Origin of the sequence: Chryseobacterium luteum (genome assembly GCF_000737785.1) — a bacterium.
Lineage (GTDB): Bacteria > Bacteroidota > Bacteroidia > Flavobacteriales > Weeksellaceae > Chryseobacterium > Chryseobacterium luteum.
The window spans coordinates 115,344-173,014 of the sequence record NZ_JPRO01000007.1 but is presented as its reverse complement, the minus strand read 5'-3'; the positions used below and the strand labels follow the sequence as shown (position 1 = coordinate 173,014).

The following is a 57,671-nucleotide window of genomic DNA, read 5'->3' as shown; positions in this document are numbered from 1 at the left end:
CAGCGATGCCGGATAAAGGAATTTCCAGTATTAAATACAATTTTCTGAATCTTCCGAATAATTTGGCAATCAGCAAGAACGGCAATGAAAATTTAATCATTAATACCAAATACAGAGCAGACGGCACAAAGCTGACAAAAGAAAACGTAACCACCATTACAGGTTTTAATGGATATACAACAGTCAAAAAAACGACTGATTATCTGGACGGTTTCCAGTACCTGAAAACAGAAAATATCAGCGGTGGAGGTTCTTATGAAATGCTCTTAACATCTTCATTATCCCAAAGAGCAATGCAGCCACAGGCTTTCAGTCTTACGGGCCCTGTAGTAACTGATCCGACTATTAATCCTCCTTTCGGAGGTGGCGGAATTATTGTTGATGCTAAAACTCCCGACTTGCAATTTTTCCCAACCGCAGAAGGATTTTATGATTATATAAAAGATCAGTATATTTACCAATATAAAGATCATTTGGGAAATAATAGAATAAGTTTTACAAGAAACAAGGCAGGTGCTCTGGAAATTGTAGATAATAACGATTATTACCCTTTTGGGATGAATCATTTGAAAACGGGAAATGCTTTCTTTGGTCAGGGAAGTTATAAAAATTATAAGTACAATGGTAAGGAACTCCAAGAGACGGGTATGTATGATTATGGAGCGAGATTCTATATGGCGGACATTGGACGTTGGGGTGTGATTGATCCACTAGCAGAGAAGATGAGAAGATTTACACCTTATAATTATGCTTGGGATAACCCAATTATGTTTGTTGATTATGATGGAATGTTTGCTACACCTCCAGATGATTATATTGATGCTAGTGGTAAATATTTAGGGAGTGATGGAGCTAGTACTAAAAATATTAGGATTATAAATAAGGTCGATTGGAATAATATTATTGAAGAAAAAGGTGGGGCTATGTCAGCAGATGCTACATCAGCTTTACAAGCAAGTAGCTCACTCGTTACAATAAATACAATTCAGATTAGTAATGATATAAATAATGCAAATAATGAAACGATTGCCGACCAAACTAAAGAAAGGCAATTGTATTTAGGATTGAACGTGACCCGTGGTGATATTCCAAAAGCTGAAGTAACTTCCGTTAGAGGTGCAGATGGAGTTAATGGGGAAGCTACTTTTAACGTAGGAGAACAGACTAATAAGTCAACAGGTTATGTTAGAAGAACTGTAGACGGTACCAATATGCCATTATTAGGAGGAGCTCATACTCATAATACGGTAACAGATCCTGGGATGACTAATGATATTGGAACATCTAAAAAAGATGTGAATACTGCAAAAAGCTTTAATACTACAATTTATTCAATAGACTCTTGGACAGGTGTCCAAACAGGAGGAAACGCTATTCACAGAGTAAAAGGAGATGGAACTCAAACGAACAATGTTGGTACAACAACTGGATTCGATATGGGGTCAAATGCTTTAAATAATTATATAGAAAAACAAAAGAAACCATAATGAAAAATACAACATTAATACTATTAATAATATTCTCTTTAATTAGTTGTTCATCACAAAAAGTAAAATCAAAAATTATTTATACTTTACCTTTTATAGTAACAGAAAGAATATATGAAAAATTAAAAACAATTGACAATACTGATGGAATTTCGTTTACTTTAGGTAATGATACAGGAGAAAATTATATTATTTATATAAATATGCCCAAACAGGATGAATATAAATTTTGGATAGAAAATACAAATAGAGCGATACTTATAAAGGACAAAACATATCCTCTCGTACTTGAATCAGATGAATATTTTTCTTATCCTGAAGATGAAAAATTGGTATTAAGAAAACTTGAACAAGAAGAGAGTATAAAAAAAATTACTGTGATGAGAGATAATGTTTTCAATGTAAGATTTAATCTTAACGGAGAAATTATAAAATAAACACTGGAGTTACTATTTTTTAGAACGAAAATGTTATACTTTTTATCCTTTCGAAGTTAATGAGATGTTATAAATAATTAGGGTATTGATTTCAATACCCTAGTTTTTAAATAAATTTCACGAAAAACACCACAGGAGCTCTGGAAATTGTAGATAATAACGATTATTACCCTTTTGGGATGAATCATCTGAAAACGGGTAATTCGTTTTTTGCACAGGGAAGTTACAAATCATATAAATTCTTAGGAAACGAGTTGCAGGAGACAGGGTTTTATGATATGAACGCCCGTTTTTATATGGCAGACCTGGGCAGGTTTGGGACACATGATCCGTTGAGTGGTAAAACGTTGGATCCTTACGGTTATGCGTTTAATAACCCAATAATGTTTGCAGACCCTTCAGGATTAGAAGGTGAGCCTGTAAACGGAGGAACAGGCCCCGGAGGACCTCAATCCATAGGAACTCCCGCAAGTCCTATTGATGTAGGTGAAATTGTACTGAATGCTCCAATAAGGGCGATGGCTTCCAATACTACATCAGTAATGCCGTCTAACTGTTTAGTATGTAATAGTGGAGGAGGAATGCCTGCTCCAAGATTACAAAATACACCAGCTCCAAGTATACCTGAAATTAAACAATCTTATCATAATTTTAATCCTTACAAACCAGATAATACACCGGAATGGTATGCCTTTGGAGGACGTGCGAATTGGGGATTAGCAACAGCTGCGGCAGGTGTAGAAAATTTTTCTGGACAAGCCAGAATTACTACTTATGGGTCTTCTCTTAAAATTTATACACCTACTGCTAAGGGACATATTTTTATTAAAAATCAATATACGAGAACCACGAGTATAAGTAAGATTGGCAAAGGTTTAGGTACGGCTTCTTTTTTATTGGGAGTTGGACTTGATGGGATGGGAGTCTTAAATTATATGGATAATCCCAGTTCTTCAAATGCTGTACATCCCGGTAAAGCAGGATTTAATACTGCAATGGGGTATTTAGGATTAAAAGGAGGAGTATCTGGTGCGATCATCAGTACTTTATATTTTGGTGTAGATAATTATTACCCAGGAGGGTGGGTTGGTGCGTCTGAAACCGCTGACAAAATTGAAAAGCATGAACAACAGACAACAGGACATCCATTTTTTAACAATTCTGCAATAAAATTTTAAATAATTATGCAAAAAGTGAAACGAGCTTATTACTATTTATTTTATAAACTCTATAAACATTATGAAAATAGCTCGGAACCTTGGTGGAGCGATTTTAAGGCAAGTGCTTCAATTGGAGCATTAGAAATTTGGCTAATATTATCAATATTAAATTATTTTCTAATGATTACGGGGGAAACTATTGGTAACCTAAATATTTGGCAACCTTCTGTTTTTATACCATTTATATTACTTTTCTTATTGCATTACATTGCATTTATTCGTACTGATATATGGAAAGAATATATTAAAGAATTTGATCAATTATCTAAGGAAAAGAATAAAAAAGGTGGCACTATTACTTGGCTTATTATAATATTTATAATTATTAATACAATTTTGTCCTATTATTTATTATTTCAACGTGCAAAACAAAATCAAACAGGGCCTTATGCTCCAGAAATTGTTGCAAAAGAAAGGAGAGAAGATTCTTTACAGAAGGCTCAGCAAATTGAAAATCTAAAAAAAATATATGGCGAGGGTAGTAAAAAATAAAAATGTAGAGTTGTTATCTTTAGGGTAAAAGTTTACATCTTATGTTCTTTAAACAAATAAATTAGGGTGTTGATTTCAATACCCTAATTAAATTAAAACAAGTTTCGCAAGAAACAGCGCAGGCGTTCTTGAAATAGTTGATGCGAATGATTATTATCCTTTTGGGATGAATCATCTGAAAACGGGTAATTCGTTTTTTGCACAGGGAAGTTATAAATCATATAAATTCTTAGGAAACGAGTTGCAGGAAACAGGGTTCTACGATATGAACGCCCGTTTCTACATGGCAGATCTAGGGATATTTGGTCAGCATGATCCGCTAAGTGCTTCTACGCTTGATCCTTACGGTTATGCGTTTAATAATCCAATTATGTTTGCAGACCCTTCAGGATTAGAAGGTGAACCTGTAAACGGAGGAATAGGCCCCGGAGGACCACAATCAATAGGAACAGTAACCAATCCTATTGATGTAGGCGAAGTTGTTCTGAATGCTCCAATTAAGGCAATAGCTAATAATTCTGGATCAATCCTACCCAATAATTGTACACTTTGCTACAGTGGAAATGGTGCATCATCAGGTATCAATCTTTCTGCCCCGCAGATTCAACCAACGCCGTTGTATCGTGGCCCCGAAAATGGACAAGGAGGAGGTGTGACAATGATGGATTCCATGATTTGGGATCTGGCAGGTATTCTTATCGCCAATAAAATTGATCCCGAAGATCAGGAAGAAGCTATTGGATTAGGAGCTTTAGCGATTATTCTGTCAAGAGGCAAGGCTATTGATGATGTAGCTAAGGTCGAAGCTGCAATTGCAAAAGCGGAAGTTGCTGCAGCTAAAAATGGAGAACAGCTCTTTGAAATTGCAGATGGGGTTAGGAGAGCAAAAGCTGCAGAACAATTGGGTCTCAAAACTATAAATGCAACAGATAACGCAGGTAAAGTGTTTCAAGTTCCGCTAGAAAACCTTAGATCTCCTCTGAAAAGTTCCATTGATGTTAGTACGCCTCTTAACCAAATAAGATATGATAGGATATACGAAAGTATGAAGGCTGGAAATAAATTACCTCCTATTTATGTTAATCCTGGAAATAAAGGAATAACTATACCAAATATTGTTTTAAAAAAATAGTAATAATGATAAAAACAGAAAAACTTAATAATTCCATATTAGCAATCCAAGATTTAATAATTCGAGCCCGTAGCTTGGCTTATCAAAATGTGTCAATGGAGATTTTAGCTGAATTTTTGGATGGTTTGGAATATCTTCCTGCTTTAATATTAGAGCAAGATGACAGAACTGATTTATTTGAATCTTTTTTAGAAGAACTATGTACTAAGTATAGTTTTTTAGAAGTTTTGGATAAATATAAAAAAATATGATGCTAAAGTGGGACAGAAATTGCCTCAATTAGTCAGTTTTTTGGAGCATATTGAGGTTGTTGCAAATTATATTGCAGACTGCAATGAAAGTTGCGATTTTTTAGGACTAAAAGTTTATACTCTTTAGAATAGAAAAAACTAGGGTATTGATTTCAATACCCTAGTTTTACATTACAACAAGTTTCGCAAGAAACAGCGCAGACGTTCTTGAAATAGTTGATGCTAATGATTATTATCCTTTTGGGATGAATCATCTGAAAACGGGTAATTCGTTTTTTGCACAGGGAAGTTATAAATCATATAAATTCTTAGGAAACGAGTTGCAGGAGACAGGGTTTTATGATATGAACGCCCGTTTCTACATGGCGGATCTTGGGATATTTGGACAGCATGATCCTTTAAGTGCATCTACGCTTGATCCTTACGGTTATGCCTATAATAATCCTTTATTTTATACAGATGCTTCAGGATTGTCAGGAGATCCAGTAAACGGAGGTGGAGGCCCAGATATTCCTGCAAGTTCATTGGGAGGATCTAACAATCCTTATCAGATACCTGAAATTGTGATTAATGCTCCAATAAGGGCAATGGCTTCCAATCCGGCATCTATTATGCCATCATATTGTTCCGTTTGCTACAGTGGAAATGGGACATCATCAGGTATCAATCTTCCTAAGCTTCCATCACAGGAAGAGGCAATGAGCAGGCTTAAACAGCCTATTTTACACAACGGAGCTGCTCAGATGATTGGAGGTATCGGTGATCCGGCAGGTATCTTGGATATTGGGGCACAGCTTTTAAGTAATTTAGAACCAGAAGATCAGGAAGCTTCTTTGGGATTAGCGGCTATAGCTATAATTTTAACCAGAGGAAAAGCTGCACCGGGAATTATTAGGGCAGAGAGTAAGATAATTGTAGGAAATGGTGGTAATTATGTATCATCTATGAATATTATTAGAGAGGTTCGGAAAGGAGAAAAGATTTCAGATTTAGTTAGCTTATTGCAAAATCGAACTTTAACTACTGGGGTTGAGCATGCAGTCGTAAAGCTAGGGAAAAATAGTGTTGCTCCTGGAGTAAGAGTAATTGTAAGTGGAGGGCCTCATGGTATATCATTTGGTGCAGGTGAGGTTAAAACAATCTTTGGGCATACCCATCCCTTTGTAACTGGTGCAAGCACAGCAGACTTTAAAGCATTACAAATATTAAATCAAAGCAGACAATATATTATAGAAGGATTTAATTCTCCCTTTATGATTAGAAAACCTTAATTTTATAAATTTATGGCAATAATATTAGAAAACACAAGTAGATGTCCTTTATGTAATAATATTTTGGATGACTCAAAAGAATACATATTAACTCCTCCATTAATAAGTAATGAACTAGATGAACTTTTCAAATTAAGTGATTCAGGTATTCATCTCGAATGCCTTAATAAATCTGATTTAAATAATAAATTATTTAAATATTTAGAATTATATGGGCAATTTTCCAAAAAGATGAGGTCTTTAATACTTGAAAATGATCCAAAAGATGTTATTGGTTTTAATTTACTTTCTTCTGATGAAGTAGAAGATATAAATAAATATAATTATTTTATAATATTAAAACAAGATATTTCAAAATGGCGCGATCTTGAAGATTTTAATTTTATTGCGAATGATTTCCTAAACAGAAATAAATGGAAAGGGATTTCTCAATTTAATTACTTAAAAAATCTTTTAGAAATCATAAATAGATAATCATAAATAGAGTGTTGAAATATCAATACTCTATTTTTTAAAAATGTCAGGCGTTCTTGAAATAGTTGATGCCAATGATTACTATCCTTTTGGGATGAATCATCTGAAAACGGGAACGGCTTTCTTTGGACAGAGCAGTTTTAAAAACTTCAAATTTGCGAACAAAGAATTGCAGGAATTTGGATTTTATGATTTTGGAAACCGTCTGTATATGGATGATATAGTAAGATGGGGGGTAATAGATAATAAGGCTGAAAAGTATCTTTCTTATTCGCCTTATCACTATGCAGGAAACAACCCTATCTCCAATTTTGATATAGATGGTAATGAGTTTACCCCCGAAGCTTGGGAATATGTAAAAAAACTGATTGCGGATATTGATAATAGACAAGCGAAGAATAATGCTGAAATTGCAAAATATCAGGCGAAAATTGACGGTGGGGGTAAAGAAAGACAGATAAGAAGTTGGGAAAGGAATGTAACAAACTTGCAGGATAATAATGCAGAATTGGAATCTGCAAGAGGTGAAACAGCAGTTTTAGCGGGCTCTAATCAAATGTATGATATTAGGCCTGATGATTCTTATAGTAATAAAAATGAAAGTGTTTCTTATACTGGATTTAGTTTTATCAGTGGAAAGATAATTATAGGTCTTTCAAAGAATGCTGGAATGGAATTGCTGTCTCATGAACTAAGACATGCTTACCAGTTTGAAATTGGGGAGCTAGGCTTTATAACTCCTGAACTAGATAAAATAGGCACTCAATTTCTTCATGACAAAACTGATGAAGTTGATGGGTATAGACGAGGTAGCTTTTTTGGTGGTAGTACATTTGGAGTCAATGATTTACCAGAAGAATATAAAAACTTACCCAAAGGCTCCATCAATATTAAAAATAACCCTCAAATAATAAAAGCATTGAGTTTGCCTGAAGGACAAAGAGAACAAGCATTACAACGAATTGCTAATGAGGGAAAAGTATTTAGAATAGGAAAAAAAACATATAAATAAATCAAATAATGAAAAAAATTAAATTATATATCTGTGGAATTATATTGATCTCCTTAACCGATTGTACACCAAGTATTAAAGTTCCAAGTAAATATGGGCTTGGTGAACACCATCTTCGTTATCGTCTAGATCTTAAAAAAGATAATAATTATGTATTTGTGTATTTTCCTACTCTTGAAAAAACAACAGGGAAATGGTCAGAAAAGAGTGATAGTTTATTCTTAAATTCTGAATATAAAAGTTCTTTAGAAAATGAAAAAGATAGTGTAGTTTACAATGAAAGACAAATTTATATTATAAAGAAAGATAAACTTATTAATCCTGAAAATAAAAAATTTTATTTAAAGCGTCAAAAATAATTTGATAATATAATTTTAGAGTGTTGAAAATTCAGCACTCTAATTTTGTCTGAATCATAAAGAGATCAGCCATTACAGAGGGTTACCAATGAAGGAAAAGACTTTAGAGCAAATGGAAGAACATATTATAAAAAATAAAAATTAGACAATGAAGAATCTTATTACTTGTATTATTAGTGTTTTAATATTATATATTACTTTAAATTCCTGTAAGTCAAATAGTAATTTATTAGTATCAAGCAAATACTTAAATAGTTGTTTTTATACTGATGCTCCTGCTTCAGTATTGTATATCAAAAAAAGTAATCGTTTCATTCTCAGGAGTATCCCGTCTTACGAGAAGCATATGGGAAAATGGACTGTAAAGGATGATACATTATTTTTGAATTCTGAATATAAAAGTTCTTTAGAAAATGAAAAAGATAGTACTGCATTTAATGAAAAATACACTTACATTATAAAAAATGACAAGTTAATCAATCCCAATAACGAAAAATGTTTTTTAAAGCGTCAAAAATAATATGTTAGAGTGTTGGTTTTTCTAAGAGTGAGAAAGGTGTAAGTATCTCTTATACTGCAGTTGGTTTTGAAAGCGGTAACGTTTCAAAAATGTTGGGTTCCATTATTAATCAATATTAAAGAGAAATAATAAATATTAATTTTACAGAATAGAGTGATCGTTTGGTCACTCTATTTGTTTTTTAATAGAAAATTGAGTCCTTATGCAGGTAAAAGTTTACTCATGTGTCAAATGTGTTGGTGATGATTTTATAAAATATGGCAAAACTAATTATGGAAAGCAATGTTATCAATGTAAGTTCCGTAAAGCTATAAGTGTTTTACAATATTCTTATAATGCTTATAAAAAGGACATCAATACAAAGGTCATTCAGCTAACTAAAGAAGGCATGGGGATAAGAAGTATTGCGAGAATATTAAAAATTTCAACAACTACTTTACTTAAAAGAATTGTTGCAATTGCCAATAGTATCAGTCAACCTCTTATTCCATATTATCAAACCTATGAATTAGATGAAATGAGGTTTTTCATCAGAAAAAAATCTAATATGATGTGGTTGGTATATGCCATTAATAAAAGCACCCAAGAGATTGCTGGGTTTTATATTGGTAGGAGAAATAACAAAACGCTGAATTCTGTTGTTAAAACTTTGGTCACTTCCAAAGCTAAAAAAATTTATACTGATAAACTCAGAAATTATCAATATTTGATTCCAAAGGAAATTCCCCCGCTGGCGCGAGCTTGTAGCTCGTGTCCCGCTATAACACAAAACCCACTGCAATTGCGGTGGGTTTTGTGTTATAGCGCTGCAATATTTTTAATTTTCAGCGCCTGAATAAAACCGTTCACCACAGAGAGGATTCAGGATCAAGCTTTTCGATGTCGTTAAAACGGTTGAGTATTGCAGGATCTTTAAAGATGTTTACCTCTTCTGTTTCCATTTCAAAAAAATAGAGCTTCTATAGAGTATATTTTCAGAAGAAATAGTATTATCCAAAATAATTTATTTGAGGTCGCAAGAAGGGAAAGGATGCGAATATGGTGAGTTGGCTGATTACAGATAGAATTAATTGGAATATTTACCAAACAAATTTTACAGCTTTGCAAAGTTTGTACCCTCCGCTACCGCACGATTGCATTGTGCAGCAGATAACAAAAAAACCGCAATTTCGGAACGTACCAAAAATTGCGGGTTTTTATATTTTGTAATATTAAGCCTTGTAAATAAAAACAGAAAGCCTGGGTTAATCAACCATTGGCAGCCAATCTTTTAAGAGCAGCCCATTGTTTTAGGGTGGTACGTGCTTCGGCAGCAGGGTATCCAAGATAGGTTTTACCTGCCGGTACATCTCCCGCAACACCAGATCCTGCACCTATAACGGCACCACTGCCAATAGTAGAGTGGTCTTTAATAGAGGCACTTCCGCCAATAACAACACCATCACCCAGGGTAACGCTGCCGGCAAGACCACTGTTACCTGCCATAATGCAAAACTTGCCCAAAACACTGTTGTGACCTATCTGCACAAGATTATCTATCTTACAGCCGTCGCCAACAATGGTAGAGCTGAATTTACCACGGTCTACACAGGCATTAGCTCCAATTTCTACAAAGTCACCAATAATGACATTGCCAATTTGCGGAATTTTTGCCAGTCCTCTTTCCGGACATGGTCTAAACCCGAAACCATCGGCACCGATCGTTGCATTGGGGTGCAATATTGTATTTTTACCAATGTGGCAGTTTTCTCTGATCACAACACCGCTCCATACCGTACTGTTTGTCCCCACAGTGCTATGATCTAAAATCGTAGCATTAGGATAAATGGTTACATGATCGCCTAATTCTACCTTAGGGCCAATGTATGCACCAGCACCAATGCGCGTGCCTTTGCCAACAATAGCAGTGGGGTGCACCCATGCAGACGGGTGAATATCTGTATCAAATTGCGGATAAAGTGGCGCAAATAATTCCAGAATCTGACACATGGCAAGGTCGGCGTTACTTACTTTTATAAATGCCCTGTTTTGCCCGGGTTCAATAGAGATATCATGATTGACAACAGCTATCGGGGCTTTACTGTCTGCCCAGAATTTCTCGTATTTTTTACTGCCTATAAAAGTAATTTGGTGGTTGCCGGCATGTTCTATTTGCTCCGGAGAGGATACAGAATGCGAAGTATTTCCTACGATATACCCTTTTAGCAGGGTATTGATTTCTAATACTGAAAATGATTTCATACAATTTTTTTTAGGATCCGCGCCGGAATCAAGTGCTTATGCAGGAAAGTACCGTAAACGAAGCTGAAAGATAATGATATATATTGATTGTTCAATAGATTAAATTTAGTAAAACAACGCTGAAAACGGAAAATTATTTCAATCAACAATCATTTCTCCATAACTGTGGCGTTAAATCATATGGATCAGGCAGATAATCTTATACTAAACTAATGCTAATCAGAAGAAAAATAACTAAATTAGTATCAGTAAATCAAACTAAAATTTAAATGAAATTTTTTAAAGTGATCATAGTGGCTTCCTTATTTCTGTTTCAGCTCAGTGCTGCCCAGGAAAAAGCAGATGTAGAATTGAATAAAGCCCTTACAGAGGCGAAAGCTCAGAAGAAAAATGTCCTGCTGGTATTCCATGCTTCATGGTGTGGCTGGTGCAAGCTCATGGAGAAAAATATGAACCTTCCCGAAACAAAACCTATTTTCGATAAGAAATTTGTCACCACATACATTGATGTTCAGGAAAGAGGAGAAAAGAAAAAGCTTGAAAATCCCGGCGGCCAGGAACTGATGAATAAATACAAAGGACAAGATGCCGGACTTCCTTTCTGGCTGATATTAAACCCGGAAGGAGAAGTGCTTGCAGATTCTTTCGACAGTAAAGGAGAAAATCTGGGATCACCTGCAACCCCGGAAGAAGTATCGTCATTTCTTGCCAAACTCGAAAAAAGCTCTAAGCTGAATAAAGATGAGCTTCAGACTATTCAGAAAGTCTTTGTGAAAAAAGATAAATAAAAAACTCCCCCGGCAATTTGCCGGGGGAGACTGTTTTCAGATCAAATAAATGCATGAAAGGATATTTCTGAGATCTGATTACACATCGTCAAAATTTGTTATACGTTTCAGCAGAATATCATTCCGGCAGGTTACTGAAAAACCGTTTCTGACATTCTGATATTGTTTCAGGAATAAATAAAGGAAAATATTTTCATCAAAAGTTTTACAAAAGTAAACATTTTACACCATATAGTGAAATATATAATGGTAAAATATCTGCAAAGCATAATAAATGTTCCCGGGCTCAATAAATTTAGAAAAATAAATAAAAAGCTCCCCCGGCAAAAATGCCTTAGGAGCCTATTTACAAATTAAATTATTTCTTACTTCCCGAAAAAGATCCGGTCCTTTTTCTGCTGTTCATTGTAGACGATCTGAAAACTGTCAGGCATACGCTGATAAAGAAGTTTCCACTGCTGGATCTTAGTATGCTTTTTAAAACTTTCAAGGGACCTTACAAATAGGTTTTCGATCACGGTTCTCACATAAGAATCACCGTTTCTGTAGATCCAGTCCATCAGTTTGATGTGGTGGGCTACAATATAGATCTTCGATTCCTGCAGCATATCCTTCAGATAATTGATGGTAGCCTGAATAACACCGGCAAAGTTTTCCTGTACAGATAACTGGGTGATTTCCTTTCGGAGTGGAGGATAGAAAAATTTTAAGTATTCAACCGCTATTTTTTTATTAATAGACTGCATTTGTACTTTCATCATAATTAATATTTTTCAGTATTTAGCTTGCAGCGAAATGTGTACCAAATTTACAGCATGGCAGCAAAAATAAAAACACCTATAATCACGGCAATATGAGTAAGCAATAGCCCTGTATTGTGCCTGTTGGTCGTGATTTTCCAGGTTTTCCAGTCTGATGTTCTTCTGATTTTTGTTTTCATAACATATTGATTTTTAGTGGATTTAATTTTGAAAAGAATTTTGATTTTGTAATGAAACAGGTGAAAAATGTAATGAAAGCTTCAAATACCATGATTGTAAATCTGTCTCGAATACGTCTGCTGCAGTTCCTTTGAAATGTGACTGAAGATCACTTTTCTGTATTCTCCACCGCAGAAAGCGGTAAAATTGTCCAGGGAATAGATGAAAATTCCCTCTACTGCATTTTTTAAAGTCATATCTCCGTTCGTGTAAATTTTGTCCATCTTTTGGAGGCTTTTAAATAAAATATGCCTGTCATTCTGTCGGACCATACTTTTGATACGTTCTGTAAAAATCCGGATCACGCTGTACGAGTTCTGCGGCGTGTTTTCCGCAAGTTCATTTTCAAAATCGGGAATGATCTCCGTAATTTCCCGGACGGCTTCTGAATAATTCATATGATTAATGATTTTGTTCTAAAATTTTAATGATGGCTCCCAAAACAAAAACGGTCAGAAAAGCCATGAGAAGCAAATGATAAGGTTTCAGCCACTTCGGGGTTTCCGGTCCTCTGCTTTTTAATCTTCTTAACTTGTCAATGCGGTTTAAGGTCTTCAAGTCCATTGTGTATGTTTTGAAGATAATGAAGCCAACGGCGTTCCTTTGATGTTGTTTTGGATTTAACTATTTAAAAATCAATATTTTGTGTAATTTATAGCAGGTCATGCAATCAAAGAAACCCTGTCAAAATGATAAGATTTTTATCAAAACGAAATCTAATTATGGTTTCCTATACAAAATTTGATTCTAATTTCTTTATTTTAGTAAAAAAAACGAAATGCCAGAAATAAAACAGAAAGGTCATGATATTAAAATAAAAAATATTATCATACACCAAATTATAAAGGAGCCATCAAAAAATGTTAAGGAAATTAAAATTGCTAAGAAGGCTTTGGAGATTTCTAAAAAGGAAGTTTTTTTTATTGCTGACATTAAAAAATCTTTTTCAGGAACAGGAAAAACTTATGGAATATTTGAGGAACAAAATGAATCATCAATATTTGAAAATTTATTACATAATTATATTACTGAAGAATTAGGTTTTTTGGAAATGACCCAAGAATTAATGCATCAATATAAAAAAATATTAGATAATACAAAGCCTGCTTCGGGAGGGTTCCTAGTCTTTGCAGATTACTTAAATACAACAACTAATAGTGAATACTTTTTAGTTTTGGCAATAAACAATAAAGAAGGCTATTTTTTTACTGAAGATTTAACTTTAAGCGAAATTGAAAGTATTGATTTAAGTAAAATTGATGTTGCATCATTAATAAATGTTTCTAGATGGCAGGAGTTTAAAAATGGTAATGAGGAAATAGACACATATTTATCATTTAGAAGTGGATTGAAAAATATATCTCAATATTTTCAATATTTTATAGGTTGTGCAGATAGGACAACGAAAACTGCAGGTTCTAAAAAATTGGTTACCGCAATTAAAGATTATCTAAATGATAAGATTAATGATAAAAATGAACGGGATAAATTATTAGATAAAATAAAGTTACATTGCCTTGAAAATGATAGGAATGGAAAAGGTGTATTTCTTAATGACATTTCAAGAATTATCGATGAGGAAAATACTGAAGATTTTGCACATTTTGCTTCAGACGAAAAATATTCTGTTAATCCTATAATTAGTATTGATAGGAATATCATTAAGCTTTTGACAAAAACAAGATATAAATCGAAAAACGAGGATTTTATAATTGAGTTTGATAATACATTAATTGGCACAAGAATTAAATATGATGAAAAAACAAATTCAATGCTAATTGAAGATATACCTCAGGAATTAGCAGTTCAAGTAAAAAAACATATGTAATGTTAGAATTTTTGATAAACCTATTTTCTTTTAAAATAAGTGAAACGTCTAATTTATGTACGTTTTCATTTTTCATAACAGAATCTGGACAAATAGAGTTATTAAAAAGAATCGAAATTGATAATATCTTCGATGAAAAAGGTTCAGAAGTTTTTGGTACAGATTTAATAATTGGTAAAGAATATAAATTTGATTTATCTTGGACATTATTGAGAAGCCATAATTTTTATACAACTTGTGATGATTTTGTAAAATTTCATACTAAAGATAAAAGTAAAGAGTTTTATATTTTAGAAATTAATTGTACAGAAAAAAGCATAAGTAATTTTTTTATAAAAAACTACAATGATATTATTTCAATAAAAGAATTTATCATAAATATTTCAAATGATGATATTGATAAGAAATTGCTAATTTATTCAGATAATAGGTATTTGAAAATTTATTATGAATTTACTGCAGAAATCTTACCAAAAAACAAATATATTCTAGTCGAAAATTTGTTTGAAAAGTTCATTGAAGATTATGATAAATTGTCAAAAGAAATCAAAGTGATTTTCAAAAGTGAGCTTATAAGTTTTTTAGAAGAAGTAAATGAGAAGGAAAAATTTAAGTATTTATTTTATAATTTCTCTGATTTTTATGAAAAATGTATAATAGGCTATGAATATTATTTAAGGAATTTTTCCTATAGTAAAGTAAAAACGGAATTGGATAATTCTGTTCTAGATTTTTCAAAGAATTTAAGAACTGTTGTTAATGATTCTCAAAATAAATTAATTATAATACCTGCAACAATAATTTTAGGTTTCACTGCTTTTGATACTAGTGAACCATTTAATATTAAAAATATATTCGTGATTGCTTCATCTGTGTTTTTTGCTTTTATGATGGATTCTTTTATTAAAAATCAAAAGTCTGCTCTAGAAATAATCAAGACAAATATTGATAATTATAAAAATATATTTTTAGATAAAAATAAAAGTAAAATTTTAAGTTTAAATAACATGATATTGAAATCTTTTTTGGAAACTGATAATGAATTAAACAGACAAGAAAATTGGATGTTAGGAATTAGAATTATCAATTGGATTATACCAAGTATGTTGTTTATTTTTCTTTTAAGTTTGATTTATAATATGCATTCGCATTAAAAAAAATTATCTTTGCACTCCAAATTATTCAGGACATGTTTTCAAAAATTATAGTACACAGAGTAGGAAATAAAATCAACGGAGAATCTTTAACACTGTCTCAGGAAGAGCTGAAACTGGAAGAAGGAATGGCAGAGCTGCTTGAAGATTACTTTTTAGGCTCTTTTAAATCAGAAGAGACCTTCAATTTTTACAGTGACACTTATTTGGTCAATAATCCGGTCTACAGTTCCGTATCTGAGATCTTTGAAGACAAAGCAAAGTTCCTTTGGGAATCTGAAAATATCGCCAAACATCTTTTTGAAGCAGCGGAGAATCCAAGAGTTCAGGGTGGAGAGCTGTTTATTGTACTTTTTGAAGAAGAAAGCGACCGTCCGGATAAAGTAGACAAGATCGGGATCTTTAAGATGGAAAAAAGAGAATCTTTCCTCAAAATTTCTCCCCGGGAAGAAACTTTTGACATTGAAAAAGACCAGGGAATCGGTCTGTCCAAAATAGATAAGGCAGCTTTAATCTACAACAATAACAAAGAGACCGGGTATGTACTTTCTGTAGTAGACAACAACAAAAACGGAGATATGTATTACTGGTTTGAAGATTTTCTGAAAGTAAAACAGCGTGATGACGAATATTTCCACACCCAGGAAGCTTTGATGGTCTACAAAGACTATATCACCAAGCAGCTTCCGCAGGAATTTGAAGTATCAAAAGCAGACCAGGCCGATTTCTTAAATAAATCCATCAATTTCTTTAAAGAAAAAGAAGAATTTAAGCTGGATGAGTTTGCCAGTGAAGTATTGGGAGATCAGCACGTGATCGAAAGTTTTGTGAATTTCAAAACCGATTACGAACAGGATATGCAGGTGAATATTGCGGAAGAATTCCCTATCAGTGAAGCGGCCGTAAAGAAAACCCAGCGTCATTTCAAAAGTATTATCAAACTCGATAAAAATTTCCATATCTACATCCACGGCGACAGGCAGAAGCTGGAAATGGGCGAGGATGACAAAGGAAAATACTACAGACTTTATTTCGATAAAGAAGTGTAAAGGAGACCATTAAATAATCGGATTAAAGTTATTGGAATCCGGAAGAGGTAGGGTGGAAGTTACTGTTAGGTTTACTGTTTCTGACGGTTGTATTCAAATTTGATGAAGTAGTTTTTAAAGAACAGTAAAACCGGGTTATCGTTGTTTTTTCAGACCTCAATAACTTCCCTCTTCGAGCTTCAGACTTCATAACTTATGAAAAATAGAACTATTTTATCCCGAATTCAGATTAAAAAATAATATCATAACTTTATATCGCACCGCAAAATAAACAGTTATGAAATTTATGATCATTTTCTGGACCCTTTATATGCTTTTTTTCTGCATACCGTTTCCGATCTTTATTTATATGACGATTTCGGAAATGACAACAGAACCGAGAAATACATTGGCAGTGAGCTATGTATATCTCGGTTTTTCTTTGCTTATATGGATTTATGTTTTAACTTTTCTGATCAACCATCTTCTCATTAAAACCTTTAAGGAAAAAAATACCATCAGCCGTATTGTACAGAACGGAATTCCGAGGGAAGCTGAAATTACAGACTATAAGCTTGTAAAATATAATCCAGGGACCCATATCAATCTGATCCATATTGTCCTTTCCTTTAAAAATCTCAGTGACACGCTGATCCGGCATGAAATGATGTTCTATGATACAAAGCCACAGGAAAAAAGATTTGATGTTGGAAAAACGGTTAAAGTTCTTCTGAATCCTGATACTTCCAGGGAACCTTATTTTATTCTAAGCGGGGCACAAACCAAATTTAAAGTTATAAATATGATCATGAGGATCGTATTTGTGGTATTCATGATCGCTTATATCATAGGACTTTACAGTTATTTTTACCTTAGGGAATCATTTGATTTCGGATGGAGGTTTCTTACTTTTATGCATCCGATTATTTTCAGTGGTGTTATGTTCCTCTTAACCTTATTGGTATATAAGCTGATCGTTGGAAAATTCGTGAAGAATAAAAAAGAAGAACGTATCCTTTTTGCCGGAAGAAACGCACAGGCGCAGATAATCAGCGTAAGCCAGACCGGACTTACCGTGAATGACCAGCCACAGATCATGTTTCAGGTGAGCTTTAAAGATTATAAAGGCATTGAGCACATTGCAGTCTGCAAAAAGATCATAACCCTTCTGGATCTTTCATCTGTACCAAAACAGGGCACCATTGAAATCATGTATGACGAAAACGATCCTAAGAAAATAACGATACCCGGATTTTGATCCGTCTCTTTACTTTTTTAATCTTTCTCAATATCTTTATTCCATGAAAACAACTATTATCGACCTATCGAAACCGATCCAGTATAATGCCGGAGATCCCTGGTTCATGAGGGTTAAGATCAGGCACAAGTCGCATAAAAAATCGCACTGGCTGATCCGCCTGGCATTAAATCTTCCGTTCAGGCTTTTTCCAAAAAACTGGACAGGATGGGCAGATGACTCCATCAAAAATATGGGACTTCATGCCACCACACATATTGATGCTCCCTGGCATTACGGTCCTGTTGTAGAAGGAAAACCAGCCAAAACGATTGATCAGATCCCTTTAGAGTGGTGCTATGGCGACGGTATTGTCATCGACTGTACCCACAAAGAAGATTTCGCAGCAATCACCATTGATGATCTTAAAAAAGATCTGGATAAAAACGGAATTTCTATTCAGGAAGGAAATATTGTCCTGATCAGGACAGACCGTGATAAAATGATGGGAACTCCGGATTTCGTAGAAAAAGGAACAGGAATGAGCAAGGAAGCCACCGAATGGCTGATTGATCAGGGTGTGAAAGTAATGGGAATCGATCAGTGGGGATGGGATCTTCCGTTAAAATATATGGCCAAAAAAGCAAGAGAGCTCAATGACCCCGAATATTTCTGGGAAGGCCACCGTGTCGGTATAAAAAAAGAATACCTGCATATCGAGCAGCTTACCAATCTCAGTGCATTGCCTCCTTCAGGATTTAAAGTCAGCGTATTTCCATTGAAAATTGTAGGCGGTTCTGCAGCTCCGGCCAGAGTGGTAGCCATTATGAACCCTTAAAAATGAATAGCATGTGACTTGAAACTGGAAGAGGGGGCCGGAAGTTATCCTTGTCAAGGTGCTGAACCTTGACAAGGATGTTCAAGGATACTTTTCAAAATTACTTTTTCCTGAAAAACAGCGCTCTTCCGTACTCATAGTTCATTCTCGCAATATTCAGCACAGAAATTCCCTGAGGACATTCCACTTCACAGGCTTCCGTATTGGAACAGTGCCCGAATAACTCTGTATCCATTTGGCTGACCATATTCAGCACACGTTCGCTTCTTTCCTCTTTACCCTGGGGAAGAAGGACCATATGAGTGATTTTCGCAGAAGTAAATAACGCCGCACTTCCGTTTTTGCAGGTGGCAACACAGGCTCCACAGCCGATACAGGCAGCAGAATCAAACGCTTCCTCGGCTATTTGATGGGTAATGGCAATAGCTGTGGCATCAGGAGCCTGACCCGTATTTACAGAAACAAACCCGCCTGACGAAATAATTCTGTCAAAAGCCGAACGGTCCACTTTAAGATCTTTTTTTACAGGAAAAGCTTCAGCACGGAAAGGCTCGATTAAAATAGTTTCACCGTTCTTGAAAGACCGTAAGTGAAGCTGGCAGGTTGTTGTATTTTTTAAAGGTCCGTGGGCAATTCCGTTGATCATCATTCCGCACTGTCCGCAGATTCCTTCACGGCAGTCATGATCGAATTCTACAGGTTCGTCGCCTTCAGTAATGAGCTTTTCATTTAAAGTATCCAGCATTTCCAGGAAAGACATGTGGGGATTCAGCTCTTTCAGGTCATAGCTGACCAGTTTCCCTTCGCTTTGTCTGTCTTTCTGTCTCCATATCTTAAGATGTAAATCCATAATTTTCTGTTTTTTATTTGTAGCTTCTTACTGTGGGCTGTATTTCTTCAAATATCAGCGGTTCTTTGATCAGTTCAGGTTCTTTGTTTTCACCTTTCCATGCCCATGCGGAGATAAACTGATACTCAGCGTCATTCCTTAGAGCTTCTCCGTCCGGGGTTTGAAATTCTTCTCTGAAATGGGCACCGCAGGATTCGTTTCGGGTTAAAGCATCATAACACATCAGCTCACCGATCTCGAAATAATCGGCAATGCGGCCTGCTTTTTCAAGTTCCGTATTCATCGTATCTCCTTGTCCGGAAACCCGTACATCCCGGTAAAATTCCTGTTTTAGTTTCCTGATTTCTTCGATAGCATATTTCAGACCTTCTTCATTTCTGGCCAGCCCGCAGTAATCGTATAAGAGTTTTCCCAGCGTTTTATGGAAATAGTCAACAGTTTTAGTGCCCCTGATGCTTATAAAATTCAGAATCTGTTTTTTAACAGCATTTTCGGTGGCTTCAAACTCAGGACCATCCGCTGAAATTTTTCCTGTATGGATTTCATCGGCAAGATAATTGGCAATGGTATAAGGTGCGATAAAATACCCGTCAACAGAAGCCTGCAGCAGTGAATTGGCTCCCAGCCTGTTGGCCCCATGATCCGCAAAATTAGCCTCACCCAAAGCAAAAAGTCCCGGAATAGTGGTCATCAGCTCATAATCTACCCAAAGCCCACCCATCGAAAAATGGGCAGAAGGAGAGATCATCATCGGTTCATTATAAGCATTGTATCCTGTGATCTTAAGGTACATATCAAATAAATTTCCATATTTCTCCTGAATCTTTTCCTTTCCCTGTTCTCTGATCGCTTTGGAAAAATCAAGATAAACAGCATTTTTCAGTGGCCCGATTCCATAACCTGCATCAATTCTTTCCTTGGCAGCACGGGACGAGATATCTCTCGGAGCCAGGTTTCCAAAAGCAGGATACCGACGTTCCAGATAATAATCTCTTTCGTTTTCCGGAATATCATTAGGTAGTCTGGTTTCATCAGCTTTTGAAGGAACCCAGATCCTTCCGTCATTACGCAATGATTCTGACATTAAGGTTAATTTGGACTGATAATCTCCGGACTGCGGAAGCGAAGTAGGATGCACCTGGATCCAGCTTGGGGAAGCCATTAAAGCTCCTTTTTTGTGAGCCCGCCAGATCGCAGAACCATTGCATCCCATCGCCAGGGTTGACAGGTAATAAATTTTTCCATAACCTCCGGTTGCGAGAACAACAGCATGAGCAGCATGTCTTTCAATTTCTCCGGTATCTAAATTCCGTACAATGATTCCCCTTGCTTTACCATCGATCATGACCAGATCGAGCATTTCATGTCTGGAATACAGCTGTACGGTACCTTTTCCGACCTGCCTCATCAGTGCCTGATAGGCTCCCAATAGCAGCTGCTGTCCCGTCTGTCCTCTTGCATAAAACGTCCGGCTCACCTGAACACCACCGAATGAACGGTTGTTGAGATAGCCGCCATATTCACGTCCGAAGGGAACACCCTGCGCCATGGCCTGGTCGATGAGGTTTAAAGAACATTCTGCCATCCGGTAAACATTGGCTTCACGGGCTCTGAAATCTCCGCCTTTCAGGGTATCGGCAAACATTCTGTAAACGCTGTCCCCGTCATTTTTATAATTTTTAGCGGCATTAACACCGCCTTGTGCTGCTACGGAATGCGCCCTTCTCGGGCTGTCCTGGAAGCAGAATGATTTAACATTGTAACCCATTTCACCCAGAGAAGCAGCAATAGAACTTCCTGCAAGCCCGGTTCCTACGACAATAATGTCCAGCTTTTTACGGTTGGCAGGATTGACGAGCTTAGCTTTCTTTTTATAATTATCCCATTTTTGTTCCAACGGGCCTTGTGGTATTTTTGAATTTAAAATCATGACTTTTCTGTTTAATGGGCTGTAAAGAATATGTAAACGGGCATTAGAGCAAAACCTATACTGATCATGACTGAATAGACAATTCCGGCGGTTTTGAACCATTTGACAAATTTAGGATGATACAATCCGAGTGTTCGGGCTGCACTGTGAATCCCGTGGATCAGATGATAGCATAAAGCTGCCATTGATATTACATAAATGATGACATACCACCATTCTTTGAAAACAGCCACTACCAGAATGTACAGATCTTTATTTCCATTGTCATCCAGTGGTGGATTTCCAAATTTGTAGACATACCAGAAATTCTGAAAGTGGATCACCAGAAAGATCAGGATCAGAGTGCCGAGAATTCCCATATTCCGGGAATACCATTGGCTGGCTCTTCCACGCCTTTCCGACTGATAACTACCTCCCGACTTTTTATTTTTTAAAGTAATGATCAGTCCATCCAGAGCATGCAGGATAATACTTGCATACAGTACATACGAAACCATTTTGATCAGGATATTTCCTGACAGAAAATGCGAATACGCATTAAACTGCAGATGGGCCTGCTCCGGTGGAAGAAACAGCTGGAGGTTTCCCAGGAAATGGATCAGCAGGAAGAAGCTCAGGAACAGTCCTGTAAGGCACATCAGCATTTTTCTTGACAAGGTTGACAGCATATTTTTTATTTAATGATTAATAATATCCTAAAACTTTCATCCAAAGTCCTCCGACTACCATGTAGATGACGAGTAACACGATCCCGATTTCAAGACCCCTCAGCCACCAGGCTTTAAGCTCGACATAGCCACTTCCGTAGAATACAGGAGCCGGACCGTGGCCGTAATGGGTAAGTACCCCGTAAATTGAACCTAAGAAACCAAGCATCATCGCCAGCAACATCGGTGGAATTCCCAAAGAAACACCAACTCCTAATAAGGCCGCATACATAGCTGCCACATGAGCTGTTGCACTTGCGAAAATATAATGGCTGAAGAAATAGACAACAATAATCACCGGAAAAGCAATCTGCCAGCTTAATCCGCCTATTTTTACTTTAATCAGGTCACTGAACCAGCCGATAAAACCGAGTTCATTTAAAGAACTGGCCATCATCACCAGAACAGCAAACCAGACAATCGTGTCCCAGGCTCCTTTTTCACCTTTGATGTCTTCCCAGGTCAGCACTGAAGTAAGCAGCAGCATGGTAAGTCCGATGAAAGCCGTCGTAGTAGCATCTACAGATAATGTTCCTCCGAATATCCAAAGGGCTAAAAGAATGAAGAAAGCCAGCAGCATCAGCCATTCGTTTCTGGAAATAGGTCCCATTTCTTTTAATTTCTGTGCAGCCATTTTCGGTGCATCACCTGTTTTTTTCAATTCAGGCGGATATAATTTGTACAGAACCAACGGAACTACAAAAAATGCAACCAATCCCGGCACAAAGCCAGCTGCAGCCCATGACATCCATGTAATATTAATTCCTAGATTTGCTGCAAATTTCTGACACATCGGGTTACTCGCAGTTCCGGTAAGGAACATGGAAGAAGAGATAAGGTTCATGTAATAACTGTTCAAAGTAAGGAAAGCGCCAAGTTTCCTGTGGGTTTCCGGTTTCTCAGGAACAGAATCGAAGCTTATTGCCATAGATTTCATGATCGGGTATATAATTCCTCCTCCTCTTGCTGTATTACTCGGAATAGCGGGAGCCAGACAGACATCGGCAAGTCCAAGCCCGTAGGCGAGTCCCAATGAGCTTTTACCGAAGATCCTGATAAATAAAAACGCAATCCGGTTTCCAAGTCCGGTTTTAATAAATCCTCGGGCAATAAAGAATGAGATCCCGATCAGCCAGATCACCTTATCCCCGAATCCGGAGAGTGCTTTTGTGATGGATTTTGCTGCATCTCCGGGAGCGGCCACCTGGCTAAGCGCTGTAAACGCAATAGCCATCATACACATGGTTCCCATAGGAGCCGCTTTAAGTATAATTCCCAAAATGGTGGCTGCAAAAATAGCAAACAGATGCCATGCATTTTCTGCGACCCCTTCCGGAGCCGGAATAAACCATATGATCAGCGCAACGGCAAATGTTATCGCGATATTTCTGATATTAATTTCTTTCATGATCTATAAATATTTAAGCGGTTAAAATCTACTTTGCACCTGAACAATGAATAAATTGTTGTTGTATTGTGATGTGTTTTCTACCTGATGTTTGTAACGGTCGAACTGTACGCCCAATTGGATTCTTGCTCCGTAATTTTTCAGGAATTCCAGTCCGAACATTGGGGTAATGGTCTGTCTTGGATTGGAATTCAGTCTGAAATTGGGATCGATATATTCATAACGGCATGACAGTTCAAAAGCGCTGAGATTCTTATGGTTGATCTCATACCTGACGTTCGGAAGGAAATAAGCCCCACGGATCAGATACTGGTCAGGATTGGAAGATCTCAGTTCCGGATCGATGGTGTTGTACAGGACGTGATTGGTTGCCTGTTTGGCTTCCAGCTGCATGTCCAGGCTCCATTTAGGGTCAAACCGGATCAACGAACTCAGATCAATACCTACTGCATACACTTTTTTGCTTAAAACTTCACCGATACCTCCATTCAGGCCGACATTTAAATTATATTTTTTTGACAGTCCGAAAACCATTCGTGTAGAATACTGCTTTCCGTTATCATTATCATTTATCTGGTTTTTCCCGTTGCCGTTAACGGCTGAAACAGCATACTGAAAAGGAATTTTGCCCAATTGAAGCTGTCCTGTTGCAGAAATCCCGATCTGGAAGCTTGTCCAGCCCAGTTTTCCGAATTCCGTATACTGGTTGGACCAATCCAGAGACTTGATGACATCTATAGGGTAGGTCTCTTCAATCCCGAACCAGGGCCTGAACTGTCCGGCAGTAAAGGCTAATTTGGAATTGAACGTATATTTCAGATAAGCATTTTCAAGGACCCTGCTTTTAGGATCATTTTTAAAATCAGCGAGATTGGCAAGGGCTACGACTTCGGTTCTTTTGCTGATCTGCGCACGTACCTGAACCCTCATGTATTTGAGCATGAAATTATTGCTGGTCCCTGATCCGTCCGCATGATGCAGACCGTTCACATCGACATCTCCGGTCATGCCTACGAGGTAACGTGCCTGGAAAAGACCTTTGATCTGGAGTACGGGATATTTCACTTTGTCTTCTTCCTGCTTATTGGGCTGGAGTGAATCCTGAATCTGTGCGTTAGCTGAAAAAGCAGCCAATAAAGCGCATAGTAACAGACTTCTCTTTTTTGTTGAAAAAAGTGTCATGGTATTTGGGGTGTAAATTATATTATTTAAAGACCTAAGAATTTAGGATAGCTGATTTCTTAAATCTTTTGGCTTCTGTTCAGGGGTGAAATGATTCAGATCTATTGACCGGATAGTTTCACATCATAGCAGCCTCCGATTTTCTAGTGTGCGAATAAATTAAGGGGAACTTTTTCATAGTTAAGTTATCTGAGATTAAATAAGAAATTAATAGAAATAATGTAAAAAGGATAAATTATTTTTAATTTCATTCATTATTTGGTGATATAAATTTAATCAATTTTACTTAATTAACATAATTATTTTAAGGGTTAATGTGAAATCATGTGATGAATCATAATGGAGAAATTAAACTTGCCCTGTCCTAATTTTTTTAGTATATTATCAGTCAGAGCACTTTATCAGTATCAAAAAGGCAAGGGCATCCTGACTGGAAAATAGGGATTCTTGTCCAATAATTGCCGGAATGACGGTGTTTTAAAGAGTTCTGATATTTGATACCACAAAGTAATATGTCGTTAAAAAAATCGTTATATTTGATTGATCAAAGAAATATATGAATTTTGTAGAGTGTCATGAGGAACCCATCCACATCCCTGGGTATATACAAAGTTTTGGATATCTGATTGGCATTGATGCAGGATCTCATTCCATTACTTTTTTCAGCAGGAATATTACGGATATATTCAAAATCGAAAATGCGGACGGGCTTTTTGACAAAACTCTTACGGATTTTCCTGAAGCCTTTCAGTCTGTTATCAATTCGGATCTTTATAATTCTTTGAGAGACTTTACAAAAAGAGAAAACGAAACCCATTTTGATAAGGTATTCATTAACGGAAAAGAGTATCATTTTTCTGTTTTCAGAGGCTGTCAGCATATTTTCCTGGAATTTGAAGCGGTACTGGAGAATCCCAACAAGCGTATTTCTAATAAATACGACAATTTTTACGTCATCGACAATGAAAAGGAACTGTGGGAACAATTGCTGAGTACGCTTTCTAAAATCGTGAATTATGACCGGATGATGGTTTATAAATTTATGATGGACGGCTCCGGAAAAGTGATCGCGGAAAAAAGGGATGATAATATGGAAAGTTATCTGGGGCTTCATTATCCTGAATCTGATATTCCAAGACAGGCCAGGGAACTTTATTTAAAGAAAAGGAAAAGAATATTCAGTGACGTATATGCCGAAACAGTTCCGATTGTAAGCAGATCCGGAGAAAACATTGATCTTACTTTCGTGGCTTCGCGGGGAATGTCGCCTGTTCATGCCCAGTATATTAAAAATTCCGGAGCTACTTCCAGTTTCAGCGTATCTATTATTATTGATGATTATCTCTGGGGACTGGTGACCTGCCAGAATTCTGAGTTTAAACATATTGACCTTGAAGACAGGGTACAGGCCGGAATTTTTACAGCTTTGGCTTCCAATGCCTATTCTTCATTCAAATCTAAAGGTGAACTGAAATACCAGCTGGAACTGAATGAGAAATCTTCGCAGCTGAAATCTGAGTTTTTAAAACATAATAACCTGTTCGATTCCCTTGCGGATAATAAAGGAAAGATCAGAAAACTGCCTGAAGCGGATGGCCTTGCTATTATTTCGGAGGGAAACACAGTCACCGTGGGAGTGGTTCCGGAACATGGGACGATTGATGCTATTGCGCACTGGGCCCTTGAAAATATCACGGAAAGTATCTTTGTGAGCAGGAGTTTCCTTAAAGATTATGGGAAAGAACTTAAGCTGGATGAAAACGCAGCCGGAGTGATTATTTATTTTATAGAAAGAAGCAAAAAGGAAATGCTGATCTGGTTCCGTAAGGAGTTTGATGAACACATTAACTGGGCAGGAAATCCTGAAAAGAAAATTGAGGTATTAATGCAGAATGGAGAAGAGAAAAAAATTATCTCCCCAAGGACTTCTTTCCATATTTTCACGGAAAATATCAAGGGAAATTCAAAGAGATGGAATTCCAGGGATATCAGTTCGGTACGGGCCGTCCGTGATGTAATTCTTGAGACTTCACACAAACAGTATAACGCCATCAAAGCACTGAATAATGAGCTGAGAAAGGTAAATGAGGAACTTGACAGTTTTTCATACACGATTTCCCATGATCTGGGAACGCCCCTTACCGTGATGAAGCTGAACGCACAGATGCTGCTTTCCAATTTTGAAAAAACGGAAAAAAATAAAAATAAGCTGACCTCCATTGTTGAGGAAATAGACAGCATGGCGGAAATGATGCATGATGTACTGCAGCTCAGCCGTGCCAAGCACAGTGAAATAGAGCTGGAACGCCTGCAGCCCGCCAATATGATCCGGAAAATCTCGGAAAATGCAAAGATCACTTTCGAGAGCCACAAAAGCGATATTATTATCAAAGAATGTCCCGATGTACTCGCAGATAAAACGATGCTTCACCAGGTGTTCCTGAATATTATTAATAATGCCGTAAAGTATTCTTCCCACCGTGATGAACCTAAAATTGAGATTTGGGGCGCTGAAGAGAACGGAAGCATAGTGTACAGGATTTCAGATAATGGAATCGGAATTCCGGAGGAGGAAAAGCATAAGATGTTCAAGATCTTCAACAGGATGGACAATGCGAAAAAATTTAAAGGAAATGGGATAGGACTGTCCATTGTACACCGAATTATGAAGCGGATTGGAGGAAGTGTGGATTATGATAGCAATAAAGAAGGAACTTGTTTTATTTTAACGTTTAAAAAGCCGTAAATTTGGGAAACTTAAAACCTTATTTATGGTATCAGAGTATCTTAAGCAAAATACAGCAGAATATCACGATGCTGCGGAAAAACTTTTCAGTTCCGAAAAAATTTTTAATAAAACCTTCACACTGGAAGATTACAAAAAGATCATCAATACGAATTATCTGATGCTTCTTCACAGTGAAGATAAAATATTCAGAAGTCTTTCTGATAAATATTCGGAAAAACTTCAGCTCAATGAAAGAAAGAAGCTTTCGCTTATCGAGAAGGATCTTGAAAGTCTTTCTCTGGAAAACCAGACGGTGTCGCACGACCTTCATTTTAATAATGAACATGAAGCTTTAGGAGCTATGTATGTTATCGAAGGCTCTACTTTAGGTGGAAATGTGATCGCCAAGCAGCTTTCCAAAACGGAAGGCTTCGATAATGTAACTTTCAATTTCTTCGGATGCTACCGGGAGAATACGGGGCCAATGTGGAAAAACTTCAAGGAGGTTCTGGACACTGAAGTTACTGAAGAAAATTACAGCGATGTCCTGTCAGGAGCAAAAAAGCTCTATACGTTTTTACTGAACGTCAATTAATTTCCCTGAACCCTAATTAAATTCCTGAAAAATTGCCCACATTTTCAGGAATTGTTAAATTTGGGCGTTTCAATTTTTAGACTGAACTAAAAAATAATTTAAAAAAAGTATACAATATGAAAGTAACTGTAGTAGGTGCAGGCGCTGTAGGAGCAAGCTGTGCAGAATACATCGCAATGAAAAACTTCTGTTCGGAAGTAGTTTTAGTAGACATTAAAGAAGGATTTGCTGAAGGTAAGGCAATGGATTTGATGCAGACTGCATCGCTTAACGGGTTCGATACAAAAATTACCGGAACAACAGGAGATTACAGCAAAACTGCAGGTTCTCATGTAGCTGTGATCACTTCAGGGATCCCAAGAAAACCTGGAATGACGAGAGAAGAGCTTATCGGTATCAATGCCGGTATCGTGAAAGAAGTTACTGAAAACCTGGTAAAACATTCTCCGGAAGTAATCATCATCGTAGTTTCCAACCCAATGGATACTATGGCTTATTTAGTGCACAAAACTTCAGGTCTTCCTAAGCACAAGATCATCGGAATGGGGGGTGCATTAGACTCTGCAAGATTCAAATACAGATTGGCTGAAGCATTGGAAAGCCCTATCTCTGACGTAGACGGTATGGTAATCGCTGCACACAGTGACACGGGAATGCTTCCATTATTAAGCAAAGCGACAAGAAACGGTGTTCCAGTAACTGAATTCTTAAGTGATGAACAACAAAAATATGTAATCGAGGAAACTAAAGTAGGTGGAGCTACACTGACTAAATTATTAGGAACTTCAGCTTGGTATGCACCTGGTGCAGCCGTTTCTGTAATGGTTCAGGCAATCGCTTGCGACCAGAAAAAAATGATCCCTTGCTCTTTAATGCTTGAAGGTGAATACGGACAAAATGATATCTGCTTAGGGGTTCCAGCTATTATCGGAGCCAACGGAGTAGAGAAAATCGTAAACGTAACGCTTACTGCAGATGAACAGTTGAAGTTTGCTGAGGCAGCTAATGCTGTAAGAGAGGTGAACGGAGATCTTAAGTTTTAATTGATTTAAGCTTTATATATCAGTTCAGCGCGGCCGGAGGCCGCGCTGAACTTTTTTGTTTCTTTATGCGTTATATAAACTCATGTGAAGTATTTCGGCGCGGCCAAAGGCCGCGCCGAAATACTTTTTATAACAATTCTGCTGTTTTACAGCCTTCAAAACCCTAATAAGCAATTGATTTCAAGGTAAGAATTAAAACTAAACACAACAAGGATTTCATAAGCATTCAATTTTAAAATTTAACAAAGCTATTTTACTTATAAATAGGTGCGCGCAGATATTTTTAACATAATTAACAACGATAATTCCTCTGAAAGAATAGGGTGCAGAAAAGCATGGTTAAGCTTCAAATGTTATTAATCCTCTGTATATTTTTCTCTGAGATATTTCCTTTTTGATCTGAAAAAAGCAGGCCCAATAGTTGAACCTGCTGTCATATTAAATGTAATTTGTATTAATTGATGAATACAACCACATTATTTCCTAAATAGTTCCATGTTGCAGTAATGCCGCTTACCGTTGAGCCGGCAAAAGCTCCATGATGGCTGTCAACATAGCCGCAGTCCCTTCCAAGATGTATCATTTCACCATTTGAAAAATTAAGACGTAGTGATTGCCACGAAGTAGGAGTGGTGATCACAGATGGAACAGTAATTCCTGCAGATACATTATAGGTCTGGCTGGGAATTCCTATCGCGTCTGAAATTACCGCCCATTGATTGATAGCAGGGGTTACCAGATGGCTGGTATTATATTGTGAATAAACCACTGTGGATGCCGGGGCTAATGATGTTGCAGAATTGCCTTCTACGATGGGCTGGCAATCTATAGGATAACTGTTGTCATTGGTGCCTATCAGATTATAACTGACACTATGGATAGAGAAGTTATAAATAGTCATGCTTCCTGTCTGAGCGTATGCTAAAGTTCCGATTAATAGTAAAAGGAATAATGAAATATTTTTCATATTGAATTAATAATTAAGGTTTATAAAGAAGAATTCGTGTAGTTGTCCTGGAAAATTTCCATAGCCCATAATATAGTTTTGGTCTTATCCCCATGGGTAGCTTTTTCAATTTGTTCATCCTTTACTCCTGTAGATTTGATGAGGGACTTTGCGGCAGGAAGCAGAATGTCCTTTCTTTTTTCACTTAATTGGGGAAACTGATATTCAGAATTCTGTTTTTCTTCGCTCATAGGAAGGTTTTTAGAAGTGTTCACGGTTGTGATGGCACGTTTGAAATTCTGGACAGCTTCTGTTTTTAGATTTTCCTGGGCGACTGTTGGAATGCTTTCATTGTTGCATGAGGTCAGGAAAAAGAAACATGCAATAGCAAACAAGAATGTTTTTTTCATAGTAATTAATATTGTTTTTAGTTCATCATAAATATATAAAAAATAAAATATATTTCAATATTTAGTGATAAAAATACTGTAGTTTTTAATTATTGTTTATTTAATTATCGTTAATAACGGTTATTTTTTGATTGATTCAATTTCGATTGCGCTAAAAAATACCTGCCAAAAAGGTCCCGACTATATTTTACCTACAGATAAATCCATCATTAATTGCTTCTTTTTCTTGTATTTTTCTAAATATTTCATTGTACTGATACTGTATTACAGCATTCACGTATCTGCAATAAAAAAGAGCGGTAAAAACCGCCCCCTTATTTATCTAACAAAAAATTTCTAACATTTTATTATAAATTTCTTACTGAAAATCTTTGATTTTCCTGCGCCTTAAAACATCCATACAATTTAAAACTTTGCGTCTTTGCGATTTTCCAACAAAGCAGTTTAAAAAAAATCAAAAAATAAAACGTCCGAATCCTCTTCCACAAATGCTTTTCCCCAATAAATTCATCTCCGGGATTATGTTTTATCATTTTAATTTATAGTTGACTAATATAGAATTTTTTTTAATACACAGATGCGTGATTTAATAAATATTACTTAAAGCCTGTTTAAATTTTTAAAATCTCGCTGATTTGGCAGATTACGCATATTTTTTATAACTGAAATAAATCTGCATCATCCGCAAAATCTGCGAGAGAAATATATTTCTTAGTAATTATTTCTGCATCATATCTTATTGAATAAAATTTAAAAAGTCTCTAAGATTTATCAATAAGAAGTTTTTGATCATGAATATCAACGAAACTGCGGGAAAATAATGATTTCTTCCCGCAGTTAAAGACCAATATATAGAACCGGTTATTTATTCATCACACTGAAAGCGCCTTCAGAACCTGCGAAGAAGCTGTTATACAGAACTTCTGTGTTTCCTACACGGATCTCATAAGTATCGTTAGTAAGCCCATTGATCAGACTGTCTGCTACCTCTGAAGCCGGAATACCATTCTCCTTTCCTCCGATCTCTGCTGAAAAATCGGTATTGACGAGTGGAGGCATCAGTTCAAAAACTTTAATGCCGCTGTCTTTAGCCAGTTCATGACGTAATAGCTGTGTGTAAGAATGAAGAGCTGCTTTGGAATCAGAATAAGTGGGAACATCGGAACCCGGGGCCAATGCTACAATAGAAGAAACGTTGACAACTGCTGCATTTTCCTGCTCTTTCAACAGCGGAAGCAGTTTTTCCGTCAGGCGTATTGGCGCGAAATAATTCGTTTCAAATTCAGCAGAAGCTTTACGGTAGGTATCCGAATGGTCAGAAAGCGTGTAAGCATAAGCATGTCCTGCATTGTTGATGAGAATGTTCAGGCCGCCGAAGTTCACTTTTATCTCTTCAGCGAGACGCTCTATGTCCTTTTCGCTGGTAATATCAGCCTGAATGGTGAAGATATTTTCATGACCTTCTGCCGCTGCATCAAGCTTTTCTTTATTCCTTCCTGCAATAATAATTTTGTTGGATGCGCTAAGCGCTTTTGCAATTTCTAATCCGATTCCTGATCCTCCGCCAGTGATAAGAATTGTGTTGTTGGTAATGTTCATGACATTTTTGGTATTAAATTAATAGATATTTTTGTTTTTGTACCAAGTGGTACAAAATTAGATAAAAAAATTTAGTTTATTATTTTAAGATTCATTTCAATAATGCTTCTAAGGATTTCAGGTGAGCTTTCCATTCTTCTTGTGACATGGATCCCGTTCCATAAATTGCTGAGATACCACCCGATAACTTCCGGATCCTCAGTGCTGGTGATCTGTCTGTTTTTCTGTGCGTTTCTGATGGTTTCAGCAAACAGAGACTGTAATTTTTTCAGCAGTTCGGCAGTAATTTTTTTTATTTTATGGTCCTTCTCAGAAAGCTGTACCAGGGCATTTCCTAAATAGCAGCCACGCTCTTTATCACAGTCAGAAGCATCAGCAAGATTCAAAAAAAACTGTTTGATGAATTGTATCTTGTCCTCAGAAGCAGAAATACTGTCTGAAAATTTTTGGTGAAAATGATCTGCAAACTGGGTAATCGAGCGGACATAGAGTTCTTGTTTCCCCCCTTTGAAAGCAAGATAAAAACTACCTTTCCCGATACCCATCGCACAGAGCAGTTCTTCAGCAGAAGCCGTATCATAGCCTTTGTCCCTGAAAACTTCAGTTGCTTTTTCTACAGCTTCCTGTTCATTAAATATTTTAGGTCTTCCTGCCATTTGGATTAATTTTCTGGAACAAAGGTATGTTATTGTACCATTTGGTACAAAATAAAAATATCAATACATTTTATAGTTTCTGTCGATCAAAATATACACCGAATTTGTTTAAACTTTTTTGTTGGAAAATCGCAAAGGCGCAAAGTTTTAAATTGTATGGATGTTTTCAGGCGTAAGAAAATCAAAGATTTTCAGCAAAAACTCTATGATAAAAAGTTAGAAATTTTATCGCAGATAAAATCTTTGCGCCTTAAAACGTCTTTTTTAATATAATTTGCGCCTTTGCGATTGGTCAACTATATGCTCAATTTATAAATCTAAGGTCATAAAAACAGCGGTTTCTTCCGTATTCTCATACATTCTTGTATTCAGTCCCGTAATACTGAAGCCCAGCCTTCTGTAAAACTGTATCGCAGGATAGTTGGTATTCTGCGTTTCAAGCTCAATGATCCTGCAGTTTAAGTTTCTGGCTTCCCGGACCGCATTCTTAATCAGCAGAGCTCCGGCACCTTGCCTTCTTAACTTTTCGCTGATCAGAATATCCTCAATATAGAAACTGTTGTTCCACAATCTGTGTTCGCAAATGATCCATCCGGACAACTCTTCGTCCTCAAAAACACCGAAAGAATGTTCCTTTTCAATGATCGTATTAAGCTTTTCAACATCATCCCGGTTGGTTTCCCGAATCTTAGTGTAGGGGAGCTTTTTTTCTTTTAATATGAATTCAGAAGAACCGGCCAATTCAACAGCAGAAACAGCAAGGATCTTATCCGTACTATAACCGTTAATTCCCCAATCCAGGCTGGGATTCTCAGTGAGTTTTCCTAATTTTTTTATTTCCATGTGAATCAGGTTATTGAATTTCTGTGCAGATTTCTACTAAATAATTATCCGGATCTTTAATATAAGCCACCTTTTGCCCCCAGGGTTTTACCGCAATTTCCTCATACAGGACGGCTCCGTTTTTAATGGCTTTTTCTAAAAGATTTTCCACATCATCTGTTGTAAATCCCAGTTCGATTCCGAAAGGTTTTTCTTCTGACCGGGAAGATAAAAATCCCTGCTTTACATTAGATCCGGCGAGGGGTAACGAAGCGAAAGAAAGACTGGTTTCTCCCGTAAGCAGTTCTCCGTAATCCTTTTCAGGAGTGATGAATTTTACAGAGGTGTCAAATGTGTCGCGGTAAAAATTCATTGATTTTTCAACATTTTCAACATATAAAATGACATACTTGAATTTGATCATAATTATCGGTTTATTTATTATTTAAAATATATTCTTCATCAGTGATCAGCTCCACAAAAGGACCGTTCCGCGGATAATGTTCCATTCCTCCGAAATGCCCGAAATGAAGCGGATATTGCTGTGCCAGATGATTGATTTTGTCACCCAATGAATTGATATTGACATCCTGAACGGCATTCTGCTTCTGTCTTCCGTTAGTGAAGAAAAGCATAAGATTACAGGTCTGTCCAAAATCATGTTCATAGTAATAAAATACATGGATATTTTCTTCACTGCATATTTGGATCAGACATTCAATACAATCTTTTTTCCAGACAGTTGGAAGATGACAGTCGATCCGGACAGAAAGATTTTCAGCATTGTTTTTCTTAAAATCCGAACCGGTGATCTGGATAAACTTATGTTCTATGGTTTCAAAATTTCCTTTTTCCGGGCTGAATTTTCTGTTTGATTTCACTTCAAAAGGCAGATCAAGCAGAACTGCATTGTTATGAATCAGCAGTTGTTCTATTTCTGAAACGAATTGAAAGTGCTCATCAAAAAGGGTATAATCACTGGTTGAAATAACCAACTGGTTTTCATTGATCTTAATATCCAGATAAGTATTTTTGAAACGAAGATGCAGATTTTCCAGTTCCCTGATAAGATGTTCAGGATCATTGATATAAACTACGGCTTTCAGTTCAGCGGGATTGTCGGCATGTCCCCCAAATCCTTTTAGAAACCTGAAAAACTGGAAGCGGTATAAGTTTTCGGGAAATTTAAAATACCAGTATACTCCTAAAATCATTGCTGTGTCATTGGTTAACGGACGGTTCTCAAATTTAAAGAAAATTTCACACTCCAAAACTTTCAAAACCCTTAAATTTGTGATCAACAAAAAATTACTGGATGCTTAGGAAAATTTCAATTGCGGCAGCGGCTTTATTGTCCGTAATTACAATCAATGCTCAGAAGAACAAAAATTCTCAACCGGAAAGACCCAGATTAGTCGTAGGATTGGTGGTGGACCAGATGAGATGGGACTATCTGTACCGTTTTTACGGTAAATACGGAAATGATGGCTTCAAAAGGCTCCTGAATACTGGTTACTCTTTAAATAACGTTCATATCAACTATGTACCTACCGTTACGGCTTTGGGACATACCAGCATCTATACGGGTTCCGTACCTGCGATTCACGGTATTGCCGGAAACGACTGGACGGATAAGGAAACCGGAAAAAATGTTTACTGTACAGCAGACGAAAGCGTTCAGCCGGTAGGAACAACCAATGCGAAAATAGGAAGTCATTCTCCGAAAAACCTTTGGTCTACAACTGTAACAGACGAATTAAGACTGGCTACCAATTTCCAGGGAAAAGTGATCGGGGTTTCATTGAAAGACCGTGCGTCTATTCTTCCTGCGGGTCATACACCGAACGGAGCTTTCTGGTTTGATGACAGTACCGGAAATTTCATTACGAGTACATGGTATATGAACGACCTTCCTCAGTGGGTGAAGGCTTTCAATTCCCAGAACCTGCCGGAAAAATTGGTAGCAAACGGATGGAATACCTTACTTCCGATCAGTCAGTATACGGAAAGTTCTCCGGACAATTCTGCGTGGGAAGGACTGCTTGGAAGTGCAAAAACACCTGTTTTCCCTTACAGCAATCTGGCACAGGATTACCAGAGCAAAAAAGACAATATCCGTTATACCCCTTTCGGAAATACGCTAACCCTGAAGCTTGCGGAAGCTTCCGTAGAAGGTGAAAAATTGGGAGGTGATGCAATTACTGACTTTTTAGCAATCAATCTGGCCTCTACAGATTATGCAGGCCATAAGTTCGGCCCGAATTCTATTGAAGTGGAAGATGTGTATTTGAGACTTGATCAGGATCTGGCTGAGTTTTTCAGCTACCTGGATTCAAAAGTAGGAAAAGGGGAGTATACTGTTTTCCTTTCTGCAGACCACGGTGGGGCCCATTCCGTAGGATTCCTGAAAGAGCATAAGATCACTACAGGATTTTTCGGGGAAGGAATGGAAACAGATATCAATCAAAAGCTGAAGAACAAATTCGGGGTAGATAAGCTGATCAATGCAGTAGACAATTACCAGATTTATTTTGACAGAAAGCTGATGCAGGACAATAAAATTGAACTGGATGCTCTGAGGGATTTCACGATCAGGGAATTAGAGAAAGATCCTACCGTTTTATATGCGGTATCTGTGGATAAAGTTCAGGAAGCTACCATTCCCGAACCAATCAAGCAGAGAATCATCAACGGAATCAACAGACAGAGAAGCGGAGATATCCAGCTGATCTCCCACGATTCTATGCTGCCTCCCTATGCTAAAACGGGAACTACACACAGTGTATGGAATTCTTATGATTCACACATTCCATTGATTTTCATGGGATGGGGAATTCAGAAAGGAGAAAGCAATAAAGCCTATAACATGACGGATATTGCCCCTACTGTTTCATCATTACTGAAAATTCAGTTTCCGAGCGGAAATATAGGAAATCCAATTACAGAAGTTATTGGAAAATAAAATTACAAAAAAGCATTCCGGTTCAGGAATGCTTTTTTTATTACCCATTACTCATCATTTATCATTCACGACCTTATCAGTCTCTGAATTTCCTTCCTGTATTTTAGGTTCTGTTTTCTTATCCTGAAAATTAAAGAAAGCAGCAGAGCAATGATAACAATACTGATCCCTGCAATACCTGCCGTGAGATAGTGATAACGGGTCTTCATTTCACTGCTTTTTTTAAGTGTTTCGAGGTTATGGTCGTTGATCGAATGGTTAATGGAGCTTAACTCGTTCTGCTCCCTTTGGAAACGCATTTCAAAATATTTTTTACCGTAATTCTGATAAAGGCTTTGATTGCCCATGGCCAGGTAATTTTCAGACATTTCCTTGTAGATTCCTTCATTGAGGATGAGGTCTCCGGTGTTTTTGCTGAGATCTTCAGCCTTGATCAATAACTGAAGGGCGGTTTCGTTCTCTTTCTTCTGTTTATACATTTCAGCTATACCTTTTAAAGCAAATGCTTCCAGGCTTTTCGCCTTGTTTTTCCGGGCATATTCTGCAGACTGAAGAAATGCATGGTGGGCTTTTTCAAGCTGGCCGAGATTAAGATAACAGTAGCCGATGTTATAATAGACCACGCTCATATTAGAATAGGTGGTCTGTTTATATTTTACCTTTTCAAAATTCCGAATGGAGATCAGGAATTTTTCAAGAGCAATTTCAGGATTCGACTGGCTTTTGTAAATCATTCCGCGGATAGCATAGCTTCTTGCGGTTTCAATGTGCTTTTCAGGCAGGGTATCCGGAAGTTCGGCAAGGAATTGGTCTGCTTCGTTAAGGGTTTCAAGACTTTTGCTGAAAAGTTCCATCTGCTGATATTGTATGGCGGCAGAGATCAGTACGCTGGTACGGATTTTCAGGTCATTTGTCTTTAGGGCGGCTTCTTTGGCTTTTAAAAGATAAAGTAAAGACTGGTCGAAATCTCTTTTGGCTATATTGGCGGTAGATAGCAGCTGGTAAATGCTGATCTGCCTATGGATATCGTGCTCTTTTGCAAGGAGATTTTTTCCGGTTCTGATGGCGTTGTCCGGATTATCATAGATTTCAAGACGGGCTTTTTTCATCAGAGAGTCAAAAGCTATTTTTTGCCCGGAAACAGAAACCTGGAGGCATAGAAAAATTACCGGGATGATTTTTAATATAAATTTCATGAGGTTCTGCTTTTACTGATTTCCTGGATATAAACGTTCGGAGACATTCCGGTTACAGATTTAAAAACTGTGGCAAAGGCGCTGTGTGAAGAAAATCCTGAATATTCCGCCAGATAGCTGACTTTATAGTTAAGATACACAGGATCTGTTCTCAGCAGACGGGCGATATGATTGATCCTTAATTCATTAATATAGCTGTTGAAATTTTTCCCTTTACTGCTGTTGATCACTTCAGAAAGATATTTTGTGTTCACACCCATCTGAGAAGACAGTGCGGAAAGCGTCATGCTTTTGTCGAGATAACGCTGCTGCTTTTCCCATTCTTCAAGCTTCTGGAGGATCTCATCTTCCTTTTCCTTGGAAATTTTATTCGGATCTTTTTCGGTGGCTTTAGGAACGGATTGTATTTCCTTTGAAATACTGTGAGTGTTTTTCTGTGCGGCCAGTTCCTGTATTTTCTGCTTTTCAAAAAATTCAGACTGTTTTTTGAGGTCTTTATGACTGCTTTTCAGGATCAGGAAACAGGCCAGCAGCCCGATAATAATGATCAGGAACCCTGCGGAAATCAGACTTATCCTTTTCAGCTGTTTCTGCTTTTGAAACTCCAGGCTGTTATTCTGATTGGTTTCCACCAGTTTTACGATATAGCGTATGCCTTCCCTGGTATTTGAATCTAATCCTGTCCTCAGCTCAGTATAAAGTTTATTGTACTCATGGTACTTTTCATCATTGCGAAGAGCGAAATAATTTTTGGACAACGATTCATAAATTTTCGCCTTTAAGCTGTTATACGGAATGTTTTCTATCCCGGAAAGCCCTTTTTCAAGGAGTTCAACAGCCGTATGGTAATCTTCTTTTAAAAAATAATAGCGTGACAGGTTTTCGTACGTGAGCGCCTGAAGAAAGTGGTAATCAGCATTTTTTTCAGTCATGGCAAGTGTGCTCTCCAAAATGTATTTAGCTTCGTCCGGTTTATCCTGCTTCATCAAAAAAGATGCTCTGAAAATCCTGTTTTCTATTCTAAGAATGCGGTTTTCCTGATTGTTAAAGCCGAGATAACGGTCACTTTTGCTGAGGTTTTCCAAAGCATCATCATATTTCCTGCTGATACTGAAATTAAGGGCCTGAAGCTGGTAAAGTTTAGCTGTAATGACATTCATCCTCGGGTTGTCGTCCTTCAATAATTTGTGATCCGCTAAAAGACCGGAGATAATCTGCTGAGACTGGCTGTAAAGACCCAGGTTCTGATACTGGTCTGCAAGATTGTAATCATCGGCCGCCTGAAGGAAATAGGAAAGGTTTTCTTTTTCCCGCGAATCTTCCTTCTGACTGTAAGTGTTGACGGACTGTACATAATCTCCTTTCATAGCATAAGCCTGGGAGATGATATTCTGAAGTACGATCCTGTGCTCTAAATTCTGGTCACTGATGAGCAGGCTCTGTGAGTAGCTGATGCATTCATCAGGATTCTGATATAATTTCTGAAAGGCTTTGTCGGCCAGAATACTGAAGTCGGGACCGGACTGTCCTTTGAGACCAACTGAACACAGTATGATGAACAGAAATCTGATGTTTTGAACCATACTATTCCGGCAAAACAATAATTTTTTTTTGTTTTTTCTTACAGCTTCCTTATGATCTGTCCTCAAAATAGGTTGTTGTTATAGGGTTGTGTTTTAATGTTTTATATTTTTTGCTCTTTTGAATTTCACGAATTATGTAAGCCAAAATATTTTGAAAAGATAAATATAATATTAATATTGTTTCAGCTAATTTAAAATTTTAAACTGAAGCAATTATGAAAAAGAATCACAAAATATTAATGAAAGCCTTATATACCTGCTTTATGTTGGTGCTGGTTCTGCATAGGGAATAACCCATACGGAAATAAGATCGTATAGGTGGAAATTTACAATATGGCCGGTCAGAAAGTAAAACAGACAATGCTGTGGAAGACAGAACATATATTTCTTTTTGATTAAAAGGAGATTATATTCTGCAGATTTTCGTGAAGGAGGAAATTTCGCGAAGTTATAAATGATGGAGACAGTAAAAGTAAAATTAGAAACACTTAGAAGACCTTACCAAAAAACTCGCAGGATTTTTCTGCGAGTTTTGTTTTTATGGAACTTAAATTATTCTCCGTCTTCAGTATTGTCTTCATCCTCTTCCTCTTCGTACTGTTCCAGGTAATAGGTGAAGCTGAAATCTTCTGTTTCGTCTTCTGCATCTTCAAGAGTTGACAGAAGGTCTTCAAAAATTTCAAGCTGGTCTACGGTCATGTTGACGAACTCAATGTGAAGCGGCAGTTCCAGCTCACCGGTAATGACATCGGAAAGGGCATCAAGATTGTCTCCGAAATGTTCAGGAAGTGTAATTTTTTCCTTTAATTGGGCATAAAAATCTTCGTAATCGCCTATGTCTGTAAAATCGATATATATTGTCTTCATATAGAATTAAATTTCCAGTTTTTATTGATCAAAAAAGTCTTGCATTTTTGGCAGAAATCAGTTTCCTCATCGGTAGGATTTTCACCTTCTGCATCTCTCATAAAGCATGTTTTTTCAGGGCAGTGTTTCAATCCCTGCGTATGCCCCAGCTCATGAATGGCTATTTTAAAGAACTGTTCATCTGCATTATTTTTGTTCAGCCTGAATTTTGAAGCTATGCAGGCTTTTCCGGGTCTGTAGCCCAGTCCCATAATTCCGTAGTCTTTTATTTTTCCTTTAGTGACGCTGATGTCTTTTGAAGTTAATCCAACAGTTACAAAGCCCTCTTTCGTTCTGCTATTCAGAAACTTAATGATAGAATCTGCTCTGTAACGGTTTCTGTCCCTGTAATAAGCATTTTCCGGAAGATCAATCGCGTCAAGAATTTTTACATTCGGATAAATTTTCCTTATTTCTGCTGCTGTTTCAGTCACTTTTTCAGAGTTGAAATCTTTGAATGGCTGAATCAGTATGGTCATAGGTTTGCTGGTCTTTATAGGTTGCTGCTGTTTATCCGAGCATGAAAATGCTAAGAATAATGTTGCTGTGAGAGCATAAAAATTACTGCTTTTCAAAACTCTTATAATGGTTTTTAGTCAGATAAACATCTCCGTTTCCGGTGAATATGATCCGGTCAGCATTTCGGTTTCCACAGCTGTAATTCACATCAGCTTCATAATATTTTTCACCTTGGGGCAGCTTGTTTTCGCGGTTTCCGAATTTATCCCCTCCAATAGCCTTGCCAGGCAGTACCTCGCAGAGATTTCCCTTTGAAGCATCCCATCCCAGTTTTCTTGCTTCATTTTTGGTGATATAATAATCAGGAAGCTTGTGGTTCTGCTTTACGTAAGTAGTGACCGTTTTTTCTTCCGTCAACTGCTCAATGGACTGTTGGGAAGAGTTCTCAGGAATGCTTGCAGAGGTACTTCCGTAGCGGGCCGTTTCTGTTTTTATATTCTCAGCATTTCCCTTTTTGTCTGCAATAAAATTATTGTAGATATACATCACAGACATTCCGAAAAGAAGTCCCAGACAAATAAAAAATACCGATCTTATTTTACCGTTCATATATAAAGTTATAATGTATCATTCATAGCCTGTCACTAGCTTTCTCTCCATTCTTCAGGAATATCGCAAACCGGGACAGGATCTATTTTGTGTTTGGCTGCCTTGTGCATTCTGTCGAAGATTAAAAAGACCTCTTTATCACGGCCTTCATACTCATCTGCAGGCTTGGTTCCGTATTCTTTCTGGATCTTTTCCAGTTCAGGATAAGTAGCCCCGATCTGCTGTTCGTCAGTTCTGTCTACATCCCAAAGACCGTCTGTAGGAATTGCTTCCTGGATATTTTTAACCAGATTTAAAGCTCTTGCAAGAGTATAGACTTCTGTTTTGTAAAGATCTGCAATAGGAGAAACATCCACACCGCCATCACCATATTTTGTATAGAACCCGATTCCGAAATCTTCCACTTTATTTCCTGTTCCGCATACCAGAAGACCGTTGATCTGTCCGTAATAATACAGGGTAAGCATTCTAAGACGCGATCTGGTATTGGCAAAAGCCAGTTTTTCATTAGGATACAGATCATCCTTTACATCAAATGTTTTATAAAGTTCTTCGAAAGCAGGAGTAAGGTTGACAGACATAGCCTCCACATTGGGAAATTTTGATTTCAGATCATTCATGTGCTCCCAGGCACGGTCTATCTGGTCTGGCTTCTGGCGTATCGGCATTTCAATCAGAAGAGTTTTTAATCCTGTCATTGCTGCAAGAGTAGAAACCACACCGGAATCTACGCCTCCGGAAACTCCTATGACATATCCTTTTACGTTAGCTTTTACAGCATAATCCTTTAACCAGTTTACAATATGATCTATTACTTTTTGAGTCTGCATTATTTATATTTTTTTAATCTGTTTTAAATTTTTCAGGGTATTTTATTACGCCTTTTACATTTTTTAATTCGTCTTTACCGGTTCCACGGCCATTTCATTCACTTTAGGAATTTCAAACGGAAAAGAAATTCCAAAATTACTGGTTTTTTCGTAACGAAACTTAGGATAATAATTTTTATATCCGATTAAATAGCCGAACCGTCCCCCTGGTTTTTCAGCAATTGAAATGCCATAAGGAATGAGGTCTCCTCCGATTCCCTGATTCCTGAATTCACGTTTGCCGGGAAGCAGCCAATTTAAATATTTTCCCTCTTGTCATCAGTAGGATGGCAGATATTTCTCACGTTTCAGCTCATACCAGTTACAGATGCCATTGGGTTCCGTGAATTCGCCGGTTTTTTCAAAGCCCAGTTTCTTTAAAATATGATTGGAACCCGCATTTTCACAATGGGCACAGGCGTAGATTACATCTGCTTTCATCTTATTGAAACCAAGCTCCAAAGATGCTTTTGCAGCCTCTAATGCATAGCCTTTTCCCCATGATTCAGGAAGATAACGGTAGCCGAGATCAAGCACGTTTTTATAACCGTTGGTTTCTTCGGTCAGTAGTTTAAGTCCGCTCCAGCCGATCAGAAGTCCGGTTTCCTTTTCAATCACAGCCAGCCTTCCCGTACCGTTTTCTTCATACTGTTTCTGGATCATTTTAATTACGCCTAAGGATTGACTCTGTTCTGTGAGTACCGGTACACCGATGTATTTCATCACTTCCGGGTTAGAATCCAGAAGAAACATCCGTTCAACATCTGTTTCTTCAAGTTTTCTTAAGATCAGTCTTTCTGTTTCTATTTTCATGGTGATAGTTATTGCTTTGTTCCGAAAATGATTATTCTGGTTTTCATTCCCTTCGGATTTCTTATATTCCCGTCTGTATTTTCACAGTTCTGATTCTGAAAATTAATTTTTTGGGCACAGAAAGGAGAAAGTTGTGAAATAATCAGGCCGAAGGTTACAAATATTTTAATTTTTCTCATCGGTTGTATTTTTAATCCTTATTTTTGTGCACTTAAATTTCATGTAAAAATAATGAAGATTTTTAGAATTATTGCCCTTTCATCTATTTTAGTTCTTGCGCTCGGTTCCTGTAAAAAAGAATCCGGAAACCAGTGGAAAGTAGAAATAAAAGCGCCCGCTGAAAAAATTGAAATGACGGATATTTCCAAAGAATTTTACAATCAGGATATTCCTCTGGACCAGTTTAAAGCTAAGTTTCCCTGGTTTCAGGGAACGGTTTCTGATGAGGATTTCGGAAAAAGAAGATCAGACACAGAAGAAATCAAGATTTATAAAGAAGCGGCCGGTAAAATAGACCAGGCGAAACTTCAGAAGGAACTTCAGGATTTGTTTTCTCATATCAAGTACTACTTTCCGCAGTTTAAAAGTCCAAAGGTTTACCTTTTTTCATCGGCACTTCAGATGATTCAGGATCCTATTTTTTACGATTCAAAAGGAAATCTTCTTTTTATAGACATCACTGGATTTATGGGGGATGGTAATGCCAATTACAAAGGACTTGAGATGTATTTTCAGAAATCGATGAACCCGCAGAATATGGTTCCCAAAGTTTCACAGGTCTTTGCAGGGAATATCGTAACAGAATCTCCTGATCATCAGAAATTCATTGATAAAGTGATTCTGAACGGGAAAATCATGATGCTCCAGGATGCCTTTCTTCCGGATACGCCGGATTATCTGAAAATGAATTATACCAGGAAACAGTACGACTGGGCCGTAGCCAATGAAGCCAATATCTGGAATTATTTCGTAGAAAGCAACCTGATCTTCGGGGACGATCCAAGACTGGTGGAGCGTTTCATTTCGCCGGGGCCATTCTCAAAGTTTTATACGGAAATCGATAATGAATCCTCACCCCGGATCGGTATTTTTACCGGATGGCAGATCTGTAAAGCCTATTTCAGGCAGAAACCGGAAACCAAGCTTGTGGATTTTTTAAAGCTTGATGCTACCAATATCTTTAATGAAGCTGTGTATAAACCTAAAACACCTTAGTATTAAAATAAATGTACCCTTCAAACTAATTTGAAGGGTATTTTTTTAATTTAAAGTGAATATTCGTCGCTTCGAGTAGATTTTTGGAAAAAATCGTATCGGGAAGTTTGTGATTCAAGAATTGTCAGTAGTTTATTCGTTCTCGATACATTTTTCACCGCTTCGCTGCGAAAAACACTCGAACTGACGGTTGAAAAGTTCAGCATTTTTTCCTGCTGATAAAAAAATTGAAGATATAAAGTCTTAATTTTTTAAATAACACCAGCTTTTAATTTAAATTGAATATTCGTCACTTCGAGTAGATTTTTGGAAAAAATCGTATCGAGAAGTTTGTGATTCAAGAGTTGTCTGTAGTTCATTGGTTCTCGATACATTTTTCTCCGCTTCGCTGCGAAAAACACTCGAACTGACGGAGTAAATTTGGTATTGGTTGAATAAGGCGTTAATTTGAACAGCTTAATTTAAAAACTCAGTATTTCCGTGTCTTAATGAAGTGAGTTTTTTTACATTAATAAGCATTTCCTGATGAAGATAACTTCGCAGAAATTTTAGATAAGCTGAAGAAGTATTAACTTTGCGGAAAAATTTTAGATTGATATGAGAAAAACTCAGATTACCATAGATGTAGAGCTGGATGAGAACCACATTCCGGAAAGTATAACATGGAACGCCGAAGACGGTGGTGTGGAAAAAGAAGAAACGAAAGCTACAATGATCTCTGTTTGGGACGATAAAACAATGGAAGCTTTAAGAATAGATCTTTGGACTAAAGAAATGCCGGTAGATCAGATGAAGATGTTCATTCATCAGATTTTGGTATCTTTAGGAAGTACTTACCAGAGAGCTACCGGGGAAGAGGATGTTGCAGAGTGGCTTGAGCAGATAGCAGACGAATTCGCTATTAAATCAGCTATCAGATCGTAATACTAAAACTCCGCACCAATCACAAAATTATATGAAAAAAGCACTTTTACTCATCAGTACAGCGGTATTGCTGGCCGCATGCGATAAAAAAACCGAAGCCGGGGAAGCAAAAATTCAGGACTCTACTGTACAGGCTGAACAACTTCCGGCTTCTGAAACCGGTGACGTTCCGGAAACTGAGAAAATTTCAGAAAACGCAGTACTGGATATCGCTTTATTTAAAGAAAAGGATATTCCTGCGGCCATGCTGAAGGGAAGTCTTCATCCTCATGACATGGAAGGTGAATCTATCATGGAGCTTGTTCCCACTATGGATGATTTCATTAAAGGAAACGGCTCAGATATTGCTTATATAGATGATTCCCTGAAAAAAATAATTCTCAGGATCAACGGAAAGTTTGAAGAACTTAAAGAGACCGGTAAAGACAGGTATGAAAACAGTGAATATCTGGCTTCTTTCACAACTACGGTACCCGATAAAGTTCCGGAAGATATAGAAGTTCTGGCGTATGCTTATAACGGAAAGCTGGAAGTGAAAAGAAAATCTGATAACGTTTCAAAAAGCCTTGATTTTTTCATGGGAGGCTTATAAAAAAATAAAAATAGTATGAATTTTAATACAAAAGTAATTCACGGAGGGCAGCACCATGAGTCTGCAACGGGTTCTGTCAATGTTCCCGTATTTTTAACTTCTACATTTGCACAGAAAAGTCCGGGAGTACATTCAGGATATGAATATTCAAGAGCTGCCAATCCTACAAGACAGGCTTTGGAAGATTCTCTGGCAAGCATTGAAAACGGGGCGAGAGGTCTTGCTTTCGGATCAGGGCTTGCTGCCATCGACTGCGTTTTGAAATTACTGAATCCCGGTGATGAGGTAGTAGCGGTAGATGACCTTTACGGAGGTACCTACAGAATGTTTACAAGACTTTTTGAAAAATATCAGCTGAAATTTACTTTCGTGAATTTTGATGATGTTTCCAAAATTGCTGATGTGATCACCGACAAAACAAAACTGATCTGGGTAGAAACTCCTACGAACCCCTTGATGAAACTGGTAGACATTAAAGCGGTAGTTGAAATAGCAAAAGGAAAAGATATTCTGGTTGCCGTAGACAATACTTTCGCGACACCTTATATCCAGAGACCGATTGATCTTGGAGCTGATATCGTCATGCATTCAGCTACGAAATACCTGGGCGGGCATTCCGATGTAATTGCCGGAGCATTGATCGCAAAAGATGCCGAAATGGGAGAAAAGCTTCACTTTATCCAGTTTGCGAGCGGTGGTATTTTGGGACCTCACGATTCTTACCTTGTTTTAAGAGGAATCAAAACCTTAGCATTAAGAATGCAGCGTCACTCAGACAACGGGCTTGCTGTAGCGAAATATCTTGAAAATCATCCTGCAGTGGATAAAGTAATCTATCCGGGATTGGAATCTCACCCTCAGTACGAACTTGCCAAATCCCAGATGAAAGAATCAGGGGGAATGGTTTCTTTCACTTTCAAATCGGGTAAAAAAGAAGATGCTATAAAATTCCTTGAAAGAGTAAGGGTTTTCACTCTGGCAGAATCATTGGGCGGAGTAGAATCTTTAGCGAATCACCCGGCACTGATGACGCATGCTTCCATTCCGGCAGATAAACGCGAGGAATTAGGCATTACAGACGATTTAGTTCGTTTGAGCGTTGGCATTGAAGATGCAGAAGATCTTATCACAGATCTTGAAAAAGCCTTTTCTTAACACTTGTAAACCAATATAATGAGAAAGATTCAGTTTTTTCTGGTCTTAAGTTTTTTCAGTCAGATGGTATACTCACAGGTAAAAACTACCGATGAGCTGTATAAGACAGCTAAAAAGCTGGACAGTCTGATATTTGATATAGGATTTAATAAATGTGATCTTTCTCATTATAAAGCTATAGTCAGCAGCGACCTGGAATTTTATCATGATAAAGGAGGAATCACTTCCGGTGAGAAAGCTTTTACCGCTTCCATTAAAAATAATATCTGTGGCGGACCCAATAAGATAAAACGTGACCTTGTACCCAATAGTATGAAAGTCTATCCTTTATACAACAATAATGTTCTGTACGCTTTCATAGAAGAAGGGGAACATGATTTCTTTGAGTTTTCCAACGGGAAATGGAATCAGGGGAGCCGGGCGAAATTTACTATTTTGTGGATACAGGAGGATAAGCAGTGGAAGATGAAAAGGGTGCTGAGTTACGATCATCATTTATAATCAATATGAAAAATACCAGAAAAGCAGCCATTGAAGACCTGGATCAATTAGCCGACTTATTTGACCAATACAGAGTTTTTTATCATAAGGAATCTGACATTCCTGCTGCTGGAAATTTTCTCAGGGAAAGATTGGAAAACAAAGATTCAGAAATTTTTGTAGCAGAAGAAGATGGCAAATTGATAGGATTTGTTCAGCTGTATCCCCTATTTCGTCCACAAGAATGCAGCGATACTGGCTGTTGAATGATCTCTATGTCAACGAAAATTACAGAGGAAAAGGCTATTCCAAAGAACTGATCGAAGAAGCAAAAGAATTATGCAGATCATCCAATGCCTGCGGAGTCCTTCTGGAAACAGGGAAAAGCAATGATGTCGGAAACCGGTTGTATCCGGCCTGCGGTTTTGAACTGTATGATTCCGTGAATTTTTATGAATGGACGAACAGGGAACAGAAAGAAAAAATTGTGAATGGTTAATCGTCAATTGTGAATAGTCAATTTGTTAATTTCACTTTACACATCATTCATCAATTATAATTGTTCACTTATCATTAATAACTTATAACTCAAAAAACATGTCTGATTTTCAAAAATACGTAAAGAGATATTTAGACCAGATCCCTTCTGAAAATTGGATCGGAGAACTAAAAAAATCCGGAGATAAAACAGTAGAAATATATGCTGATCTTACAGAAGAACAGTCTCTTTTTGCTTACGCAGAAGGAAAATGGACGCTGAAAGAACTTTTACTGCATTTATCCGATACTGAAAGGATATTTCAATATAGGATTTTAGCTTTTGCTAGGGGAGAAAAAGCAGAACTGCCGGGCTTTGATGAAGAAAAGTATGCTGCCAATTCTTTTGCTGATAAAAGATCTCTGGAATCCCTGATAGAAGAATATCAGCTCGTAAGGAAATCTTCCCGAATCATGCTGGAAACCTTTGAGCCGTCTGTATTGAGCAACACAGGTACAGCTAATGGAAATCAACTGGCTGTAGAAACCATCGGGAAACTGATTGTGGGACACAATTATCACCACTTGAGTATCATTGAAGAAAGATATTTACCGGGATTGAAATAGATAGATTTAGAGCCAGGAACAGGTAATGATATATAAAAATTCAATAGGAACGGGCTAAAGCCCGTTTTTTTATGATAATCTGCTGCCAAATATGGCTTTAGCCCATTTAATAAAAAATAAAATCATTAGGCTTCAGCAAAACCTATCAATTCAACCGGCCAAAACATTTATCCCGTATTTTTTGGCTGAACCTTCCTGTTTTTTTACCTTTATACAGGTTTTATGCCTTATTAAATTATGGAAAACATTATCGAAATATTAAAATCCGGCGGAACGATCCTTTACCCGACAGATACCATCTGGGGAATTGGTTGTGATGCCACCAATACAGAAGCAGTCAATAAAATTTTTGACATTAAAAAAAGGGAAAAAAATAAATCAATGATCATTCTGGTGGAATCTGAAAAAAGACTTCAGGACCTTGTGGATGTTCCGGAAATGGCCTGGGAAATTATTGACCTTAGCGAAAAACCGGTAACCATTGTTTATGAAAATCCCCGCGGACTTCCAAAGGAACTGCTTGCTGAAGACGGAAGTATAGGGATCAGGCTGATAAAAACTGATTTCTGCAGAAAACTCATCACAAAGCTGAACAGGCCTCTCGTTTCCACCTCGGCCAATTTCAGTGGAGATAAAAGTCCGTTGAAATTTTCGGATATTTCTCCGGAAATCATTAATTTGGTAGATTATGCCGTAGAAGAGGACAGAGAGAAAGTCTCAAAATATTCAGGGTCTTCGGTAATAAAAATATGGAGTGATAACAGGATTAAAGTTCTTCGGGAATAAAAATCCGGCAATAATTCTCTCAATTTAAATCTTGTCAATATATATCGGCAGGATTTCTTTTTTTAAATTTCTATCTTTGCATTCTTCAAACTGATAAAGACATAGCATGAACTATCAAAAGTTCGCTGAAGAATGGATTCGTGCCTGGAACTCCCATGATCTCGACAATATAGTGTCCCATTTGCCGGAGATATAAGAAGTGACAACACCAATGATTGTAATGGCTACAGGAAATAAAGTATAAAAGGGAAAAGAAGCTGGCCGGGAATACTGGAAAAAAGCACTGGACAAGTTTCCAGATCAACAGCGGGTGGTGAATTCGGTGGCATTGTTTTATAAATCTATTATGGATAAGCATGCTGTGGAAATCATGTTTTTTGATGATGAAGGAAAAATTAATAAAATGTATGCCCATTATGATTAATGGAAAAGATACATTGCTAGAAAAAAGACGACCTATTTATTAACGATGAAAATTAATCTTACTCAAAATAAAAATTTAAAACTATTCAAGATCATTGCTGATGCTGCGGAAAAGAATAACCAGTCGGTGTACATTGTCGGTGGTTACGTTCGCGATCTTCTGATGAAGAGAAAAGCATCTACCGATATCGATTTTGTTACTGAACAAAGCGGTATTGAGCTTGCAGAAACTGTTGCGAAGGATATTGACCCTAAATTAAAAGTTTCTGTCTTCAAAACATACGGAACAGCGATGATCAAATACAAAGATCTTGAGCTGGAGTTTGTAGGGGCCAGAAAAGAAAGCTATACCGAGAACAGCCGTAAGCCGGAGGTAGAAGGCGGAACTCTGGAAGACGACCAGAAAAGAAGAGATTTCACCATCAATGCAATGGCAATTTCTTTAAATAAAGCGAATTTCGGAGAGCTTATAGACCCTTTCAATGGCGTTGAAGATCTGGAAAAAGGGATTTTAAGAACCCCTTTGGAACCGGCTCAAACCTATTCTGATGATCCGCTGAGGATGATGAGAGCCGTTCGTTTTGCTTCAACATTAAATTTTATCATTGAAGAAAAATCCCTTAATGCTATAAAGCAGGAAGCAGAAAGAATCAAGATCGTTTCTATGGAAAGGATCATGGTTGAATTCAATAAGATCATGATGTCTGAAAAACCTTCTGTAGGACTTGGATTAATGGAAGAAACCGGGCTTTTAAAACTGATTATTCCAGAATTGATCGAGCTGAAAGGAGTAGAAGAAGTGGAAGGGCAGACTCACAAAGACAATTTCTACCATACCTTAGAAGTAGTGGATAATATTTCTGAAAATACAGATAATCTGTGGCTTCGCTGGTCAGCATTATTACACGATATAGGTAAAGCGCCTACCAAAAAATACGTGGAAGGAACAGGATGGACTTTCCACGGACATGAATTTCTAGGCTCAAAAATGGTAAAGACGCTTTTCCATAGACTCAAGCAGCCGCTGGGAAGCGATATGAAGTATGTCCAGAAAATGGTAAAGCTTTCCTCACGTCCAATTGCACTGATCACTGATGATGCTTCGGACTCTGCATTGAGAAGACTTTTATTTGATGCCGGAGAAAATCTGGAAGACCTGTTTACCCTTTGTAAAGCAGATATTACAACCAAAAACTCCAAAAAGCAGGACAGATTCAAAAAGAATTTCGAATATGTGGCAGTGAAAATCAAAGAAGTGGAGGAAAAAGATCAGGTACGCAATTTCCAGCCGCCGATCACCGGAGAAGAAATCATGCAGATGTTTAATCTTAAACCCGGAAAAGAGATCGGGATCCTGAAAGAAAAAGTAAAAGAAGCCATTCTTGAAGGGGAGATTGCTAATGATAAAGAAGAAGCTGAAAGGTTTGTGATTGCAGAAGCTGAAAAGCTGGGACTGAAATATAATTAAAATTAAAATAGGCTGAATTTGGGATAGGATTTAAACACAAGGATAAACAAAGATTTTCGTATCCGGAACTTAGTTAAATATAAAAATGCTTCGGCGGGACAAAGTCCCGCCGAAGCATTTTATAATCAGTAAAAACAAAATCAGACCGCCTCGGAGAAGCGGCCTGATAAAAAACACAAATGATGAAAAAAAATAAAATTTATAGATAATACCGGAGTATTAATGTCTTAGTTTGCATAGACGGAATTTGAGCCTATACCTGTTGTAAACGATCTGATGATGGCTCCTGAAGTACTGTAAACCACAATTTTACTCGCCTGCGTAAATCCATTGGAATCCGAAGTGAAAATTTTGTCATTGATCACACTGAATCCATATAAAGCAGAATATGCATCAACACTGTTTGCTACAGTAAACAATGGTGCTGTAGGTGCTGTTGTAGCGCTCATATCCATTTTGTACACGTTTTTCCCTGAAGTGAAATAAAACTTACCATTGGCAATTTCAAGGTTGGTGGCGTTGGCAATACCTGTCAGAGTTGTTGTTTTTGTAATGCCGCCAGTGTTTGAGATCTCGTAGATATAAGAATCTGTAGTTCCCGTAGCAATCGCATACACATTTTGATTGCTTGAAACGATCTTGTTGATGTTTCCGGCCGGCAACGTGATTGTAGACTGAACATTGTTGGTAGAAGTATTGATATAAGTGATCTTATTTCCAAAACCGAATGAAGCATTCTGTACAAAGATATTGTTTCCCGCTTCTACAATTCTTTCAGCAGCATCTGTGAAAGTGATTTTTTTGATGAAAGAACGGTCTGAAGCTTTATAGATGCTTACATACTTATCACCTAAATATTTATCGTTTGTTACATAAATATTGTTGTTGGCAAAAGCCATATATCGCGGAGAATTAAGTTCAGCGGTAATCTCGCCATTTGCTTTAAAACTATAACGGTTTGCGATCTGGATCTTATTGGAATTATTCAATAAGAGATAAGCATTTTCACCGTTAAAAGCAACCATCTGTAAAACATCACCTAATTTCGCTCCACCGTTATTAAGTGCGAAAACATTATCCTGCTTAAGGTTAAGGTCTGCACTTACAAATGTTACGTCACCTTCAGGTTTTCCGAAAGTACCTTCATTAGCGATTAAAAAGCCGTTGCCATAGAATATTTCCTGCTCCTCATTATTATCACTGCTACAGGACACAATGCCCAGAAGAAGGGTAAAAGCAAAAAGAATAGGTAGAAATTTGTTCAGTTTCATAATATTTTTAAGTTTAAAAATTAATAGTTGCATATATACTGTAATTTCTCTTAGGCATCGGATAAAGAGATACCGTCTGATAAACCGTATTGGTCACGTTGTTCACTTTAAATCCTAAAGTGTATTTCTTGAAAATTGCGGCAGAAACACCTGTATTTAAAATAAAATAAGGATCAATAGCCGTAGATCTTTGCTCATCGGTGGTCGTATAGGTAAGACCGTTGAAAAGCCCCTGCGCATATAGCTTAAAGAACGAATACCCATACTCGATATTTCCGACAGCTTTGTGGATCGGGACATACATCATCTGCATTTGAGTATTCTTGTTGATAGATTTCGTATAAGTGTATCCTGCATCCAGCTTCAAAGCATGTTTACCGAATTTTTTGTTCCATGTAGCCTGCGATTCCAAACCGTAGGATTCCACTCTGTAAGTATTTACAGGCGCCCAATATCCGTAAGGTGTCGGAAGCCAGTTGATCAGATTTTTGATGTCCATATAATAAGGACTTAATGTAATTTTAAAATCTCCAAAAATCAGCTCATGATTCATATCAATATTCGTGGAAGTTTCAGGAAGCAGATCCAGATTTCCGCCGGGCCTCCAGTAAAGATCATTAAAAGAAGGATATCTGAAGTTTCTTGAAAAATTAACCCCCATATGATACCACTTTAAAGCATCCCATTTTCCCGAAAAAGAATACAGAAGCGGAGAAGAAATACCCTCCACAAAATCCTTTTTGATTCCCCCTTCAAAACGAAGATCTTTTGTAGCAAAATACCTGATCAGGCCGGATAGCGAACCTACATTTCTGCTGATCACCCCAATTCCCGATTGACTGTCTTTCTCTGCCTGATAACCTTCACCCTTATTCACCTGAAACTCCCCGATAGCATTGATGTTGATCTTTGGAGTGATGAAATAGTTGAAATCATTTTTTAAAATATAATTCTTTCCCTCTGCACCGCTTGCTTTAGGCTGGTTAAGATCTGAAAAATACTGGAAATTATCTTCCGTATAAGCCGCTTTTAAGCTGTTCGAAAGATTACTTTTATTAATATCCCATGCGACAAGGCTTCTTAAAGTCTGTGCTTTATATTTTGTTCTGTTTCCAATTTGTTCAAAAACAGGATAATGCTGTGACGCATCAAACATCTGGTTCTGCCATGAAATAGTCTGGTGATCAGCAATTTTATAAGAAGCTCCAATGTTGACTGAAGTATTATAATATCTGCCGTTAACATTATAAAATCCCGTACTTCCTACAACAAATTCAGGAACTTTATAATCATTCTGACTCGTTAAATAGCTCCCGGAAACCTTAACACTTAATTTATCATTACTGAAAGAAGCCTGCAGAAAATTATTATACGTATCAAAAGAACCCGCCTCCGAATAAACGGAAGCTTTAAAACCCCTGTTGAAATCCAGAATATTATTTAAGTGAATACTTCCGCCGATGGCTCCACTGCCGTAAACAACACTTCCGCCACCAGCCTTTACGTCGATCTGGTCATATCCGAACAAAGGAATATTATTAACATCTCCCTGTCCCAGAAAACTGGAATTAATATTAATTCCGTTCCATACAAAAGCCGTCTGCTGAGCAGTTGTTCCCCGGAATGAAGGCGAAGAAACAGCGCCACGCCCGTTTTCTTTGATGTAAATAGAAGACTGAAAGCGTAAAAGTTCAGAAAGATTGGTTGAATTTTTCTCGATATCTTTTGGAGTAATCGTACGGACCGGGTGAAAAAGCTTCACCTTACTCATCTGGCTGTCGAAAATATAAATCGTGTCAACGGCTTTCTCCTGTCCCAAAAGAAAGCTGCCGTAAGACAGACCAAGCAGTAATAAAGACCTTTTTATATCCATACTATTTTACTTTTCCTCCGAAAGTAATACGTTTTTAGTTATAATTTTGGCAGGTCTCCTGACTTTCGCTTTCTGCACCTTCCCGTATGAACAGTGGTTTTTTGCAGAAAATCTTATTGCGATTTACAGTTGCGGGGACAGTTTGGGTGTTTCACCCAATTCCCTATTATTTCCAAGATGCTGGAAACCAAAATTTTTGCAAAGATAACTTTTTAAATGTATTTCACAAAAGACAAAAAAGTCAATTGTGAATGGTCAATTTTGCGGCGAAAGGCAATTTTTTAACGTAAAAATCTGTTTAAACTTGTATTTTATATAGCTGACCAATCGAAAAGGCGCAAATTATATTATAAAAGACATTTTAAGGCGTAAAGATTTTATCTGCGATAAAATTTCTAACATTTTATTATAGAGCCTGTTTAAATTTTTAAAATCTCGCTGATTGGGCAGATTGCGCATATTTTTATAACTGAAATAAATCTGCGTCATCCGGGAAATCTGCGAGAGAAATATGTTTCTTTAGTAATTATTTCTGCTCATAATTTTATTGAATAAAATTTAAACAGGCTCTAGAGTTTTTGCTGAAAATTTTTGATTTTCTTGCGTCTGAAAACATCCATACAGATTAAAGCTTTGCGCCTTTGCGATTTTCTAACAAAAAAGCTTAAACAAATTCGCATACTAGCAATGAGCATGATATTGAAAATTGAAAAACAGTTCTTTAAATTAATGATTCACCTGCGCAGCAAAATTCACCATTGACAAAATTCTTGGATATGTTATCTGAAATATTTATTCTTGGATCTTGATTCCTAAAGCTTTAAGTTCACCATTCACTTGCGCAGCAAAATTGACGATTGACAAAATTTCACTTTTACAAAAATGAAGAATCAAAATAAAACGGCAGCAGATCCTTGATAGAATGCACCTTCACCACTTCATCATTCATGCTTGAAAAATAAAGGTCAATATCTTCATTCTGCTTCGTTTCATATTCTATTAAACTTTGTCTGCAGGCTCCGCAAGGAGGAATCGGAGGATTTTTATCATGAAATTCCTTAGGACCTCCCACAACGAAGATCTTTTTCACCTTTACATCAGGAAAATTAGCTGCCACCCAGAAAAGAGTAGTTCTTTCTGCACACAATCCCGATGGATAGGCCGCATTCTCCTGGTTGTTACCGGAATAAATTTCGCCGTTTTCCAGTAATACGGCACATCCTACAAGGAAATTAGAATAAGGTGCGTAAGCATTTTCACGGGCCTGTATCGCTCTCTCAAATAATTTTTTTTCTATATCGTTCAGTTCACTGCTGTTTTTAAAATGCTCGTAACTGATCTGTATGTCTTTTTTCATATATTAGTCAGACTAAAAAGGGGGCTAAATTTACTCCTTTTTCAACAGTCCGGCAATGTTTTTTTTATTCATTATTAAATTGAAATTCAAAAAAGTATATGTTATACACACCCATAAAATTTAGAAATATAGAATTGAAAAACAGATGGGTAATGTCTCCCATGTGTATGTATTCATGCGAAAACGGAATGGCCAATGACTTCCACTTTGTGCATTACGGAAGCAGGTCTCAGGGTGGGACAGGTCTCATCATGATTGAAGCTACAGGAGTAGAGCCGCGGGGAAGAATTACCAACCACTGCATGGGGATCTGGAATGATCAGCAGGCAGAACAACTCAGGAAAATTGCTGATTTCGTTCATTCCCGTTCAGAAAGCAAAATAGGCATCCAGCTGGCCCACGCAGGAAGAAAAGGTTCCACCTGGAATAACCTCCAGATTCCCCTTGATGAAGGCTGGGAAACGGTTGCTCCGAGCGCCATTCCTTATCATCCATCCGAGAGAATTCCACATGTACTTACCGTGGAAGAGATCAGAGAACAGGTACAGAATTTTAGGGAAGCAGCCAAAAGAGCTGTAAAAGCAGGTTTTGATATCATAGAAATTCATGGTGCGCACGGATATCTGGTTCACCAGTTTTTATCACCGCTTTCCAACATCAGAACGGACGAATACGGTGGCAGCTTTGAAAACAGGATCCGCTTTCTGCTGGATATTGTAGATGCCGTGAATGAAGAGCTGGATGAGAATACGGCCCTTTTTGTAAGGATTTCCGCTACCGAATACGCCGAAAACGGATGGAATATCAATGACAGTGTAAAGCTTGCTGAAGTCTTAAAACAGCATAGTGTAGATCTGGTGGATGTTTCAAGCGGAGGAAATATTCATGGAGCGAAAATACCTGTATTCGATGGTTACCAGGTACCTTTTTCATCTCAGATTAAAAAAGAGGCAGAAGTAAAAACCGGGGCAGTGGGATTGATCACAAAAGTGCAACAGGCAGAGGAGATCCTGCAAAAAGGAGATGCTGACCTCATATTCGTGGCAAGAGAGATCTTAAGAAACCCGTATATTGCCGTTCAGGGATCATTTGAAATGAAGGAAGACTGCTTCTTTCCCCACCAGTACGCAAGAGCGAAAATCTCATCATAACAACAGAATGAAAATTGAAGACTTCATGCTGACGTGTCCCAGTAAGAGATTTCTGGGAATAGAATGTCTGGGATGTGGAGCCCAGAGAGCAGTTGTGCTTGTATTTGAAGGGAAGTTTTCAGAAGCCCTTCATCTGTATCCGGCCGTTTATACACTGTTGCTGTTTCTTTTTACGTTGAGCCTCAGCTTTGTAGATAAAAAAAGAAAGTACAGCGGTATTCTGATGGGTATGGTAGCTTTAAATCTCATCATCATGATCATATCTTATTATTACAGGCATTTTTACATTCATTCTCATTCATAAAGTAAAGTTAAAAACTGTATTTTTTTAATATTTAATAGAGATGAGTAGAAAAAAAGTCGTAGAATTACTACAAAATGTAAATCTCTTAGGCAAAAACTTTTCAAATTAAGGCACGGGGTTTATCTTTGTTATATCAATTTTTATGAATAAAAAATAATCATTAATGATTAAAATATAAGAATATGGCAGGAAATTCAAGAGGAATCTTAAAATTCAATGGAGGTGAGGGACAGAAGCTGCTAAAGCTTAATTATAGCGTATCAAGATCTACAGATGTTTCAGGACGTGTAGCATCCGATCCATCGAACGCTTTGATAAAATTAACTATTGAAGCCACTGAAAAATCTGATATCCTTGAAAGCTTATTGAATGGTAAGTATAAGCCGACAAGCGGTGAAGTTACTTTCAATAAATCCCACGAAGAAGGAACACTGATCACTCTTAAATGGGAAAACGGATACGTGATCCACCATGAAGTGGATTTTGATGCTGTCGACAGCAATAATATGCTGGTAAGCTTTATGATAAGCGCGGAAAGTGTCACTT

Annotated in this window: 63 protein-coding genes and 1 riboswitch (2 of these 64 cut by a window edge); of the genes, 35 read left to right on the top strand and 28 right to left on the bottom strand. The window is 37.3% G+C overall.

The features are described 5' to 3' along the window. The 12 genes from IX38_RS10200 to IX38_RS10150 form a co-directional block, all read left to right on the top strand. On the top strand, positions 1-1,487 hold the end of the coding sequence (locus tag IX38_RS10200; protein WP_084680246.1) for a DUF6443 domain-containing protein. 2,278 nt of this gene lie to the left of the window's left edge; the window shows 1,487 of its 3,765 coding nt (coding positions 2,279-3,765); its start codon lies beyond the left edge, outside the window; its stop codon occupies positions 1,485-1,487. After that, complete coding sequence (locus tag IX38_RS10195; RefSeq protein ID WP_034704489.1) at positions 1,487-1,924, top strand: hypothetical protein; 438 nt, start codon at positions 1,487-1,489, stop codon at positions 1,922-1,924. Before IX38_RS10200 ends, IX38_RS10195 begins: the two co-directional genes overlap by 1 nt. A gap of 110 nt (positions 1,925-2,034) precedes the next feature. Next, positions 2,035-3,102, top strand: a complete 1,068-nt coding sequence (locus IX38_RS10190; protein ID WP_316934141.1) for an RHS repeat-associated core domain-containing protein — start codon at positions 2,035-2,037, stop codon at positions 3,100-3,102. A gap of 6 nt (positions 3,103-3,108) precedes the next feature. Then, positions 3,109-3,636, top strand: coding sequence for a hypothetical protein (locus IX38_RS10185; protein ID WP_034704484.1), 528 nt, complete (start codon positions 3,109-3,111; stop codon positions 3,634-3,636). A 91-nt stretch (positions 3,637-3,727) separates the two neighbouring features. Further along, entirely contained in the window at positions 3,728-4,768 is a 1,041-nt protein-coding gene (locus IX38_RS10180) for an RHS repeat-associated core domain-containing protein (protein ID WP_316934140.1), read from the top strand. 5 nt (positions 4,769-4,773) lie between these two features. Continuing rightward, positions 4,774-5,019, top strand: coding sequence for a hypothetical protein (locus tag IX38_RS10175; RefSeq protein ID WP_034704480.1), 246 nt, complete (start codon positions 4,774-4,776; stop codon positions 5,017-5,019). 170 nt (positions 5,020-5,189) lie between these two features. Then, on the top strand, positions 5,190-6,290 hold the full coding sequence (locus tag IX38_RS10170) for an RHS repeat domain-containing protein (protein ID WP_316934139.1): 1,101 nt from the start codon (positions 5,190-5,192) through the stop codon (positions 6,288-6,290). A 12-nt stretch (positions 6,291-6,302) separates the two neighbouring features. Beyond that, entirely contained in the window at positions 6,303-6,764 is a 462-nt protein-coding gene (locus tag IX38_RS10165) for a hypothetical protein (protein WP_034704474.1), read from the top strand. A gap of 43 nt (positions 6,765-6,807) precedes the next feature. After that, positions 6,808-7,776 carry an RHS repeat domain-containing protein gene (locus IX38_RS10160; RefSeq protein ID WP_034704472.1) on the top strand — a complete coding sequence of 323 codons (969 nt, stop codon included), beginning with the start codon at positions 6,808-6,810 and terminating at the stop codon, positions 7,774-7,776. An 8-nt stretch (positions 7,777-7,784) separates the two neighbouring features. Then, the gene (locus IX38_RS10155) at positions 7,785-8,135 is read left to right on the top strand and encodes a hypothetical protein (protein ID WP_034704469.1); all 351 of its coding nucleotides are present in this window, start codon (positions 7,785-7,787) and stop codon (positions 8,133-8,135) included. Positions 8,136-8,283: 148 nt separating this feature from the next. After that, on the top strand, positions 8,284-8,655 hold the full coding sequence (locus tag IX38_RS22760; RefSeq protein ID WP_131368659.1) for a hypothetical protein: 372 nt from the start codon (positions 8,284-8,286) through the stop codon (positions 8,653-8,655). A 202-nt stretch (positions 8,656-8,857) separates the two neighbouring features. Further along, positions 8,858-9,490, top strand: a complete 633-nt coding sequence (locus IX38_RS10150) for an IS1 family transposase (protein WP_034704467.1) — start codon at positions 8,858-8,860, stop codon at positions 9,488-9,490. 413 nt (positions 9,491-9,903) lie between these two features. Here the strand turns inward: IX38_RS10150 and lpxD are convergent, their stop codons facing one another. Beyond that, positions 9,904-10,896 carry a UDP-3-O-(3-hydroxymyristoyl)glucosamine N-acyltransferase gene (gene lpxD / locus IX38_RS10145; protein WP_034704464.1) on the bottom strand — a complete coding sequence of 331 codons (993 nt, stop codon included), beginning with the start codon at positions 10,894-10,896 and terminating at the stop codon, positions 9,904-9,906. A gap of 269 nt (positions 10,897-11,165) precedes the next feature. On the opposite strand from lpxD, the gene IX38_RS10140 reads away from it, so the two are divergent. Next, a complete protein-coding gene (locus tag IX38_RS10140) occupies positions 11,166-11,684 on the top strand; it encodes a thioredoxin family protein (RefSeq protein WP_034704461.1) in 519 nt (172 codons plus the stop codon). A gap of 365 nt (positions 11,685-12,049) precedes the next feature. Here IX38_RS10140 and IX38_RS10135 read toward each other — a convergent pair whose 3' ends face one another. The 4 genes from IX38_RS10135 to IX38_RS22975 all read right to left on the bottom strand — a co-directional run bounded on the left by IX38_RS10135 (position 12,050) and on the right by IX38_RS22975 (position 13,228). Then, positions 12,050-12,445: a DUF7674 family protein gene (locus IX38_RS10135; protein WP_034704459.1), complete on the bottom strand. Its 396-nt coding sequence runs from the start codon at positions 12,443-12,445 to the stop codon at positions 12,050-12,052. Between the two features lie 47 nt (positions 12,446-12,492). After that, the gene (locus IX38_RS23345) at positions 12,493-12,624 is read right to left on the bottom strand and encodes a hypothetical protein (RefSeq protein WP_262483441.1); all 132 of its coding nucleotides are present in this window, start codon (positions 12,622-12,624) and stop codon (positions 12,493-12,495) included. An 81-nt stretch (positions 12,625-12,705) separates the two neighbouring features. Further along, the gene (locus IX38_RS10130; RefSeq protein WP_034704457.1) at positions 12,706-13,062 is read right to left on the bottom strand and encodes a DUF7674 family protein; all 357 of its coding nucleotides are present in this window, start codon (positions 13,060-13,062) and stop codon (positions 12,706-12,708) included. Positions 13,063-13,066: 4 nt separating this feature from the next. Further along, positions 13,067-13,228 (bottom strand): hypothetical protein, encoded by a 162-nt coding sequence (locus IX38_RS22975; RefSeq protein ID WP_165570724.1) that lies wholly within the window; start codon positions 13,226-13,228, stop codon positions 13,067-13,069. A 214-nt stretch (positions 13,229-13,442) separates the two neighbouring features. Between IX38_RS22975 and IX38_RS10120 the strand changes: the two genes are divergently transcribed. The 5 genes from IX38_RS10120 (at position 13,443) to IX38_RS10100 (ending at position 18,749) form a co-directional block, all read left to right on the top strand. Further along, positions 13,443-14,492, top strand: a complete 1,050-nt coding sequence (locus IX38_RS10120; protein WP_034704453.1) for a nucleoid-associated protein — start codon at positions 13,443-13,445, stop codon at positions 14,490-14,492. Beyond that, positions 14,492-15,646 carry a hypothetical protein gene (locus tag IX38_RS10115; protein WP_034704450.1) on the top strand — a complete coding sequence of 385 codons (1,155 nt, stop codon included), beginning with the start codon at positions 14,492-14,494 and terminating at the stop codon, positions 15,644-15,646. Before IX38_RS10120 ends, IX38_RS10115 begins: the two co-directional genes overlap by 1 nt. A 35-nt stretch (positions 15,647-15,681) precedes the next feature. After that, a complete protein-coding gene (locus tag IX38_RS10110) occupies positions 15,682-16,695 on the top strand; it encodes a nucleoid-associated protein (RefSeq protein ID WP_034704445.1) in 1,014 nt (337 codons plus the stop codon). Between the two features lie 277 nt (positions 16,696-16,972). Continuing rightward, on the top strand, positions 16,973-17,932 hold the full coding sequence (locus IX38_RS10105; RefSeq protein ID WP_034704442.1) for a hypothetical protein: 960 nt from the start codon (positions 16,973-16,975) through the stop codon (positions 17,930-17,932). Between the two features lie 43 nt (positions 17,933-17,975). After that, positions 17,976-18,749 (top strand): cyclase family protein, encoded by a 774-nt coding sequence (locus IX38_RS10100; RefSeq protein WP_034704439.1) that lies wholly within the window; start codon positions 17,976-17,978, stop codon positions 18,747-18,749. A 100-nt stretch (positions 18,750-18,849) separates the two neighbouring features. Here IX38_RS10100 and IX38_RS10095 read toward each other — a convergent pair whose 3' ends face one another. From IX38_RS10095 to IX38_RS10075, 5 genes are read right to left on the bottom strand one after another with little or no spacing between them, the layout of a single operon-like run. Continuing rightward, entirely contained in the window at positions 18,850-19,599 is a 750-nt protein-coding gene (locus IX38_RS10095; RefSeq protein WP_034704436.1) for a succinate dehydrogenase/fumarate reductase iron-sulfur subunit, read from the bottom strand. A 13-nt stretch (positions 19,600-19,612) separates the two neighbouring features. Beyond that, on the bottom strand, positions 19,613-21,529 hold the full coding sequence (locus tag IX38_RS10090; protein WP_034704433.1) for a fumarate reductase/succinate dehydrogenase flavoprotein subunit: 1,917 nt from the start codon (positions 21,527-21,529) through the stop codon (positions 19,613-19,615). Between the two features lie 11 nt (positions 21,530-21,540). Next, on the bottom strand, positions 21,541-22,197 hold the full coding sequence (locus IX38_RS10085; protein WP_034704431.1) for a succinate dehydrogenase cytochrome b subunit: 657 nt from the start codon (positions 22,195-22,197) through the stop codon (positions 21,541-21,543). 16 nt (positions 22,198-22,213) lie between these two features. After that, entirely contained in the window at positions 22,214-23,644 is a 1,431-nt protein-coding gene (locus IX38_RS10080; protein ID WP_034704428.1) for an anion permease, read from the bottom strand. 21 nt (positions 23,645-23,665) lie between these two features. After that, positions 23,666-24,826, bottom strand: coding sequence for a porin (locus tag IX38_RS10075; protein ID WP_034704426.1), 1,161 nt, complete (start codon positions 24,824-24,826; stop codon positions 23,666-23,668). Between the two features lie 556 nt (positions 24,827-25,382). Here IX38_RS10075 and IX38_RS10070 point away from each other — a divergent pair. From IX38_RS10070 to IX38_RS10060, 3 genes are all read left to right on the top strand, one after another. Beyond that, positions 25,383-27,572 (top strand): ATP-binding protein, encoded by a 2,190-nt coding sequence (locus tag IX38_RS10070; RefSeq protein WP_034704423.1) that lies wholly within the window; start codon positions 25,383-25,385, stop codon positions 27,570-27,572. A 25-nt stretch (positions 27,573-27,597) separates the two neighbouring features. Continuing rightward, positions 27,598-28,149, top strand: a complete 552-nt coding sequence (locus IX38_RS10065; RefSeq protein WP_034704421.1) for a biliverdin-producing heme oxygenase — start codon at positions 27,598-27,600, stop codon at positions 28,147-28,149. Between the two features lie 116 nt (positions 28,150-28,265). Further along, positions 28,266-29,192 carry a malate dehydrogenase gene (locus tag IX38_RS10060; RefSeq protein WP_034704418.1) on the top strand — a complete coding sequence of 309 codons (927 nt, stop codon included), beginning with the start codon at positions 28,266-28,268 and terminating at the stop codon, positions 29,190-29,192. A gap of 454 nt (positions 29,193-29,646) precedes the next feature. Here the strand turns inward: IX38_RS10060 and IX38_RS10055 are convergent, their stop codons facing one another. From IX38_RS10055 to IX38_RS10025, 7 genes are all read right to left on the bottom strand, one after another. Beyond that, positions 29,647-30,159: a hypothetical protein gene (locus tag IX38_RS10055; RefSeq protein ID WP_034704416.1), complete on the bottom strand. Its 513-nt coding sequence runs from the start codon at positions 30,157-30,159 to the stop codon at positions 29,647-29,649. Positions 30,160-30,179: 20 nt separating this feature from the next. Next, a complete protein-coding gene (locus IX38_RS10050) occupies positions 30,180-30,548 on the bottom strand; it encodes a hypothetical protein (RefSeq protein WP_034704414.1) in 369 nt (122 codons plus the stop codon). 861 nt (positions 30,549-31,409) lie between these two features. Beyond that, positions 31,410-32,147, bottom strand: coding sequence for an SDR family oxidoreductase (locus IX38_RS10045; RefSeq protein WP_034704413.1), 738 nt, complete (start codon positions 32,145-32,147; stop codon positions 31,410-31,412). Positions 32,148-32,218: 71 nt separating this feature from the next. Then, positions 32,219-32,803, bottom strand: coding sequence for a TetR/AcrR family transcriptional regulator (locus IX38_RS10040; RefSeq protein ID WP_034704411.1), 585 nt, complete (start codon positions 32,801-32,803; stop codon positions 32,219-32,221). A 309-nt stretch (positions 32,804-33,112) separates the two neighbouring features. Then, positions 33,113-33,646 (bottom strand): GNAT family N-acetyltransferase, encoded by a 534-nt coding sequence (locus IX38_RS10035; protein WP_034704409.1) that lies wholly within the window; start codon positions 33,644-33,646, stop codon positions 33,113-33,115. Between the two features lie 10 nt (positions 33,647-33,656). Then, positions 33,657-34,049, bottom strand: a complete 393-nt coding sequence (locus IX38_RS10030; protein WP_034704406.1) for a VOC family protein — start codon at positions 34,047-34,049, stop codon at positions 33,657-33,659. A 10-nt stretch (positions 34,050-34,059) separates the two neighbouring features. Further along, positions 34,060-34,905, bottom strand: a complete 846-nt coding sequence (locus IX38_RS10025; RefSeq protein WP_131368658.1) for a hypothetical protein — start codon at positions 34,903-34,905, stop codon at positions 34,060-34,062. A 35-nt stretch (positions 34,906-34,940) separates the two neighbouring features. Between IX38_RS10025 and pafA the strand changes: the two genes are divergently transcribed. After that, positions 34,941-36,587 carry an alkaline phosphatase PafA gene (gene pafA / locus IX38_RS10020; RefSeq protein ID WP_034704400.1) on the top strand — a complete coding sequence of 549 codons (1,647 nt, stop codon included), beginning with the start codon at positions 34,941-34,943 and terminating at the stop codon, positions 36,585-36,587. 65 nt (positions 36,588-36,652) lie between these two features. On the opposite strand, the gene IX38_RS10015 is transcribed toward pafA, so the two are convergent. From IX38_RS10015 to IX38_RS22970, 8 genes are all read right to left on the bottom strand, one after another. Then, on the bottom strand, positions 36,653-37,783 hold the full coding sequence (locus IX38_RS10015) for a tetratricopeptide repeat protein (RefSeq protein WP_034704396.1): 1,131 nt from the start codon (positions 37,781-37,783) through the stop codon (positions 36,653-36,655). After that, positions 37,780-39,366, bottom strand: coding sequence for a response regulator transcription factor (locus IX38_RS10010; protein ID WP_228377936.1), 1,587 nt, complete (start codon positions 39,364-39,366; stop codon positions 37,780-37,782). Before IX38_RS10010 ends, IX38_RS10015 begins: the two co-directional genes overlap by 4 nt. A 552-nt stretch (positions 39,367-39,918) precedes the next feature. Next, positions 39,919-40,233, bottom strand: a complete 315-nt coding sequence (locus IX38_RS10005; protein WP_034704391.1) for a barstar family protein — start codon at positions 40,231-40,233, stop codon at positions 39,919-39,921. Then, the gene (locus IX38_RS10000) at positions 40,230-40,847 is read right to left on the bottom strand and encodes a matrixin family metalloprotease (RefSeq protein WP_034704390.1); all 618 of its coding nucleotides are present in this window, start codon (positions 40,845-40,847) and stop codon (positions 40,230-40,232) included. The genes IX38_RS10005 and IX38_RS10000 overlap by 4 nt, the downstream gene beginning before the upstream one ends. Beyond that, a complete protein-coding gene (locus IX38_RS09995) occupies positions 40,834-41,340 on the bottom strand; it encodes a ribonuclease domain-containing protein (RefSeq protein WP_034704388.1) in 507 nt (168 codons plus the stop codon). The genes IX38_RS10000 and IX38_RS09995 overlap by 14 nt, the downstream gene beginning before the upstream one ends. 35 nt (positions 41,341-41,375) lie before the next feature. Beyond that, a complete protein-coding gene (nadE, locus tag IX38_RS09990; protein ID WP_034704386.1) occupies positions 41,376-42,170 on the bottom strand; it encodes an NAD(+) synthase in 795 nt (264 codons plus the stop codon). Positions 42,171-42,488: 318 nt separating this feature from the next. Further along, a complete protein-coding gene (locus IX38_RS09985) occupies positions 42,489-43,022 on the bottom strand; it encodes a GNAT family N-acetyltransferase (protein ID WP_034704383.1) in 534 nt (177 codons plus the stop codon). An 8-nt stretch (positions 43,023-43,030) separates the two neighbouring features. Continuing rightward, on the bottom strand, positions 43,031-43,201 hold the full coding sequence (locus IX38_RS22970) for a hypothetical protein (RefSeq protein ID WP_165570723.1): 171 nt from the start codon (positions 43,199-43,201) through the stop codon (positions 43,031-43,033). A 52-nt stretch (positions 43,202-43,253) separates the two neighbouring features. Here IX38_RS22970 and gldB point away from each other — a divergent pair, with 52 nt between their 5' ends. The 10 genes from gldB (at position 43,254) to IX38_RS09940 (ending at position 51,169) form a co-directional block, all read left to right on the top strand. Continuing rightward, positions 43,254-44,237 (top strand): gliding motility lipoprotein GldB, encoded by a 984-nt coding sequence (gene gldB / locus IX38_RS09980; RefSeq protein ID WP_084680245.1) that lies wholly within the window; start codon positions 43,254-43,256, stop codon positions 44,235-44,237. A gap of 597 nt (positions 44,238-44,834) precedes the next feature. Then, positions 44,835-45,161 (top strand): gliding motility protein GldC, encoded by a 327-nt coding sequence (gene gldC, locus IX38_RS09975; RefSeq protein WP_034704381.1) that lies wholly within the window; start codon positions 44,835-44,837, stop codon positions 45,159-45,161. A gap of 31 nt (positions 45,162-45,192) precedes the next feature. Beyond that, positions 45,193-45,753: a hypothetical protein gene (locus IX38_RS09970; RefSeq protein ID WP_034704379.1), complete on the top strand. Its 561-nt coding sequence runs from the start codon at positions 45,193-45,195 to the stop codon at positions 45,751-45,753. A 15-nt stretch (positions 45,754-45,768) separates the two neighbouring features. Continuing rightward, positions 45,769-46,908 carry a cystathionine gamma-synthase gene (locus tag IX38_RS09965; RefSeq protein WP_034704377.1) on the top strand — a complete coding sequence of 380 codons (1,140 nt, stop codon included), beginning with the start codon at positions 45,769-45,771 and terminating at the stop codon, positions 46,906-46,908. An 18-nt stretch (positions 46,909-46,926) separates the two neighbouring features. Beyond that, the gene (locus IX38_RS09960) at positions 46,927-47,409 is read left to right on the top strand and encodes a nuclear transport factor 2 family protein (protein WP_034704374.1); all 483 of its coding nucleotides are present in this window, start codon (positions 46,927-46,929) and stop codon (positions 47,407-47,409) included. A 5-nt stretch (positions 47,410-47,414) separates the two neighbouring features. Then, positions 47,415-47,654, top strand: coding sequence for a GNAT family N-acetyltransferase (locus IX38_RS23440; protein WP_394331184.1), 240 nt, complete (start codon positions 47,415-47,417; stop codon positions 47,652-47,654). Further along, positions 47,633-47,887, top strand: coding sequence for a GNAT family N-acetyltransferase (locus IX38_RS23435; protein ID WP_394331183.1), 255 nt, complete (start codon positions 47,633-47,635; stop codon positions 47,885-47,887). The genes IX38_RS23440 and IX38_RS23435 overlap by 22 nt, the downstream gene beginning before the upstream one ends. A gap of 98 nt (positions 47,888-47,985) precedes the next feature. Then, positions 47,986-48,492 carry a DinB family protein gene (locus IX38_RS09950; RefSeq protein WP_034704373.1) on the top strand — a complete coding sequence of 169 codons (507 nt, stop codon included), beginning with the start codon at positions 47,986-47,988 and terminating at the stop codon, positions 48,490-48,492. A 237-nt stretch (positions 48,493-48,729) separates the two neighbouring features. Continuing rightward, on the top strand, positions 48,730-49,278 hold the full coding sequence (locus IX38_RS09945; RefSeq protein WP_034704371.1) for an L-threonylcarbamoyladenylate synthase: 549 nt from the start codon (positions 48,730-48,732) through the stop codon (positions 49,276-49,278). Between the two features lie 469 nt (positions 49,279-49,747). Beyond that, positions 49,748-51,169: a CCA tRNA nucleotidyltransferase gene (locus IX38_RS09940; protein WP_034704370.1), complete on the top strand. Its 1,422-nt coding sequence runs from the start codon at positions 49,748-49,750 to the stop codon at positions 51,167-51,169. A gap of 227 nt (positions 51,170-51,396) precedes the next feature. Here IX38_RS09940 and IX38_RS09935 read toward each other — a convergent pair whose 3' ends face one another. The 3 genes from IX38_RS09935 to cdd all read right to left on the bottom strand — a co-directional run bounded on the left by IX38_RS09935 (position 51,397) and on the right by cdd (position 55,670). Next, entirely contained in the window at positions 51,397-52,440 is a 1,044-nt protein-coding gene (locus tag IX38_RS09935) for a hypothetical protein (RefSeq protein ID WP_034704770.1), read from the bottom strand. Between the two features lie 13 nt (positions 52,441-52,453). Then, the gene (locus IX38_RS09930; RefSeq protein ID WP_051884604.1) at positions 52,454-54,313 is read right to left on the bottom strand and encodes a TonB-dependent receptor plug domain-containing protein; all 1,860 of its coding nucleotides are present in this window, start codon (positions 54,311-54,313) and stop codon (positions 52,454-52,456) included. Positions 54,314-54,344: 31 nt separating this feature from the next. After that, positions 54,345-54,520, bottom strand: a riboswitch (cobalamin riboswitch). 667 nt (positions 54,521-55,187) lie between these two features. Next, positions 55,188-55,670: a cytidine deaminase gene (cdd, locus tag IX38_RS09925; protein ID WP_034704368.1), complete on the bottom strand. Its 483-nt coding sequence runs from the start codon at positions 55,668-55,670 to the stop codon at positions 55,188-55,190. Positions 55,671-55,768: 98 nt separating this feature from the next. Here cdd and namA point away from each other — a divergent pair, with 98 nt between their 5' ends. From namA to tssD, 3 genes are all read left to right on the top strand, one after another. Then, a complete protein-coding gene (gene namA, locus IX38_RS09920; protein ID WP_034704365.1) occupies positions 55,769-56,821 on the top strand; it encodes an NADPH dehydrogenase NamA in 1,053 nt (350 codons plus the stop codon). Between the two features lie 7 nt (positions 56,822-56,828). Beyond that, positions 56,829-57,125 (top strand): DUF2752 domain-containing protein, encoded by a 297-nt coding sequence (locus IX38_RS09915; RefSeq protein ID WP_034704362.1) that lies wholly within the window; start codon positions 56,829-56,831, stop codon positions 57,123-57,125. Positions 57,126-57,307: 182 nt separating this feature from the next. Beyond that, a protein-coding gene (gene tssD, locus IX38_RS09910) for a type VI secretion system tube protein TssD (RefSeq protein WP_034704360.1) crosses the window boundary here: on the top strand, positions 57,308-57,671 show its 5' portion. The gene runs 41 nt beyond the window's last position; 364 of the gene's 405 nt are visible here — the first part of the coding sequence; its start codon is at positions 57,308-57,310; its stop codon lies beyond the right edge, outside the window.

Coding starts and splice junctions, on each gene's coding strand:
- IX38_RS10195 (WP_034704489.1), top strand. CDS start 1,487: ATGAAAAATACAACATTAATACTATTAATAATATTCTCTTTAATTAGT.
- IX38_RS10185 (WP_034704484.1), top strand. CDS start 3,109: ATGCAAAAAGTGAAACGAGCTTATTACTATTTATTTTATAAACTCTAT.
- IX38_RS10175 (WP_034704480.1), top strand. CDS start 4,774: ATGATAAAAACAGAAAAACTTAATAATTCCATATTAGCAATCCAAGAT.
- IX38_RS10165 (WP_034704474.1), top strand. CDS start 6,303: ATGGCAATAATATTAGAAAACACAAGTAGATGTCCTTTATGTAATAAT.
- IX38_RS10160 (WP_034704472.1), top strand. CDS start 6,808: ATGTCAGGCGTTCTTGAAATAGTTGATGCCAATGATTACTATCCTTTT.
- IX38_RS10155 (WP_034704469.1), top strand. CDS start 7,785: ATGAAAAAAATTAAATTATATATCTGTGGAATTATATTGATCTCCTTA.
- IX38_RS22760 (WP_131368659.1), top strand. CDS start 8,284: ATGAAGAATCTTATTACTTGTATTATTAGTGTTTTAATATTATATATT.
- IX38_RS10150 (WP_034704467.1), top strand. CDS start 8,858: ATGCAGGTAAAAGTTTACTCATGTGTCAAATGTGTTGGTGATGATTTT.
- lpxD (WP_034704464.1), bottom strand. CDS start 10,896: ATGAAATCATTTTCAGTATTAGAAATCAATACCCTGCTAAAAGGGTAT.
- IX38_RS10140 (WP_034704461.1), top strand. CDS start 11,166: ATGAAATTTTTTAAAGTGATCATAGTGGCTTCCTTATTTCTGTTTCAG.
- IX38_RS10135 (WP_034704459.1), bottom strand. CDS start 12,445: ATGATGAAAGTACAAATGCAGTCTATTAATAAAAAAATAGCGGTTGAA.
- IX38_RS23345 (WP_262483441.1), bottom strand. CDS start 12,624: ATGAAAACAAAAATCAGAAGAACATCAGACTGGAAAACCTGGAAAATC.
- IX38_RS10130 (WP_034704457.1), bottom strand. CDS start 13,062: ATGAATTATTCAGAAGCCGTCCGGGAAATTACGGAGATCATTCCCGAT.
- IX38_RS22975 (WP_165570724.1), bottom strand. CDS start 13,228: ATGGACTTGAAGACCTTAAACCGCATTGACAAGTTAAGAAGATTAAAA.
- IX38_RS10120 (WP_034704453.1), top strand. CDS start 13,443: ATGCCAGAAATAAAACAGAAAGGTCATGATATTAAAATAAAAAATATT.
- IX38_RS10115 (WP_034704450.1), top strand. CDS start 14,492: ATGTTAGAATTTTTGATAAACCTATTTTCTTTTAAAATAAGTGAAACG.
- IX38_RS10110 (WP_034704445.1), top strand. CDS start 15,682: ATGTTTTCAAAAATTATAGTACACAGAGTAGGAAATAAAATCAACGGA.
- IX38_RS10105 (WP_034704442.1), top strand. CDS start 16,973: ATGAAATTTATGATCATTTTCTGGACCCTTTATATGCTTTTTTTCTGC.
- IX38_RS10100 (WP_034704439.1), top strand. CDS start 17,976: ATGAAAACAACTATTATCGACCTATCGAAACCGATCCAGTATAATGCC.
- IX38_RS10095 (WP_034704436.1), bottom strand. CDS start 19,599: ATGGATTTACATCTTAAGATATGGAGACAGAAAGACAGACAAAGCGAA.
- IX38_RS10090 (WP_034704433.1), bottom strand. CDS start 21,529: ATGATTTTAAATTCAAAAATACCACAAGGCCCGTTGGAACAAAAATGG.
- IX38_RS10085 (WP_034704431.1), bottom strand. CDS start 22,197: ATGCTGTCAACCTTGTCAAGAAAAATGCTGATGTGCCTTACAGGACTG.
- IX38_RS10080 (WP_034704428.1), bottom strand. CDS start 23,644: ATGAAAGAAATTAATATCAGAAATATCGCGATAACATTTGCCGTTGCG.
- IX38_RS10075 (WP_034704426.1), bottom strand. CDS start 24,826: ATGACACTTTTTTCAACAAAAAAGAGAAGTCTGTTACTATGCGCTTTA.
- IX38_RS10070 (WP_034704423.1), top strand. CDS start 25,383: ATGAATTTTGTAGAGTGTCATGAGGAACCCATCCACATCCCTGGGTAT.
- IX38_RS10065 (WP_034704421.1), top strand. CDS start 27,598: ATGGTATCAGAGTATCTTAAGCAAAATACAGCAGAATATCACGATGCT.
- IX38_RS10060 (WP_034704418.1), top strand. CDS start 28,266: ATGAAAGTAACTGTAGTAGGTGCAGGCGCTGTAGGAGCAAGCTGTGCA.
- IX38_RS10055 (WP_034704416.1), bottom strand. CDS start 30,159: ATGAAAAATATTTCATTATTCCTTTTACTATTAATCGGAACTTTAGCA.
- IX38_RS10050 (WP_034704414.1), bottom strand. CDS start 30,548: ATGAAAAAAACATTCTTGTTTGCTATTGCATGTTTCTTTTTCCTGACC.
- IX38_RS10045 (WP_034704413.1), bottom strand. CDS start 32,147: ATGAACATTACCAACAACACAATTCTTATCACTGGCGGAGGATCAGGA.
- IX38_RS10040 (WP_034704411.1), bottom strand. CDS start 32,803: ATGGCAGGAAGACCTAAAATATTTAATGAACAGGAAGCTGTAGAAAAA.
- IX38_RS10035 (WP_034704409.1), bottom strand. CDS start 33,646: ATGGAAATAAAAAAATTAGGAAAACTCACTGAGAATCCCAGCCTGGAT.
- IX38_RS10030 (WP_034704406.1), bottom strand. CDS start 34,049: ATGATCAAATTCAAGTATGTCATTTTATATGTTGAAAATGTTGAAAAA.
- pafA (WP_034704400.1), top strand. CDS start 34,941: ATGCTTAGGAAAATTTCAATTGCGGCAGCGGCTTTATTGTCCGTAATT.
- IX38_RS10015 (WP_034704396.1), bottom strand. CDS start 37,783: ATGAAATTTATATTAAAAATCATCCCGGTAATTTTTCTATGCCTCCAG.
- IX38_RS10010 (WP_228377936.1), bottom strand. CDS start 39,366: ATGGTTCAAAACATCAGATTTCTGTTCATCATACTGTGTTCAGTTGGT.
- IX38_RS10005 (WP_034704391.1), bottom strand. CDS start 40,233: ATGAAGACAATATATATCGATTTTACAGACATAGGCGATTACGAAGAT.
- IX38_RS09995 (WP_034704388.1), bottom strand. CDS start 41,340: ATGAACGGTAAAATAAGATCGGTATTTTTTATTTGTCTGGGACTTCTT.
- nadE (WP_034704386.1), bottom strand. CDS start 42,170: ATGCAGACTCAAAAAGTAATAGATCATATTGTAAACTGGTTAAAGGAT.
- IX38_RS09985 (WP_034704383.1), bottom strand. CDS start 43,022: ATGAAAATAGAAACAGAAAGACTGATCTTAAGAAAACTTGAAGAAACA.
- IX38_RS22970 (WP_165570723.1), bottom strand. CDS start 43,201: ATGAGAAAAATTAAAATATTTGTAACCTTCGGCCTGATTATTTCACAA.
- gldB (WP_084680245.1), top strand. CDS start 43,254: ATGAAGATTTTTAGAATTATTGCCCTTTCATCTATTTTAGTTCTTGCG.
- gldC (WP_034704381.1), top strand. CDS start 44,835: ATGAGAAAAACTCAGATTACCATAGATGTAGAGCTGGATGAGAACCAC.
- IX38_RS09970 (WP_034704379.1), top strand. CDS start 45,193: ATGAAAAAAGCACTTTTACTCATCAGTACAGCGGTATTGCTGGCCGCA.
- IX38_RS09965 (WP_034704377.1), top strand. CDS start 45,769: ATGAATTTTAATACAAAAGTAATTCACGGAGGGCAGCACCATGAGTCT.
- IX38_RS09960 (WP_034704374.1), top strand. CDS start 46,927: ATGAGAAAGATTCAGTTTTTTCTGGTCTTAAGTTTTTTCAGTCAGATG.
- IX38_RS23440 (WP_394331184.1), top strand. CDS start 47,415: ATGAAAAATACCAGAAAAGCAGCCATTGAAGACCTGGATCAATTAGCC.
- IX38_RS23435 (WP_394331183.1), top strand. CDS start 47,633: ATGCAGCGATACTGGCTGTTGAATGATCTCTATGTCAACGAAAATTAC.
- IX38_RS09950 (WP_034704373.1), top strand. CDS start 47,986: ATGTCTGATTTTCAAAAATACGTAAAGAGATATTTAGACCAGATCCCT.
- IX38_RS09945 (WP_034704371.1), top strand. CDS start 48,730: ATGGAAAACATTATCGAAATATTAAAATCCGGCGGAACGATCCTTTAC.
- IX38_RS09940 (WP_034704370.1), top strand. CDS start 49,748: ATGAAAATTAATCTTACTCAAAATAAAAATTTAAAACTATTCAAGATC.
- IX38_RS09935 (WP_034704770.1), bottom strand. CDS start 52,440: ATGAAACTGAACAAATTTCTACCTATTCTTTTTGCTTTTACCCTTCTT.
- IX38_RS09930 (WP_051884604.1), bottom strand. CDS start 54,313: ATGGATATAAAAAGGTCTTTATTACTGCTTGGTCTGTCTTACGGCAGC.
- cdd (WP_034704368.1), bottom strand. CDS start 55,670: ATGAAAAAAGACATACAGATCAGTTACGAGCATTTTAAAAACAGCAGT.
- namA (WP_034704365.1), top strand. CDS start 55,769: ATGTTATACACACCCATAAAATTTAGAAATATAGAATTGAAAAACAGA.
- IX38_RS09915 (WP_034704362.1), top strand. CDS start 56,829: ATGAAAATTGAAGACTTCATGCTGACGTGTCCCAGTAAGAGATTTCTG.